The sequence below is a fragment of the Agrobacterium sp. CG160-95 genome (assembly GCF_053521725.1).
In genome coordinates, this window is the sequence record NZ_JBNWDU010000006.1 from 284,914 (window position 1) to 342,100 (window position 57,187).

Genomic DNA, 57,187 nt, shown 5'->3' on the forward strand with positions numbered 1-57,187 from the left:
ATCGCATTGCCGTCGCGAATATAGTCATGGTCGGTCATCGGTCATCCTGTCGAAGCGCGGCAACGATTGCCTCCTTACCCAGACGGGCAAACAGGTCGGCAGCGTTTTCCCCGGGCTTATGTTCTTTTTCGCAAAGACGGGCAAGTCGCGAAAGCGCCGTCCTCTGTTGCTCGAAAGGTAAAATACCGTCCTGCGGGTCGCAGGCGCGGCTCGAAAACGAAAAGGCCAGACCATCGGCGGTGCCGGAAAAGGTCAAAAACGAGGGGGCGGGATGGGCGCAACCCTTTCCGCAGCCGGAGAGATGCAGTGTGAAGGAGCCATCGAGCATGGAAGCTAATTCCCGCGATGCAAAGGCCGCCAGATCATGTGTGGGAAAGAAAGCCGAAGCGCACCCCGGCGTGCCGGGACAGACAGCGATGGAAGATCGCGCATCACCTGCCCTTGTGATGAAACCGGCACTGTCCGCAATTTGCATCAGCGCATCGCAAGCATCCCGCGACCCGAAAAATAGCAGGCTATGATTGAGCGACGGCCGCAATGTTTCGATATCAAATGCGCGCGCCAGTCCACAGAGCCGCGACAGATCGGAAGCACGAACTTGCGCGAAAGCAGGCGTGATACCGGCAGCAAAAGTACCGTTACCGGCCGCCATCAACCCCAGGGGCGAAGAAGGCGCAGACGTCTCGCCTTGGCTCTCGCTATCTACCAGGCGGTCTCCGCAAATCGCCTTTATCGTCCGCAAATCCAGATCGCGGCCACGGGCAAGCGGTCCTTTGCCGGCCAGATGGACGAGCAGCAACAGGACCACATCGGCTGCCTTGTCGGCTTCAACAAATCCAGCGCGTAGCGCCTTGCTCTCCGGGCCCCCGACAGACAATTGCCAGAAAACTCGATGATCGAGCCGCACCGCCTTCAGACGGATATCGGCCAGCAAATCGCCCATGGAAAGATGGCCGCCCCCATCGATGATGACGGACATTTTGGCGGCGAGCTTTTCATGCAGCGCAAGCGCGGCAGCCTCTCTGCGAATCTCATCCGCAATGGCACTGCCATCGGCGATTTCCCGATCGTCCCGACCGGAAAGAGGTGAGGTCTCGACTGCCAGTCCGTCGCGAAGCGGCAAACCGAGCGCCAGAACATCATTCTCCAGGTCGCAGGCGCTTTCCCGCGTCAGGCCGCGAAATTGCAGGCTGCCGCGTGCCGTGATGTCTATCAGCCCGTTGCCGTGCCGCTCGGCAAGATCGCAAAGCGCGATCATATCGCGGGGCGTAATGTCTGCCTCGAATGCGATACGCGACAGGTATCCGTCACCGGTCAGCATCGGGGTCGATAAGGCCGGACACGTCCCACGGCGGCCAAACGGCTGGACCGGATCGGAAGGGGCCGTCCTCATGCGCCGACCTTTTCAGAACGGGGCAGGATCAGCATTTCAAGTTCCGCATCCACCGCATTGCGGCGGCTGTGCCACAACCCGCGACGACGGGCGGATAAAAAGCGCGTCGCCATGACCTCCGCCGCTTTCGGATTTTCCCGCAGGATGAAATCGCGCACGTCCTCATTGCCCAAATAGGCGTCGTAAAGCGCCTCGATCAGCGAGGAGGGTACCGCATGGGTGGTTTCCGCAAAACCGATCAGCCGGTCAACCGTCTCGGCAAATTCTGCCGCCCCGCGCGGGCCGTGCCGCATCTGGCCGGCAATGAAGCGCGGATTGACGGCGCGGGCCCGAACAACGCGCGTCAGCGCCTGCGAAATGGATCGCGCGCGCGGACGCGCGGGATCGGTCGTATCCAGCGCCACAATATTGGCAACGCCGCCAAGGAGTGCTTTTGCGGCGGAAAAACCACCGATGAAAGCGACATCTGACGAGCCGTCGAGAAGATCCCGGCCCGGATCGTCACCGGTGTGAACGAGAAGATCGGCACGGCGTACCAGCTCGACAAAATCGGCATCCTCGAAAATCTCAAGCCCATCCGCACCGCCAAAGGCATGGCTTGCCGCATCCAGATAGGCTTGCCCTAGTTCCTCACGTTCTTCCCATTTTCCGCTGGCGAGTTTCTCCTCAGTGCCCGCACCATAGGTGCCGGGTGCGGAGCCGAAGATGCGTGCCGGTATATGCCCGAGTGCCGCCGCTTCTTCCGCCAGCGGATTGTCACCCGGCGCTTCATCCCGCCGCGCGACGGCCTTGGCGGCGGCGTCTAGAAGAGCGATCAACGCCGGAAACATGTCGCGGAACAGGCCGGAAATCCGGAATGTGACGTCGACACGCGGCCGCCCGATACTGGCCGGCGGCAGAACCTCGATGCCTGTGACGCGGCCCGTCGCCAGGTCATGGATCGGTCTCGCCCCCATCAGATGCAGCGCCTGCGCCACATCCTCGCCGCCATTGCGCAGGCTGGCGCTGCCCCAGAGATCAAAAACCAGATGTTTCGGCCAGTCGCCATGGGATTGCAGATGGTGCCGAAGCACTTCTTCGCCCGCCATGCGGCCCAGCTCGAAAGCCGTCGGCGTCGGCATGGTGCGCGGATCGGCAGCATAAAGATTGCGGCCCGTCGGCAGGACATCGAGACGCCCGCGCGCGGGTGCGCCGGAAGGACCGGGGACAATATGGCGGCCATCGAGCGCGGCAAGCAGCGCTGTTTTTTCCGCCGCAGCACTTTCAAGCCTCAGAAGATCGGTCTCGCCTTCGGGGCTGCGGCCAAAAACATGCTGGCCATCCTTGATGGCGAAGTCCTTCAGGTCACAGAGGAAGGCGTCGATGCGCGACAGCGCCGCATCGGCATCGTCCTTTGCACCGACACCGGCATCCGCCGCAAGACCGGTTTCCAGCGCCTTCTCTACGATCAGTTTCGCCAGCCGGTCGCGGCGGCGGCGGTCGAGCCCATCCGCCTGCGCATATTCGTCGACGAGCTGTTCCAGAGCCGATTGTTCCGGCGAAAGCCCGGCATCTACCAGCACAGGCGGAACATGGCCGATCGTGACGGCAGCGATCCGCCGTTTGGCAACCGCCGCTTCGCCCGGATTGGAAACGATGAACGGATAGACCACCGGCAAAGACCCGGTGACGATTTCAGGAAAACAATCGCGGGAAAGCGCAACTGTCTTGCCGGGCAGCCATTCCAGCGTGCCATGCGCACCGACATGCACAATGGCATGCGCCCCTGCGACACGCTGCATCCAGGCGCCGAAAGCGACCAACGCATGACGTGGCGGTAGGGCAGGGTCATGGTAATCCACCCGCCGATCCTCATTTCGCCCACGATCCGGTGCCAGGGCCACGAATATCTGGCCGAAACGGGCGACGCGAAAACGGAATGCGCCGTCGGCTAGTGCGTCGTCCTGTTCGGCCGAACCCCACGTGCTATCCACGGAGGCGGCAACCCCTTCAGGCAAACCCAAAAGAAAATCACGATAGTCTGAAAGTCCGACAGCCGCTTCCTGCTGCTCGACACAATCCAGCAAAGCCCGCGCCGTTTCGGGAATATCCGAAACCACATATCCTGCCGCGGCCAGATCGCGCAGCATTTCAAGCACGCTTTGCGGGACATCGAGACCAACGGCATAACCCGTGCGCCCTGGCGCAGCACCGGGATAATCCGGCATCAGAATGACGATCCGCCGTTCCTGTGGCGTGGACTGTTTTAATTGCAGAAAGGCAGCGATTCGGTTTGCCACCTGTTCGACGCGATCAGCCTCCGGTACATTGATGAGGCTGATACCGCCATCAGTCCGCACCTGCTTGAATGAGATTGCGCCAGCAAGAATCCGGCCATCGAGTTCCGGCAGAACCACATGCATGGCAAGATCGGAAGGGTTGAGACCGCGCGCATTTTCCGCCCAGCCGTCCCGTCGCGTCGTCGCCATAACCACCTGAAACACCGGCACGCCGAGGCGATCAAACAGGGTTTTACCGCTGTCATCCATCTGACTGGCAAAAGCTGTGGCGGCAACGATGGCGGCGGGCTGGAGTTCGGGCAGTACGGTTTCGAGAAAGCGAATTGCCTCCCCATCCTTGAGGCCGCTGACGAAAATCGGCAATGGCGCAAAACCGCGCTGAGAGAGCGCATTAAAAAGCGCATCCACGGGCGCCGCATCGGCCGCAAGAAGCATGGAGCGGTAAAAGAGAATGGGAAGGACAGCTGCACCGGCGGGAAAACCGGCGCAGGCTTCCGCCTGATCCACGACGCCTTTACCCGGCCGGTAAAAGCCGGCTTTCGGCAGCGGTTGAGCCTCGATATCTGGCCATGCGCCACCACTTACAAGGGCAGCAAGACCAATGGCAAGCCGGTCCATATTTTCCCGCCCACCCTCGCGGAAGAAGGCGAGGACGGACGCCAACGTCTGGCGATCAACAGTCGAGGCCGCTTCGAGCTTTTCGTCTCTCTCACTGCATTCACCCGGCAGGAGCATAAGTTTTATGCCACGTCGCCGCGCCATCGTGCTGAGCTGATCGACGCCATAGCGCCAGCGTTCCGCGCCGCCGAGAATCCGGATAAGGATGACACGGGCATGTTCGGCCGTCTTTTCGATCCACAGATCGACCGACATCGGATGCCGAAGCTCGGAGAGGTTGGCAGCGGACAGGGACGGAAGCGCGCCCTCTGCCTGCCGCCATGCCTGTTCCAGCCCGGCAAGATCGCTTGCCGAAAAAGACAGCATCACCACATCCGATCGCGGCTGGTTGAGATCAACCGGCTCGATCAGGTCGTCCAGAGACGAAGATGTGGTGGCGAGAATGTGCATTTCTATCAGGCGGCCAGCATCTGTTCGATCTTTTCGCGGTTGAGGCCCTTTTCGCCTATGACGACGAGGCGGCTGCGGCGCTCTTCACCGGCCGCCCAGGGACGGTCATAATAATGGTTGACGCGGCTACCGACTGCCTGCACCTGCAGGCGCATCGGCTTGGTGGATACTTCGACGAAACCTTTGATGCGCAGAACATTTTCCGCAGCCGCTGTCTCGGCGATACGAGCCGCCAGCGCTTCCGGATCGGTCACGGCCGGCAGGTCGATGACGAAGCTGTCGAAATCGTCATGTTCGTGGTCGAGTTCACCATCGTGATGGGTGCGGCGGTTTTCGATATCCTCTTCAACCGCAAGACCGAGGCCGATCAGCACGGCCGGATCGATGACGCCATTCGAGGCGACGACGATCTTTGCGGCCCGCGGCAAATGCTCGAGAATATGAGCCTTCGCCTTTTCCAGACCGGCGCTATCGAGCAGATCCGCCTTGGTCAGCACGATAAGATCGGCACAGGCGATCTGGTCCTCAAAAACCTCTTCGACCGGATCGTCGTGATCGAGGGCTTCGTCATTTGCGCGCTGGGCGGCAAGGGCTTCCATGTCATGCGCCACCTGACCCTCGGCAAGGGCAGCGCCATCCACAACAGCCACCACAGCGTCAACCGTCACGCGGCTCTTGATGGCCGGCCATTGAAATGCCTGCACCAGCGGCTTGGGTAGGGCAAGGCCGGAGGTCTCGATGAGGATATGCTCCACCTTCGGCTGGCGGCTCAGAATCTGCTCGATGGCCGGCTGGAAATCATCCGCCACCGTGCAGCAGATGCAGCCATTGGCCAGCTCAACGATGTTTTCCTCCGGGCAGCTCTCAATGCCGCATCCCTTGAGGATATCGCCATCGATGCCGATATCACCGAATTCGTTGACGATGATGGCAAGCCGCTTGCCATCAAGCTTTTCGAGGAGACCGCGCAGCAGCGTGGTTTTTCCAGCCCCCAGAAAGCCGGTGACGATGGTGCAGGGAACGCGGTCCAGAAGGGTGCTCATGATCTCTCCTCGGTAAAATCGAATGGGGGAATGCGCGCCACCATGCCGCGCTTCAATGTGTCGGGGCGGCCGCGCCAGGGCATCAGGCCATCTGCGGAGGCGGCCAGCATTTGCGCGCCCGTGAGCAGGTCTTCCGCATCGTTGGGCGTCAGCCCGCCGAATACATAGGACCAGCCATCGGCACCGCGCAGCACGGCACTGAGGCCGCGTTTGCAATTGGCAAGGCAATTGACGGAGCGAACATCGATGCCGGAGTCACGCGCTTTTGCGATGGCAGCTTCCGCAAGGATGGTGCCGGGGCGCGGCTCCGCATTGGGATCGGTGTCGTCGCGACAGCTTCGGCAGACAAAAACGACCACGCCAGAAGCTGTGTTGGCTTCCATTGTCCCGTCCGCACAAGAAGATGTTGTGGTAATATCCAAACCGTTCCGCTTTCCGCGCCTTTAAACTCGTCGGGGTGCGGATGTCGAAAACAGCGCACTGAAAAGCGCGGCTGCAATTCAATTCGACCGGCTGACCGGAGCACCCCGCCCGGGAGACGTTTTTTCCTGAAACGGCAGGTCTCCTGGCTTGCGGCTTTAAAACACCCTGCACCACCTTCCCGGACCAATTTTATGGTCCAGTGGCTTCACAGTGCGGGCTTACCGCTTACAGTTGCGGGGGCAGCCACGGAATGACCCGGTATGGGGTGGAACCGTGTTCCCTCTTAGCTTTTCCCGTTGCCGGGAAAAGACCGTCAGTGCCTTACCCTTAGGCTGAACGGGCGTGACGGTCAATGCTGCCGGCTTGTCGATTGCCGGGTGCGGCAAATTGAGTATAGTCGCCGCTCCGAATGGCGGGGGCATAAGGTCCCGCGCCTCTGGACGAGAAGGAAAACGCGATGACACGCGATATCAGCGACAGCGAAGCCGAACGCCACCGGCAGAAAATGGTCAACCGCAAGACGGTTCAGGATGCCGAAGTCGCGGAAAAGACCATCGAAAAAGGTCTGCTGATGATCAATACCGGCCCTGGCAAAGGCAAATCCACGGCCGCTTTCGGCCTTGCTTTGCGCATGCTCGGCACCGGGCGGCGGGTCGGCGTCGTGCAATTCATCAAGGGCGCATGGTCGACGGGTGAACAGCAGGCCCTGACTTTGTTCGGCGACAGGGTGGAATGGCGCACTATGGGCGAGGGGTTTACCTGGGACACGCAGGACCTGAAGCGCGATGTCGCGGCAGCTACAAAGGCCTGGGAGGAAGCGAAAGCACTGATGGCCGACGAGACGATCGGATTGCTGGTTCTCGACGAACTGAACATTGCGCTCCGCTATGATTACCTGCCGCTGGAAGAGGTCGTCGAAACGCTTTCCAACCGTAGATCCGATCTGCATGTCATCGTTACCGGCCGCAACGCCAAACAGCCGTTGATCGACGCTGCCGACATGGTGACGGAAATGACCCTCGTCAAACATCACTTCAAGGCAGGCGTAAAGGCGCAGGCCGGGATAGAATACTGACATGAGTGCACGTGTGCTGATGTTTCAGGGAACCGGCTCGGATGTCGGCAAATCGCTGATGGTGGCTGGCCTTGCCCGCGCCTTCGTCAGGCGTGGCCTGTCCGTCATGCCGTTCAAGCCGCAGAACATGTCGAACAATGCGGCGGTCACTGCCGATGGCGGCGAGATCGGTCGCGCGCAGGCGCTGCAGGCGCGGGCTGCAGGCGTTCCGCTGTCGGTTCACATGAACCCGGTGCTTTTAAAGCCGCAGAGCGAAACCGGCGCACAGGTCGTCGTACAGGGTAAAATTGTCGGCAATGCCAAGGCTGCCGATTATCAGCACATGAAAGCCGGGCTGATGCCGCGTGTGCTGGAGAGCTTCGAGCACCTGAAACAACAGGCCGATCTGGTGCTGGTGGAAGGGGCGGGAAGTGCTTCCGAAATCAACCTCCGCGCCAACGACATCGCCAATATGGGTTTTGCCCGCGCCGCGGATGCTCCCGTGATTCTGATCGGCGATATCGACCGGGGCGGGGTCATCGCCAGCCTCGTGGGCACAAAAACCGTTCTCGAACGCGATGATGCCGCGATGATAGAGGGCTTCATCGTGAACCGCTTTCGCGGTGACCCTACGCTGTTTTCAGACGGCATGCGGATGATCGCGGAAAAGACCGGCTGGGCGTCCATCGGGCTATTGCCGCATTTTTCCGATGCTGCGAAATTGCCGGCGGAGGACGCCCTTGGGCTTACCGGCCCGGCGCAACAAAAGCCCGGCGCGAAAATCCGCATTGCCGTGCCGATCCTGCCGCATATCTCCAATTTCGACGATCTGGATCCGCTCGACATGGAGCCGGATGTGGAGCTGATCCGAGTGCGGCAGGGCGAGACCATTCCCGCCGATTGCCGGCTGGTTCTGCTCTGCGGTTCGAAATCCACCATAGCTGATCTCGCCGCGCTGAAAAATGCAGGCCTCGACATCGACATCAAGGCACATGTGCGCCGCGGAGGTTATGTTCTCGGTCTCTGCGGCGGATACCAGATGCTTGGAAAAACCGTTGCCGACCCTGACGGCATCGAAGGACCACCAATGACGGTCGATGGGTTGGGCCTGCTGGATGTGACGACGGTTTTGACGGGCGACAAGAGGCTCGTTTCCGTCCAGGGACAGAGTTTCGACGGAATTCCCTTATCCGGCTATGAAATGCATGTTGGGGAAACGACGGGTGCCGCGGGCAACCTGCCATTTTCGACCATTGACGGACATGCCGATGGCGCAATTTCGCCCGATGGCCGCATCTTAGGCACCTATATCCACGGCCTGTTTGCGGATGACCGCCAACGCGGGGCGTGGCTTGAGCGGCTTGGTGGGCAGGGCACTGAATTGAACTATGATGCGCAGGTGGATGCCGTTCTTGATCGCCTGGCGGCCCATATGGAGAACCACCTCGATCTCGACAGACTGCTTTCTATAGCGCGATAAGGATTGCCAGCAATCCGAACAGCGCGATCAGCAGGAAGTCTGCGATCCTCGCCAGCCTGAGCGCTGTGCGAATATCGCCAGCAACCAGTGTCGCTCTTCCGCCTTCGCCCATGAAACGAGCCTCGATCATCTGCCCGCCATAGGAGCGCGGCCCGGCCAGCGCAAAGCCCAGTGCCCCGGCCAATGCCGCCTCCGGCCAGCCGGCATTGGGAGAGCGGTGATGCCGCGCATCGCGGCGTATCGCGGCAATTGCCCCTTTCGGTGATGCACCCTTCACGAAAAACGCGGCGACCACGAAAAGACCGCCGCTCAGTCTCGATGCCGGCAAATTGACCAGATCGTCCAGCCGGGCCGACGCCCAACCAAAGGCCTCATGGCGTGGCGAGCGATGACCGATCATGCTGTCGGCCGTGTTGATTGCCTTATAACCCGCACCGCCTGGCAGCCCCAGAAGACCAAGCCAGAGGGAAGGGGCGACAATGCCGTCAGAGAAATTTTCAGCCAGGCTTTCAATCGCCGCCCGGCAGATTGCCGCCTCATCCAGCGCCTGCGGATCGCGCCCGACGATCATGGAGACAGCTTTGCGCCCGCCGTCAATCCCCTCGCGTTCCAGCGCAATGGCGACGGCCTCCACATGCTGTTCCAGACTTTTTTGGGCCGGAAGCGACGCCCCAAGCACCGCAACAAGCAACAGACCAAGGGGCAATAAAAGCAGAACCGATTGCACTAACCATGCAACAAGCACCGTCAGCGCCAGAAAAACGGAAAGCGCCGCGACGCCTGCAGCCTTGCGCTGCGAAAATGAAGCACTCTCCCGGTTCCATTTTTCGTCCAGCAGCGCGATAAGCGAACCGATCCAGGTGACGGGATGACCGATGCGTTTGAACAGCCAGTCCGGATATCCAGTCAGGCGTTCGATCAAGAGCGACAGGAAAGCGAGAGCGAAGAACATGGGCGATAAGGTACCGGAAAAAGCGCAGGCTGCGATCCGTCACGGCGGCAATCTCGGCAAGGCGCGTCTGATGTTTCCTGAAGCGCCGGAACCGTGGATCGACCTGTCGACCGGGATCAATCCGCACTCCTACCCGCATTCTCCCGTTCCCGCCAGCGCATTTGCCCGCCTGCCGGAGCCTGACGCGGCCGAAGAATTGAAAAGGCTGGCTGGCGCCTCTTTCGGCGCACCATCCACGGGGCATGTGGCACTGTCCCCGGGCACCCAGATGCTGATGCCATTGCTGGCTCACCTGGCACTCGAACGCGGAGCGAAAAGCGGAGCCGTGCTCTCCCCCGCTTATGCCGAACATGCCCGAACCGCGCGCATGGCCGGACTGACCGTGACCGAGGTAGACCATATCGGTGATCTGTCAGCTTACGACTATGCGGTGGTGGTCAATCCCAACAACCCCGATGGTCGCGTCACTGATCGAGAAGCTTTGTTGTCGCTGGCCGAGGCGATGCGCCGCAAAGGCGGCCTGCTCGTCGTAGACGAGGCCTTTATCGAGACAGGACATACGGAAAGTCTTGCGAATGTCGCAGGGCGCGACGCGCTGGTGGTACTGCGATCCTTCGGCAAGTTCTATGGCATGGCAGGGGTCCGGCTCGGTTTTGCGCTTGCGCATCCCGACATCGCTGCCGAGCTGGAGGCAAGGCTTGGCCCCTGGGCAGTATCCGGGCCGGCGCTCAATATCGCGACGCAGGCTTTGGCGGACAGGGAATGGCAATCAGCCATGCGCCTCCGGCTTGCGGCAGAAGCACAGCGTATGAGTGAATTGCTGGAAAAAGTGTGCCTGAAGATTGCCGGCGGTACGCCCCTGTTTACCCTGGTGCGGGACCACCGGGCCAAAGAACTGTTCGATCACCTTGGCCGGCACGGCATTCTGGTGCGCATTTTTGATGAAAGGCCGAACGACATGCGTTTCGGCCTTCCCGGCAGCGAAGCGGAGTGGCAGCGCCTCACGGAAGCGCTGTTATCCTTCAATCATCCCTTGAACGTGTAGGTCGCAATAGAATCCGGCTTCATTTCAATGGAGAAACCGGGCAGCTTCGGCGGCATGTACGCGGCATTGCGAATATCGCAGGGTTCGATGAAATGCTCGTGCAGATGGTCGACATATTCGATCACGCGGCCTTCCTTGGTGCCGGAAACCACGAGATAGTCGATCATCGACAGATGCTGCACATATTCGCAAAGGCCGACGCCACCGGCATGCGGCCAGACCGGCAAATTGTATTTGGCAGCAATCAACAGAACCGCCAGCACCTCGTTGAGACCACCCATGCGGCAGCTGTCGATCTGCACGACGTCGATTGCACCTTCGGCGATGAACTGCTTGAACATGATACGGTTCTGGCACATTTCGCCGGTTGCCACCTTCACGGAGCCGATGGCTGCACGGATCTTGCGATGGCCGGCGACATCGTCCGGGCTGGTCGGCTCTTCAATGAAGAAGGGCTTGGCGAAGGCAAGTTGCTTGACCCATTCAATCGCCTGATCCACTTCCCACACTTGGTTGGCGTCGATCATCAGATAACGGTCGGGGCCGATCACCTCGCGGGCGATGGTGAGGCGGCGGATATCGTCTTCGAGATCACGGCCAACCTTCATCTTTACATGGTTGAAACCGGCATCGATCGCTTCCTGGCAAAGACGGCGCAGCTTGGCGTCGTCATAACCGAGCCAGCCGGCTGATGTGGTGTAGCAGGCGTAGCCTTCGTTCTTCAGCGTCTCGATACGTTCCTTTTTGCCGCTTTCGGCTTTTTTGAGGATCGCAAGTGCATCGTCCTTCGTCAGCACGTCAGTCAGATAACGGTAATCGACGATATCGGCGATTTCTTCCGGGCTCATATCGGCAACAAGCTGCCAGACCGGCTTTCCCGCCTTTTTGGCCAGCAAATCCCAGACAGCATTGACGACAGCGCCGGTGGCGAGATGCATCGCGCCCTTGTCCGGGCCGATCCAGCGCAGCTGGCTATCACCAGTCAGGTGGCGCCAGTATTTGCCGGGGTTCTCGGTGACCGTCGCCAGATCGGTTCCCACCACCAGATGGCGCATCGCCTTGATGGCCATGCAGCAAATCTCATTACCGCGGCCAATGGTGAAGGTCAGCCCGTGGCCTTTCAGTTCCGGTTCATCGGTGTCGAGAATGACGTAAGCCGCCGAATAATCCGGGTCGGGGTTCATCGCATCCGAACCATCAAGGCTCTGGGAGGTCGGAAAACGCAGGTCGAAAACTCGCAGATCAGTAATTTTGGTCATGGCCGTTCACTCGCGGTCAGTGTCAAAGGAAATCGTTCAGTCGTGATGGAAGGTTTCTTCCATCATTGCCCACCACTCGCCTTCCTTGCGGCTTTCGAGTGGTTGCTGGCAGGGAATGGTGAAAGACCACCATTCCTGGTTCTTTGGGCTTGCCGCCATCTTCGCCATATCGGCGCTGAAATCGGTGCCGTGATATTCCCAATATCCGAACAGCAGATTTTCCGGTTCGCGCAGGAAGATCGTGTAGTTGCGGATGTTGCAATCGCTGATGAGCGCCAGAATTTCGGGCCAGACGGCGGCGTGCAGTCTTCTATATTCCGCAATCATGTCCGGTTTGACGCCGATGACCATTCCCATGCGCTGCATACAAAACTCCGTTATTGCTTGATGGTGGCGAGCGCCGCACGCAGTTTCCGCTGCGGCACGTTTAACCCCAGACGTTCCGCCGCAGCGATGACCGGGACAAAACGACGGCGTTTTTTTTCATCGTGATTGCCTGAAATGTCCGCGAGCCGGTGGGCGAGAAAGGGGTTCAGGAAACGCTCCCGCACCGCACGGATATAGGCTTGCGCTTCTTCTCCCATGCCTTCTGCGGCAAAGACCGGCAGAACCTCGTCCCGCCAGAGCGTTTCCAGATCTCCCGAAAGCGCATCGTCGGCCATTGCCTGCCGCACCGTCTCGTCTTTCTCACGGGCATCCCGCAACCATCGCTCCGCCAGATAGGAATGGCCAAGATTGAGCAGGAACAGCTTCAGCTTTTCATAGCGGTCGAGATCATCAGTCAGCACCACCGCAGGGTGGGTGCAGGGCAGAACAAGGCCCTCCTGCTTCTCGATTGCCCAAAGCGCATAGGGCTCGGCAACTGCGCCAACCGGATCGATCGGCTCGGAAACGATGCGGTCTACAAGGCTGTTGGCAAAACGGCATTTCTCATTCAGGTAGAAGCCGAAACCCGCTGGCAGCTGCCATTCGTCGGCAAGCTGGCGAACAACCTCTTTCAACCGGTCGCCGTTGCGCGGAACAAGCTCGCAAGGAAAGATCGATACAGGGGCTTCCGGATTGGTCTGAAAACGTTCCAGCAGCAACAGGCAGAGCTTTGCAGGAAAACTCTTTGGTACAAGCGTGAAGTCGTCGGCAAGACCCGGCCCGTCGAACGAATCCAGCTCATAACCGCGGTCACCCGTATTGGACAGAATGACCCCTGCCCCGCAGGCGATGCGCCGCACCTCGGCCCAGTCGGCCGCCGCCGTCAGCGCGCGCGCGACAGCCTTACCTGGAATTTCCTCATCCACCTCTTGCCCATCGCGAATGCCGCGAATGCGCACCGGATAGGGCGTGCCATCGTTCAATGCTGCCACACGCTTCAGGCTCTCCGCATTGCCGGTCGTCTGGACGATTGCGATGCGCCCGAGGGCCTCGCCTTTTTCCAGCGCCTGCGAAATGAACAAATCCGCATGCGCCAGAAGAAAGCGGCTGGTACCGAATTGCAGGATGGGTGTGTCGGTCGTCATGCGACCTCCACCATGCCCTTGATGACTCCGGCTTTCGGATCGGTCAGCCCGGCGAATTTGGAAGGCACCTCGGCAAGTGTCATGCGGTGAGTGATGAGTGCCTCCGGTACCTTGCCTTCCCGCAGCGCCTGCAACACCCGCTCGAAATCCTCCGGCGTGGCGTTGCGGCTGCCGAGCAGCGTGGTTTCGCGCTTGTGAAACTCCGGATCGTTGAAGGAGATGTCGCTGGCAACGATGGAAACCAGTACATAGGAACCGCCGTGGCCGACGAAGGAAAAGCCACGCTCCATGGCTTTAGGATTACCGGTCGCATCAAAAACGGCATCGAAGAAATCGCCGCCGGTGATATCCGACAGGCGATCCTTGTCGCCCTCGCCAAGCGTCACCGTATGGGCAACGCCGAGATGGTCCTTGCAGAAATCCAGCCGGTCGGTGCGCCCGTCAATCATCGTCACCTCACCGCCATCGAGAACGGCGAAAACCGCAACCGCCATGCCGATCGGACCGGCGCCGACGATCAGGACCTTCTGACCCTTTTCCACCGACCCACGACGCACGGCATGCGCGCCAATCGCCAGAAATTCGGTCATTGCCGCCTGATCGAGGCTCAATCCCTCCGCCTTCAGCACGAATTGCTGCGGAACGCTCAGATATTCGACCATGCCGCCATCGCGATGAACGCCAAGCACACCGATGTTGCGGCAGCAATTGCTCTTTCCTTTGCGGCAGGCGCTGCACTCACCACAGGAAATATAGGGTATGACGGTAACGACATCGCCCGCCGAAAGACGGCTGCCTTCCGGCGCCTCTTCCACCATGCCGGAAAGCTCGTGGCCCATGATGCGCGGATAGGAAAGATAAGGCTGATTACCGGTGAAAATATGCAGGTCCGTGCCGCAGACACCAATGCGACGAATACGCACCAGCACTTCACCTTCGCCACGGGCGGGCTTTGGTAGTTCCTTGGGGACAAGTTGACCGGGGGTCTCGCAGAAAATCGCCAGCATGCATCACCTGTTGGGAAGGGAATAAAAACGAACGGCGTTGCCGCCAAAGACGGCCGCATGGTCGTGCTCAGGCACGATTTCGCGGCAGAAGTCCAGCCATTCCTGATAGTCGCCAGCCAGCCGCAATACCGGCCAGTCGCTGCCGAAGATCACGCGTTCGCCGCCGAACAGTTCCAGAATGGTTTCGGCATAGGGCCTGACGGCTTCCGGTCTCTGCTCGCCACGCTCGGTCAACAGGCCGGACAGCTTGCAATGGAGGTTGGGAAGGGCCGCCAAAGCTGCCATGTCCCTGCGCCAGTCCCCATATTGGCCCGTGGCGATAAGCGGCTTCGCCCCGTGATCGATGACAACAGGCAATTGCGGATGGCGGCGCGCGAAAGCGAGAAGATGCGACAGATGCGGCGGCAGGACCAGCGCATCGAACACCAGTGCATGTTTCACCAGCGCATCCACAGCGGCATCGAGCGCGGGATCGTCGATCCATGTCACATCTTCCATGCCTTGCAGCATAGGCCGTACGCCCTTGAAGGCCGGATGTTTTGCCCGCCGGGAGATTTCCGCCGCAGCATCCGCGGACTTCATGTCCACCCAGCCGACCACGCCCTTGATGAAATCGGTGCTGCCAGCCAGATCGAGCATGAAATCCGTATCGGCCGCACTTTCCATCGTCTGCACCAGCACCGTTCCGGAAACTCCGACCTTTGCCAGCAGAGGAGACAGATCCTGCGGAAGAAAATCCCGGTAGATGGCAGCCAGAGACGGTGGCGGCCATTGCCCGGCACGATCCTTCATCAGCCAGAAATGCTGGTGGGCATCGATGATCATCGCTTCAGGCCTTTGTGCCGGGCACGGGTGCGCCTTCGGAAATCAGGCCACGCTTTTGCAGCTCCGACCAGAATTCGTCCGGAACAACCTGTTCGAACCATTCGATGTTTGCGGCAAGTTGCTGCGCATTGCGCGCGCCGGATACGACCGTGACCGAAGCCGGATGCCCGAGCGGAAACTGCAGCGCAGCCGCCTGCAACGAAACACCAACGTCGTCACAAACGCCCTGAAGCGCATCCACCCGCGTGATGATGTCGGCAGGCGCATCGGCATAGTTGAATTTGCGGTTGCCTGCCAGAATGCCTGAATTGAAAGCACCGGCGACCACGATCGCAACGCCGGTTTCCGCGCAACGGTTCATGAAGGCAAGGCTCTGCTGCTCCAGAAGCGTATAACGGCCGGCAAGCATGGCAACGTCGATGTCGAAAACATCCATGGCGTCGCCGACGATTTCCCACTCGTTGACGCCGAGGCCGATAGCACCCGTCGACCCTTCCTCGCGCAGCTTGCCGAGTGCCCGGAAGCCGCCGCCAGTGGTCAGCTGCTCCCAGTAGTGCTGGTGCTTTTCGCCATGCGTGAAAGAGCCGATATCGTGCACATAGAGAATATCCGGCTTCAGAACGCCGAGCCGCTGCTGGCTCGCTTCGAAGGAGCGCAGAATACCGTCATAGGAATAATCATAGACCGGGCGGAAAGGCAGCGGCGCAATATAGGCGTCCTCTTCCGGGCCCACAGTTTCATCGGGAACCATGACGCGACCGACCTTGGTGGAGAGGGTGTATTCGCTTCGGTCATGCTCCGTCACCATGGTTCCAAGACGACGCTCCGAACGCGTGTAACCGTAAAAAGGTGCGGTATCGAAATAGCGAATGCCGCTTTCCCATGCCTTGTCGAACGCACCTTTGGATTCCTCGTAGGGCGTAACGCGGTAGAGATTACCCATCTGCGCGCAACCAAGGCCCATGACCGTGACTTCAACGGCACGGCGCGGCAATTTACGTGTATCGGAGACTTTCATCGCAAGGGCTTCCTGATTTTTCGGTAGAGCGGATGTGAAAACCGTATGCGGTATTGACTGAAATCCCGCTTCTGAAATTTGTGATGCGCGCCGCTCAAAGAGCGGCGCGCCGTCATGCGTTAATAAAGAACGTTCTTGGCTTCCGGCTTCTCGATATTGTCCTTGGTGACAACAACAACGCCGGTGTCGACGAACTTTTCGACCTTTTCCTTGCTGATGAGCTTGGAAACGGTCTGGATGCCCTTTTCGCCCATCTGATACGAACCCTGAACGACGATGCCGGCCAGCGTGCCGTCCTTGACGAAGCCCTGAAGGTCCTGGTTACCGTCAAAGCCGATGCCGACAACCTTGCCTGCCTTACCGGCCTGGGCGAGCGCGCGGCCTACACCGATTGCGGTGGGTTCGTTGGCGCCGAAGATGCCCTTGAGATCGGAATTGGCGGCCAGAACGTCGGTTGTCTGGTTCAGCGCCGTCGCCATCTGCGACTGCGAATAGAACGGACCTACGATCTTGAGGTTGGAATGCATCTGGATATAGTCGGTGAAACCGCCAACGCGTCCGATTTCCGAACCGGCACCGGCGACGTAGGACATCACGGCGATCTTGCCTTCCTTGCCAACCTTGTCGATCAGCGCCTGAGCAGCCAGTTCGCCGGCTTTCTTGTTATCGGTCGCCAGGAAGGACTGATAATATTGCTCGGAACCCTTGGCGAGCTGTGAGTCGATCAGAACCACGGGAATGCGGGCTTCCCAGGCTTTCTTGACAGCCGGAACCAGCGCATCAGGATCGGAAGGAGCAAGAACGATACCCGAAACCTTACGGTTTACAGCGTTTTCAACCATGTTGACCTGATCGGCGATGGCCGATTCAGAAGCCGGACCCTGGAAGGTCATGGTGTTGCCGGCAGAGTCCTTCATCGCCGCATCGGCGCCCTTCTGAACGTTCTGCCAGAAGGTGGAGTTGACGGTCTTGACGATGACGGCGATTTCGCCGGCCTGCACGGTGGAGACGCTCCACAGCGCGATTGCGGATGTCAGAAGGGCGGTCGTAAGCTTGTTCATTTCTTCCTCCGTGATGTCGGCATACCGGGCCTCCCGTGCCGATCTTGTTTGCGGATAGGGTCCGCAGCCCTGTATCAGCGGCGGTTGCGCAGCTGGTCGATCCAGACGGTGACCAGAATGACAAGACCGATGATGATCTGTTGCGTGAAGGCGGACACGCCATTCATATTGAGACCGTTGCGCAGGATGCCGATGACGAAGGCGCCGATTGCCGTGCCGGAAATCGTACCCACGCCGCCGATGAGCGATGTGCCGCCGATAACGGCGCTGGCAATGGCGTCCAACTCATACATCACGCCCTCATTCGGCTGGGCTGTGACGAGGCGCGACATCAGCACGCAACCGGTCAACCCGGCGAGCGTACCGGACAGGATGTAGGTGAAATTGGTGACGCGTGCGACGTTTACGCCGGACAGACGCGCAGCATCCGCATTCGAACCGACGGCATAGATGTGACGGCCAAGGATGGAGCGGTTGAGCATGAAGGAAACAGCCAGCGCAATAACCACCATGAGGATGACGGGGTAGGGAATGCCCGGAAACACTACGTTCGGAAAACCGTCATCACCAATATTGACGATGCGGAAGAGGGCGCCGTTGCCGAGTTCACCGAAGGATTCGCCGAGGCCGGAAACCGCTCGCGCACCGGTGATCTGCAGTGCCACGCCACGGGCGATCAACATCATGCCGAGTGTCGCGATAAACGGTGGCAGCTTGAAGCGCGTGACCATGAGGCCATTGATGAGACCGCAAAGCGACCCCGTCAGAATGCCAAGCAGCATGCCGACCGGCACCGGCATACCCAACTCCTTCACCGCAAGCGCGGCAACGACCCCGGCCAGAGCAAGCACCGAACCAACGGAAAGATCGATGCCGCCGGTGATGATGACGCAGGTCGCACCAATGCCGAGAAGGGCGATGGAGGTCACCTGAAGCGCAATGGTCATGGCATTGTTGACGGAGAAGAAGGCGCTGCTGGTGGCGGAAAACACCATAACCAGCACAACGAGACTGCCAAGAGCCGCAAACTTCTGGATGATGTCCTTCTGGCGGTCGCTGAAAGCGAAGCTCTTCTTGGGTTCTGCAATATTAGCCATGTCGTTCCTCACTGCGCGGCCCGGCCGTAACCGGACGCGTACCGCATGATTTCTTCCTGATTGGTCTTGGCGGTCTCAAGCACGCCCGTGATCCGGCCCTGGTGGAAAACGGCGATACGATCCGTCAGCCCCAAAATTTCCGGCAGTTCCGAACTGATGAGAATGACGCCGATGCCCTGTGCAGCCAGCTCGTCCATGATCTTGTAGATCGCGAATTTTGCGCCGACATCGATGCCGCGCGTCGGCTCGTCGAAAAACAGCACGCGCGACTGCCGGAACAGCCATTTGCCAATGATGATTTTCTGTTGGTTGCCACCTGAAAGCAGCCGCACCGTCTGTTCGATCGAAGGGGTACGGATGTTCAGGAGATCGACGTAACGTCTGGCGACATCGTCGTGCTTCTTGAAGTCGATCAGCCCGAAGCGGTTGGAGACCTCGCCGATATTGGCAAGCGTCGTATTGGCCGCAACCGACATCTTGATCGCAAGACCATCGCTTTTGCGGTCTTCGGACAGATAGGCGATACCCTCTTCGATGGCATCTCGCGGGGAACTGATGGAAAGCTCCCGCCCGTTGAAAACGACCTTGCCAGCATCCAGAGGATCGGCACCGAAAATCGCCCGTGCGACTTCCGTGCGACCAGCACCCATCAGTCCGGCAAAGCCGAGAATCTCACCGCGCCGCAGCGAGAAACCGACATCGTGGAACACACCCTTGCGCGTCAGCCCTTCCACAGAGAAAATAACATCATCCGTAGGGCGCGACGTGCGTTCCGGGAACTTCTCCTCCAGCGAACGCCCGACCATGCGCGTGACGATATCGTCAACGGTGATCGATGCAAAATCGTCGGTCGAAATATAACGCCCGTCCCGCAGAACCGTCACGCGGTCGACGATTTCGGCCATTTCATCGAGCCGGTGGGAAATATAGACGATGCCGACGCCAGAAGCCTTGAGATCGCGGATCACCTTGAACAACAGCCGCGTTTCCTGCTCGGTCAGCGAGGAGGTCGGCTCATCCATGATGAGGACTTCAGCATCCAGGGAAAGCGCCTTGGCAATTTCCACCATCTGACATTGAGCGACCGAGAGGCCGCGGACAATCTGGTCAGGGTCGATATCGACGCCAAGCCGATCGAGACAGCGCTTTGCATCAAGCCGCAGCTTCTTGCGGTCGACGAGGAAACCACGGCGCGGCTCGCGGGCGAGATAGATGTTCTCGGCAACGGAAAGATGCGGAACGAGGTTGAGTTCCTGATGGATGATGGCGATGCCGGCGGCTTCGGATTCCAGCGGCGATGCATATTGCACTTTGACGCCCTTGTGCAGGATGGTTCCGTCGCTTGGCTGGTAAACGCCGCTGATGATTTTCATCAGGGTGGATTTTCCGGCACCGTTTTCGCCGCAAACAGCGTGAACCTCGCCGCTGCGCAAGTCGAAATGCACATTCGACAACGCTTTGACGCCCGGAAATTCCTTGCTGATGTTTTCGAGACGCAGGAGGCCTGAACCAAGGCCGCGCGCCGTCTCCTCAGGCGAAAAATCGCCTCGAATTGTCGATGCGCCCTGCGACATCAAGAAACCTCCACCCGCGCTCCCCGCTCCACCGGGGGCAATAATGAGCCAAATGGTTAGGCCGCTTTTTTAAAATGGTCAAGCCAATTAGCCCAAAATTTGAATCCCGCGTCTGGTACACGCAAAATCATCTCAAAAAACTTATTGAAATAACATTGTAAATTCATGTATTTAAGTAATTTCTTGCGTATTGATGCGCTTGGCGCTACGGTAAGGCCAAATTCAGATAACAGACAAGGTTCGTCAGAAAACACATGAATGGTCAGGCCAAAATAGCGGAACCACGCAGGCTTTATCAGCAGATTGCGGACCAGATACGCGAGCTGATCGATCTGGGAGAGTTTCTGCCTGGAACACGACTTCCCGCCGAACGGGAACTGGCACAGAAGCTCGGGGTTTCGAGACCATCACTGCGCGAGGCACTGATTGCGCTTGAAATCGACAACACCGTCGAAATCCGCATGGGTTCCGGTGTCTATGTGTCCACCGAGGCCCTTCAGACAACCCACAACACCAAATCCTTGGGCGACAGCCCTTCCGAACTGATGCAGGCGCGCGCAGCGCTGGAAGGCGCGACAATCGTACTGGCGGCGAGCCGCATGACCGATGAAACGATTGCAAACCTTCGCCAGATTCTCAACACGATGCAGCAGGAAATCGAGGCCGCGCGCAAACCTCTCGATCAGGACCGGCTTTTCCACGTCACCATTGCCGAACAATCCGGTAACAGCGTTCTGGCCCGGCTGGTGGCAAACCTCTTCGATGAGCGCCACAGCCCGATTTCGGCACAATTGCGTGTGAAATTTGAGGATCGCGATACCTGGACCCACGCCCTTCAGGAGCACGAGGCGATTTTGGCGGCCCTGGAGTTGAAAGATCCGCTGCTGGCGCAGGCGGCCATGCATACCCATCTGGAAGGTTCCAAGAGACGCTGGGTAGACGGCTGAATTCAAAACATAGCAGGCAATGTACCGGGGAGGAGAAAAACCCGTGAGTGAGAATTCCGAGGCAACCATTTTGCTGAACGCCAACGACAATGTCGCGGTGGCACGCCGGTCGATACCGGCCGGTGGTGCGACGGGCAGAGGCGATCTGACAGCGCGGGAGCTGATCGGACGCGGCCACAAGGTGGCCCTGACGTTTATCAGATCCGGAGACGAGGTCCTGAAATACGGACAGGTGATCGGCATCGCGACACAGGATATCGAGCCTGGCCGGCATGTGCATCTGCACAATCTCGCCATGGTGCCTTCCGAACACACGCATCAGTTCAGTGTCGATATCGAGGAAAAAGGCATGCTGCCCGAGGGCGAGCGCCGGACCTTCAAGGGTTTTGACCGGGGTCTCGGTGGCGTTGGCACACGCAACTACATCGGCGTCATCGCATCCGTGAACTGTTCCGCCACCGTGTCGCGTTACATCGCCGATTATTTCAACAAGCAGGGCGGCCTTGAAGGGTTCGACAATGTCGACGGCGTTGTGGCACTGACCCATGGCGGCGGCTGCGCGCTCAATACGAAATCGGAAGGTTATCGTCTTCTGATCCGCACCATTCAGGGTTATGCCCGCCACCCGAATTTCGGCGGTATTCTGCTGATCGGCCTCGGCTGTGAGACCAACCAGATCGCCCCCATCCTCGAACACTACAAGATGGAGGAGGGCGAACGGCTGCGCACCATGACGATCCAGCAGCACGGCGGCACACGCAAAACGATCGATGCCGCCATTGCCGAGATCAAGGCGATGCTGCCAATGGTCAATGCTGCCCAGCGCACTGAACAGCCGCTTTCGAAACTGAAGGTCGCGCTAGAATGCGGCGGTTCGGATGGTTACTCCGGAATATCGGCAAACCCGGCCCTGGGATATGCATCAGATCTCATCGTCCGCAACGGTGGCACAACGGTTCTTGCCGAAACGCCGGAGATTTACGGCGCTGAACACCTGCTGACGAAGCGTGCCGTCACGCCTGCTGTTGCCGAAAAGCTGTTGCAGCGCATCGACTGGTGGCGGGATTATACCGCTCGCAACGGCGATGAGCTGAACAACAACCCATCCCACGGCAACAAGCTTGGTGGACTGACCACCATTCTTGAAAAATCGCTGGGCGCAGTGGCCAAAGGTGGCTCCATGCCACTGAAGGCGGTCTACGAATTCGCGGAAACCGTTACTGAACAGGGCTTCGTTTTCATGGATACGCCTGGTTACGATCCTGTTGCCGTCACCGGCCAGGTCGCCGGCGGCTGTAACGTCATCTGTTTCACCACCGGCCGCGGCTCCGTATCGGGATTCAAGCCGGCACCCTGCATCAAGATCGCCACCAATTCCGAAATGTATGAACACATGAAGGAAGACATGGACCTCAACTGCGGCGAGATCGTTACCGGCGCGGAAACCATCGAGGAATCCGGCAAACGAATTTTCGAGCACATTCTTGCAGTCGCTTCGGGAGACAAGACGGTCAGCGAGATTTACGACTACGGCGACAATGAATTTGTGCCGTGGCAGGTGGGCGCGGTTACCTGACCCGCTTCCAATATGTGCATCGGACTGTCCCACGTGAAACAAAAGGCCCGGAAATCACTTTCCGGGCCTTTTAAATTCTCTGCGCCGTTTTTGCTTAATGGCGGAAGTGACGCATGCCGGTAAAGACCATCGCCACATTGTGCTCATTGGCCGCATCGATCACGTCCTGGTCGCGCATGGAACCACCAGGCTGAATGACTGCGGTGGCACCTGCTGCAATAGCTGCAAGCAAACCATCGGCGAAGGGATAAAATGCTTCAGAAGCCACAGCAGAGCCACGCGTCAGCGGCTCAGCAAGGCCGAGTGCCTTGGCCGCATCTTCCGCCTTCTGGGCGGCGATACGGGCGGAATCCACCCGGCTCATCTGTCCGGCGCCGATACCTGCCGTCTGGCCGTCCTTGGCATAGATCACCGCATTGGACTTCACGTGCTTGGCAATCTTGAAGGCGAACTTCATGTCTTCAAGTTCCTGAGGTGTCGGCACACGCTTGGTGACCACCTTCAGTTCCAGATCCTCGACCATGCCGTTGTCACGGCTCTGAACCAGAAGACCGCCGGAAACCGTCTTGGCCGTAATGCCGGCAGCGCGCGGATCTGGCAGGCCACCAGCTGCCAGCAGTCGCAGATTGGGCTTGCGGGCGATAATGGACTTTGCCTCTTCCGTCACATCGGGTGCAATGATGACTTCGGTGAAGAGCTTGACGATCTCTTCTGCCGTTTCCGCATCGAGCGTGCGGTTCAAGGCGATGACGCCGCCGAAGGCCGAAACGGAATCGCATGCCAGCGCGCGCCGGTAGGCTTCTGCAAGTGTTGGACCCGTCGCAACACCACAGGGGTTGGCGTGTTTGATGATCGCTACAGCCGGCGCATTCTCCGGCAGGAATTCGGCTACCAGCTCGTAGGCTGCATCCGTATCATTGATGTTGTTATAGGAAAGCTGCTTGCCCTGAAGAAGCGTCGCCGTGGAAACACCGGGGCGCTTTTCGCCGGTCAGGTAAAAACCGGCGCTCTGGTGCGGGTTCTCGCCGTAACGCATTTTTTCCTTCAGCGCACCGCCGATGGCACGGTAATCCGGCGTCTCGATCGCCAGCGCCTCAGCAAACCAGTTGGAAATCACCGCATCATAAGCGGCGGTGCGGGCATATGCCTTGGCGGCGAAGGTCTGGCGCAGCGCGTAGGAGGTTTGACCGTCATCGGCCTGCAGGGCTTCCACCAGCGCAGGGTAGTCGGACGGATCGGTGACAACAGTGACATAGGCATGGTTCTTGGCCGAAGCGCGGATCATTGCCGGGCCGCCAATATCGATATTCTCGACCGTAGTGGGGTAGTCGCCACCCTTGGCGCGAACTTCCTCGAAGGGATAGAGATTGATGACGGAGAGATCGATCGCCTCAATACCGTGAGCCTTCATTGCCTCGACGTGATCAGCATCATCCCGGATAGCCAGAAGTCCACCATGCACGTTGGGATGCAGGGTCTTGACGCGACCATCCATGATTTCCGGGAAATTGGTCACATCGGAAACATCCGTTACCGGCAGTCCCGCGTCAGCGATGGCCTTTGCCGTGCCACCCGTCGACAGCAGCTTGACGCCAAGTTTGGACAGGACAGTCGCCAGCTCGATAATGTCCGTCTTGTCAGAAACGGAAAGAAGGGCTGTACGGATTTTGACTTTATCGGGAGCGGGGATTTTTTTGGAAACGACAGCCATCGGGCATACTCCGTTTAACGGGGAGGACAGGCTGGACTGGGATTGATCCAGCAATTGCCGCCGCGTTAACACAGCTTGCCATATTAATAAACAGCGGGGACGCGGAACGGCGAAAACTATGGCGGTTTTTGCCTGAAACTCGCCAGGAATCCTCTACGCCTTGCGTTCGATGATCCAGCGGATTTCCCGAGTATTCGCCAGATTGAATGGCAGCTCGATCTGCTGCGAAGGCCGCATGCCGGATGCATCCGCCATAAAAACATCCTCGGTCACGAAAAGCTCCAGTCCCGGCGCCGAAAACAGCCAGGTCGTTCCATCCGCTGCCTCCAGATAAACCGACTCCTCGTCCTGTTGGTATAGCTGGATGTGGGGGTGGATATGGAATCGCGATACCGCCGATATGGATTGCAATTGCGCCTTCACCACATTCTCGTCGGCCCGAAGCAGATCACGGCCCTTTATCTTCGTACCGGCAACATTCAGCTCGATTTCCCGATCGTGATAGCAACCGAAATTCTGCAAATAACCGTCATGCGACGCCCACAGGACATCATTGCCATTTGCATCCGTTCCGCGGCGGCTCTCCACCTGACTGACACCGGAAACCATGATCGGCCCGAGCAGTCTCGAGCGGGACAGTCTGCAAGACGACGTGTCGGCGAGCGTGACCGTTGAATGGGCCGCCGTCGAGCGGCTCGCTCGCTGATATTCGGGTGCTGCGTTTTTCGGGAAGCCCGAATTGACGATGAACCGGCTCTTGCCACAGGACATCTCAAAGGACAGACAGCCCGAATGGGCGTTACGCGAAAGCTCCGCCGAGCCTGGATGACCAGTGTCCACGATGATGACCGTCTCATCGGTTGCAAGACGATGATAATTGACATCCGGCAGCATTTTGGACGGCCGGCCGGCTGTCTCATCGTAACGAAGTACCGACACAAGTTCATTGGCAAGCGTGGCGGTGGCGCCATTGAACAGTGCCAGATCGCCGCCCTGATGGCGGAAAAACCGGATGGCCGGAAACATCCTGTCAATCGCCGGCACCAGCCCCGAGGGCAGATCGTGACCGAGATTGATGTAGCTTTGCCTAAGCGGCAAAAGATCGAGCAGCAAATCCAGCATGACCCGCGGATTGCGGGAAACATGCCCGCCATCTGGAAGAATCTGGCGTTCCATTTCCTGCGCCAGCTTCATTCCGTGCCGAGTAATATGGGACAGGCGGGTCGGCATGGCGATGGACGCGACGGCCAGCGCAATCCTGATCCGCAGCCTCGCTTCGCCATCCGGCGCATGTTTGACGATCCTGTCGAGATAACGCACGTGAAACGCAAGACTTTTCAGGAAACGACGATAAAAACCCGCATCGGCCTCATGTAAAACGACGGGAGAATGGGACAGCCAGGCAATCAGCCTTTGTGCCGCGATCTCCGGAGACCAGGCGATCCCCGCAACCCGCTTGCCGTGAATAGTCATCCATTCGGCAACGATACGGCGCGCCCGCTTGCTGGCCTCACTCGATCTGTCGGAACGGATATGCCGCAGCCAGCCGAATGCATGCAGCCGCTCTTCAAAAACCACCGAGGGATAGTCCACCTGAAATGGCGATAGACCGCCGGTTTCTACGACGCGGCCGGCGAGCGCAATCCGGCCCCGCAGCAATTCCTCGGCAAAATACGGATCTATTGCCCTCAGATCAGTCGGCGCCGCCACCAGACCATCGGGAACGCGATTGGCAAACCGGGATATGCGAAGGCGCAAAGGAGCGAGGCCCACACACAGATGACGATACGCCATCCGCGAGAGAAGACCGGCGGCATTGATGCTGCCTGCAAAGGACCCTGACAAGCTGTGTTTCCCGTTTCACATGTTTTGTTTTTATGAGTGAACCGTGATGATCGGAACGTATCGGCAATTATCCAATGATTCGCGGAAGCTTGGCTTTTTTCTACTTCTTACGCAAGACACTGCTAAAAAACCCATCGATGCCGCCGAACATATCCGGAGTTGTACGAAGATCGCCTTCGGCAGTGACGGCGGCTTCCATTCCCGGCCAATCGTCCTTGCGAACGGCAACACGCTCGAAGTCCGGGTTTTCCGCCAGGACCTGTGCAATCATCGCTTCCCCTTCAGAGGGATCGAGCGAGCAATTGGAAAACACCACAATGCCGCCGGCTCCCACCAGCGTGAGCGCGTGTCGCAACATCTGGCCCTGAAGAGCGGCAAGCTTGGCAATATCATCCTCGTCCTTCGTCCAGCAGACATCGGGATGTTTACGCAACGTGCCGGTAGACGAGCAGGGGGCATCCAGAAGAACGGCGTCGAAAAGCTGTTCCGGCTGGTACTTTAGCATATTGGCTTCAACGGTTTCGGCGTGAAGACCAAGCCGGTCGAGATTTTCCCTGAGGCGGCGAAGACGATTGCTGGACTGGTCCAGGGCAGTCACCTTCGCACCGGCAAGCGCGAGCTGGGCGGTCTTGCCGCCCGGAGCTGCACAGAGATCGGCAACACGTTTGCCGGAAATATCGCCCATCAGCTTGACAGGCATGCTGGCCGCGAGATCCTGAACCCACCAGGCACCCTCGGCAAAGCCTTCAAGCGAGGGAATCTGGCCTTCAAATTCACCGAGACGGACACTGCCATTCGGCAAAACCGTACCGCCCAGCTTTTCCGCCCAGACCGCCGGATCGTTCTTCACCGTGAGATCGATGGAAGAGGGCGTCAGCTGCGCTTCGGAAATCCGTTTGGCAACCTCATCTCCGTAAGCTGAAACAAGCCGAGCGTAGAACCAGTCCGGCAGCACGGGCACATCCGCGATCGCCTTTTCGATTTCTGCTTTTTCCCGGCCCAATCGCCTGAGGACGGCATTCACCAGCTTGGCAAAACGCCTGTTGCGCGGGTCGCGATGGGCCTGTTCCACGGCAAGATCGACCGCAGAATGATCGGGAACATCGAGGTGAAGCACTTGCGCTGCGCCAACGACAAGGACGTGATGAAGCGACCGGGCGCCCTGCGGCAACGGTCCGTCAAGCAGCATCGACAAGGCGGCTTCGATACGCGGAAGGTGGCGAAGCGCGCTGTTGACGATCGCTCTCACCAGCGCCCGGTCGGCAAGGGATAGCGCACGATAGACGGGATTGCCGTTTTCGCTGTCCAGCATACCGTCCAGCGAGGTTTTCTTTTCCAGAACGGCCGCCAGAATGCGGGTTGCGGCAACGCGTGCAGCAAGGCCGGGTTTATCCTGGAAAGACGAAGGGCCGTCTTCGCGGCCCCTTGCATGGTCCTGTCCCGGTTTTTTAGACCGCGACGGCTTATTTTGAGTATCGGATGTCAAGACCACGGTCCCTTGCGCTCGTTTTCCCTGCCTCGTCCCCAGCCCGTATTGGGAACGGAGCCTGATTTGCGCTGAGGTCTATCACCCGATGGCGCTGGCGTCGATCCTCGCGGGGAAAACTCCTGCGCCATGGCGTGAAGTGCCGCCACCCGGTTTTCCGTATTCGGATGCGTAGAAAACAGGTTGTCCATGCGCTCACCGGACAGGGGATTGATGATGAACATATGGGCCGTCGCCGGGTTACGCTCCGCATCCTCATTATGAATGCTCTGCGCCATGCCCGAAATTTTCTGCAGTGCCGAAGCAAGCCAGAGCGAATTGCCGCAAATTTCCGCTCCCCGCCGGTCGGCAGAATATTCCCGGGTACGGCTGATCGCCATCTGCACAATCATCGCGGCGAGCGGCGCCACGATCATTGCAACAAGTACGCCGATAAAGCCCAGCGGATTATTGTTGTTTTCACGATTGCCACCAAAGAAAAACGCGAAGTTGCCGAGCATGGAGATGGCGCCTGCCAGCGTCGCGGTCACAGTCATCGTCAGCGTATCGCGGTTCTGCACATGGGCCAGCTCATGCGCCATGACACCAGCCACTTCTTCAGGGGTGAGGCGCTCCAGCAGGCCCGTCGAGGCGGCGACAGCGGCATTCTGCGGGTTTCTTCCCGTCGCGAAGGCGTTCGGCTGCGGGCTGTCATAAATATAAACCTTGGGCATCGGAAGATCGGCATTATGCGAGAGATCGCGGATCATGTGGAAAAATTCAGGCGCATTCGCCTCATCGATCTCGCGTGCACGATAGGCCGACAGGACCATCTTGTCCGAATTCCAGTAGGAGAAAAGATTCATACCAGCGGCAATAAGCAAGGCAATCATCATGCCACCCTTACCGCCGATCAGAAAACCGACACCCATGAACAATGCCGTCATGAAGGCCAGAAGCATTGCCGTGCGCATCATGTTCATATGTCAAATTCTCCTTGTTACCACTCAGGAAATATTCCGGGGTTTATAAAGCCCATCTGTTTATATAATCTGGTGAACGGCAAACATATTTCAATATCCCGTCATAGGGAGGATTACTCATGCAGGATGCGGATAATGACAACGGCGCGGAAATGCTCAAGCGGCTTTCGCCGGCGGCGGAACGTGCGTTGAAGGAAGCGGAAGAACGGCGCAAACAACAGGCGGATCTTCAATTGCCGCAGGAAACCGGCGGTCGCGGCGGCGCGGAACCTGTTCGTTTCGGTGACTACGAAATAAACGGCCGCGCTATCGACTTTTGAGCACCACAGCATAAAAATACCCGCTAAACGCGGGTATTTTATCAATTAAAACAGATACTTGCTTATTTTTGCTCCAGAAGCCGGCACACGGCTTCCAGCTGCTCTAGCGTGCGGTATCCGATGCGGATTTGTCCCGATCCGCCTTTGTGGCTGATCTTCACGTCCAGACCGAGAGCATCCGACAGGCTGCGTTCAAGCGCGACCGTATCGGAATCCTTCTCAGCCGAAGGCCGCTTCTCCAAGACGTCACCCTGCGACTTGATGTCGTTTTGCGCCAGGCGCTCGGCATCACGCACCGAAAGACCCTTGGAAACGATAGTCCGAGCCAGACCTGACGGATCGGAAGTGGAAACAAGCGCGCGCGCATGGCCAGCGGAAAGCGAACCATCCGCCAACATGTCCCGAACCGGATCGGGAAGTTTCAGAAGACGAAGGCTGTTTGCAACATGGCTTCGGCTCTTGCCGATGATTTCACCGAGGTCGTTCTGAGTGTAGCCATGTTCGGCGATCAGCTGCTCATAGCCCATCGCTTCTTCAAGCGGATTGAGATCGGAACGCTGGACGTTTTCGACGATAGCCAGCTCCAGAGCCGTGCGGTCGTCTACATCCCGAACGATGACAGGAACGTCCGTAAAACCGGCCAGCTGTGCCGCGCGCCAGCGCCGTTCACCAGCGATTATCTCGTACCGGTTGACGCCAATAGTTCGCACGACTACAGGCTGAACAATCCCGTGCTGACGAATGGATGAGGCAAGATCCTGCAACTCATTTTCGTCAAAGTGTCGACGTGGGTTTCTCTGGCTGCGAGCGATGAACTCGATCGGGATGGCGCGATCCGCACTAACGGCGCGCTGCGGTTCACCCACAGGCACAGGCTGATCCATTTCGCCGATCAACGCCGCAAGACCGCGTCCGAGTCGACGCTTGGAAAGATCATCACTCATAAGATATTACTCCATATAGTCCGGCAAAACGTCAGGCCGCCTTGCGCAGACGCTCTCTCTGGATCACTTCGGAAGCCAATTGCAAATAAGCCTGGCTTCCGGCGCATTTCAGATCATAAAGAATTGCCGGTTTACCATAAGACGGCGCTTCGGAAACCCGAACATTGCGCGGAATGAGAGTGTGGTAAACCTTTTCTCCCAGATGCATCCGCACATCGGAAACCACCTGCTGCGCAAGATTGTTGCGCGCATCGAACATCGTGAGAACGATACCCTGAATATCAAGCTGCGGATTGACGGAGCCGCGTATCTGGCTAACCGTATCCAGCAGCTGGCTGAGGCCTTCCAGCGCAAAGAACTCGCACTGCAATGGTACCAGCACCGAATGGGCGGCGGTCATGGCATTCATGGTCAAAAGATTGAAAGAGGGCGGGCAATCTACCAGAATATACGAATAGTCTCTGGCTTCCTGCGTCTCCATGGCGGTACGCAACAGAAAGACGCGGTTGGCAACATTCGCAACCTGCATCTCAAAGCCCAGAAGATCCATCGTTGACGGGACCATATCGAGGTTCGGAACTGCTGTCGGAACCGCAACTTCGGCAACGGTATGATCACCCACCAGAAGATCATAGGAAGAAAGCTTGCGCTCTTTGCGGTCGATTCCTAAACCTGTGCTAGCATTACCCTGCGGATCAAGATCAATGATCAGCACCCGCTCACCAATAGCCGCCAATGCAGTAGCCAGATTGATGGCCGTCGTTGTTTTGCCAACGCCACCCTTCTGGTTCGCGACTGCGATAATCCGGTTTTTTTCAGAAGTCATACCGCACCTGACCAGCTCGTCAGTGCCTCTTAGTGAGGTTACTGATTTCAAGAACAACAGAATCTGCCTCAATGGCACTCTGGTGTTTTATCAGATCAAACTGCCAGCGGCCATGCGCTTTCTGCAGTTCGGATTCATAATCCCTGCCTTTATTGAAATATGCCCTGAGATTTGGATTATTCTGCGCCCACGGGTGAATATATTCAAAAAGTAAATTCATCTCGGCGAGGGCTCTTGCCGAAACCGCATCGCAATTTTCAACGGTTTCAGGCGCTTTTTCAATTCTGACTGGATGAACCGCGCCTCTTGCGCCGGTTTCCTTCAGCGCAATTCGCAAAAACGCAGCCTTTTTATTGTTGCTCTCTACCAGATCGACCCAACCATCACCCAGTTCCGCGAGAAAAATCGCTGTAATGACGCCCGGAAAACCGCCGCCGCTTCCCAGATCAATCCATTTTTGCGGTTGAGGGGCGAGCTGAAATATCTGGGCACTGTCCGCGACATGCCGGCTCCAGAGCTCAGTGAGAGTCGAAGGCGCAACCAGATTTGTGGTTTTGTTCCACTTCTTGAAAAGCTCGACAAAATGCTCGAGCCTCTCCTGTGTTTCACGTGAAACACTCTGGCCGTTTATCTTCATGGTCCGACTCGCTATTGGTGCATGCGCAATTTTTCACTTCCTGATGCGGAGCCTTTCCGCAGAAGTGCGAGAAGCAGCGATATCGCAGCAGGTGTCATACCGTCAACACGCGCAGCCTGGGCAATGTTCTCTGGACGTGCCTTTTCCAGCTTTTGTTTCAGTTCGTTGGAGAGACCGGACAAAGACTGAAAATCGAAACCATTGGGGATTTTTCTGTCTTCGTCTCGCTTGATATCGACAATATCCGCGCTTTGACGCTGCATATAGACAGCGTAACTCGCTTCGATTTCCAAAACCTCAGCGACCTTGGTATTAAGCGCCCGTAGCTCCGGCCAATGAGTGGTAAGAGTTTCCATCGTGATATCGGGGTAGGCGAGCATTTCATAAACCGAACGACGTTGACCGTCCTGGTTGAGTTTCAATCCCTGTTTAGCAGCTTGGGAGGGACTGATGGAAATGCTCTTCATCAGCTCGCGACCCCGATCCAGATCGGAGATAAAATCTGCGAAGCGTTTTTGGCGGTCATGACCGATAATGCCAGCCATCTGACCAATAGGTGTAAGTCGCAGATCAGCGTTGTCAACGCGAAGTGAAAGCCGATATTCCGCTCTCGACGTAAACATGCGATAGGGTTCGCTGACACCTTTGGAGGTGAGATCGTCGATCATCACACCGATATAGGATTCGGTACGACTGAAATGGATAGGGTCTGCATTGCCTGCATATAGCGACGCATTCAACCCGGCAACCAGACCCTGGGCACCCGCCTCTTCATAACCCGTCGTGCCATTGATCTGCCCTGCCAGGAACAATCCCGGAATTTTCCGGCATTCCAGAGAAGGCTTCAGCTCACGCGGATCGACATAGTCATATTCAATCGCGTAGCCTGGCTGAATGATGTTGACTTGCTCAAGGCCGGGTATGGTGCGGATAAACTGCTCCTGAACTGAGGCAGGAAGCGACGTCGAAATTCCATTTGGATAAATTGTATGGTCATCAAGGCCTTCTGGTTCCAGAAATATCTGATGACCGTCCCGTTCACCGAAGCGTGTAATCTTGTCTTCGATCGACGGACAATAGCGCGGACCAACACCCTCGATCTGTCCCGAATACATCGCTGACAGATGAATATTATCCTGAATGATCTTGTGTCCGGCCGGCGTCGTTCGGGTTACGCCACATTCGATCTGTGGATTGACAATGCGATCCGTCATAAAAGAGAACGGAACGGGATCTTCATCGGCCGCTTGCCGATCCACAGCGTTCCAATCGATCGTGCGACCATCAAGCCGGGCGGGGGTGCCAGTCTTCAGCCGGCCCATGGCGAGGCCCAGACGGCCAAGTGTTTCGGAAAGGCCAAGAGACGGTTTTTCACCAACCCGGCCTGCGGGAATCTTTTCGGAGCCGATATGAATAAGGCCGCGTAGAAAAGTGCCGCTCGTCAACACAACAGCACCACAAGGAATCCGGCTACCGTTTGCCATGATTACGGCGCAGACCTTATCATCCGCCATTTCAATATCGAAAGCATCACCTTCAATAATGCTAAGGTTTTCAATCGCATTGATTTCCCGTTGCATGGCCTCGCGATAAAGTCGCCGATCAGCCTGCGTGCGCGGCCCGCGGACGGCGGGGCCTTTTTTGCGATTGAGCATACGGAATTGAATTCCCGCTGCATCAGCAACCCGGCCCATCAAACCGTCCAGCGCATCAATTTCGCGGACCAGGTGTCCTTTACCGAGACCACCGATTGCCGGGTTACAGGACATCACCCCGATCGTCTCTCGCTTATGGGTAACGAGAGCGGTTTTAGCGCCATGTCGTGCAGCGGCAGCCGCAGCTTCGCTGCCGGCATGTCCACCACCGATAACAATGACATCAAATGACTGGTGCATATCCCTGCGCCTTATCCCAAATCATCGGCTTTGCCGTATTGGCCACCAATGTTTCACGTGAATCATTTTCCTATGCAGAATTCCGAGAAGATCACGCCCAGCAAATCTTCCACATCGACGCGGCCAGTAATGCGTCCAAGCGATGTTGCTGCGAGTCTCAAGTATTCCGACCTTATCGCAAGGTCCATGGTCTCGGAATTGAGCGCATCACTAACATAGTTCAGCGTCTCTTCAAGTCGTTTTTTGTGCCGGGCGCGGGCAGGGACCAGTGTCTGTGCAACACCAACCCTGCTTTCAATCTCTCGCTTGATCAATAGACGCAATTCGTCGAGACCGACGCCTTCCCTTGCGGAGATGTTAAGATCAAAAACAGCGTCAACTGTAGAAGAGGAAATCGCGGTTTTTGTCCGTAGATGCAAATGGCGAGCATTTTCCAGAGAAATGATCGATTGTTTCGGAGTCGAATCGTTATCTTGCAATATCAAAATAAGATCCGCGGTTTCCGCGGTCAGTACGGCCCGCCTAACACCTTCCTTTTCGACCACATCCTGCGTCTCCCGAATTCCGGCCGTATCGAATATGCGGACCAGGTAACCGTCGAGATTAATATCAACGCTCAGCACGTCTCTGGTCGTACCAGCAATGTCAGTGACAATAGCAACGTCACGGCCGCTCAAAGCATTAAGAAGCGTAGACTTGCCAGCGTTAGGCTCTCCCACCAGCGCCACCTTGAACCCGTCACGAATGATCTCACTGCTTCCGCCGTTCTTGAGATGGCTGTTGATTTCACTATGAAGTTGCATCATCGCGTCCCACACCTGCGCGGCAACTGAATCGGGCACATCTTCCTCGTCGGCGAAATCCAGCTCTGCCTCGATCAGGGCGCGAGCACGCGTCAACCGGCCTGCCCAGCCATCGTAGAGCGCTGACAGCTTACCAGTGCTCTGCTCAACCGCCAGACGCCGCTGCATCTCCGTTTCAGCCTGCAGCAGATCCGCCAGACCTTCGATTTCGAGAAGATCCATCTTGCCGTTTTCAAACGCGCGGCGGGAGAACTCGCCGGCATCCGCCGGCCGAAATCCTTCGAGCAGTTCGAGCTCGGCAAAAATTGATGCGACAACCGCGCGGCTTCCGTGGCTGTGGATTTCGATGCAGTTCTCACCCGTGAAGGAATTTGGTGCAGGGAAAACGATCATCAGCGCCTGGTCGATGATCTCATTGTTTCGGTTTCGAATCGAACACAGAACCGCCTGCCGCGGTGCTGGAAGGTCACGACCGGTCAACGTCACAAAGGCTTCGAACGCGCCGGGCCCACTGATCCTGATAATAGCGACGCCGGCCGGCAATGCTCCACTGGAGAGCGCATAAATGGTATCGGCGGAAGCTGGCATCATTCACCTCGGTTAAAACAGTCAAGCCGCATCCGAATGAACGGATGCGGCTTTAAAGCTTTGTCGATGGGACCGGTAAAACTCCGGATCAGGTATTCATCGATTCGAAGAAATCCGAATTGGTCTTGGTCTGCTTCAACTTGTCGATCAGGAACTCGATGGCATCCATCGTTCCCATCGGCGCGAGAATGCGGCGAAGCACGAAAATCTTCTGGAGATCCTGACGCGGCACGAGCAGGTCTTCCTTACGTGTACCGGACTTGAGAATATCGAGCGCCGGGAAGATACGCTTGTCAGCGACCTTACGGTCAAGCACGATTTCCGAGTTACCCGTACCCTTGAATTCTTCAAAGATGACTTCGTCCATGCGGCTGCCGGTGTCGATCAGCGCGGTCGCGATAATCGTCAGCGAACCACCTTCTTCGATGTTACGTGCGGCACCGAAGAAACGCTTCGGCCGCTGCAACGCGTTGGCATCCACACCACCGGTCAGGACCTTGCCGGAAGACGGAACGACCGTGTTATAAGCTCGGCCGAGGCGAGTGATGGAATCGAGCAGGATAACGACGTCGCGGCCATGTTCGACAAGGCGCTTCGCCTTTTCGATGACCATTTCGGCCACCTGGACGTGGCGTACAGCCGGTTCGTCGAAGGTTGACGACACCACCTCACCCTTGACCGAGCGCTGCATGTCGGTGACTTCTTCCGGACGTTCGTCGATCAGAAGAACGATCAGGTAACATTCCGGATGGTTAGCCGTGATGGAATGCGCGATGTTCTGCAAGAGAACAGTTTTACCGGTACGCGGCGGCGCGACGATCAATCCACGCTGGCCCTTGCCAAGTGGCGCGACCAGATCGATCACACGCGACGACAGATCCTTCGATGTCGGAAGCTCCAGCTCCATCTTGAACCGCTCATTCGGATAAAGCGGCGTCAGGTTATCGAAGTGAACCTTGTGACGGATCTTTTCAGGATCGTCAAAATTGATCGTGTTGACTTTGAGAAGCGCGAAATAACGTTCGCCTTCCTTGGGTCCACGGATCGGCCCCTCAACAGTATCGCCGGTCTTCAGAGAGAAACGGCGAATTTGCGAGGGCGAAATGTAGATATCGTCCGGACCCGGCAGATAATTTGCATTTGCGGACCGTAGAAAACCGAAACCGTCCTGCAGGACTTCAACGACGCCTTCGCCGATAATTTCGATGTCCTGGCTCGCGAGAACCTTGAGGATTGCGAACATAAGCTCCTGCTTGCGCATGGTGCTCGCATTTTCAACTTCCAGGGATTCAGCAAAAGTTAGCAAGTCGGTAGGCGATTTGCTCTTAAGTTCCTGAAGCTTCATTTCAGCCATGAAGGAAAGACCGTTTGATAATGTAATGTCGGGGGAGGGCGTGTTCGCGAATCAGATGCTGAGGGAGAAGCCGCAGATGACTGAATAATTCACATGCCACGAGATGAGTGGTCCGAAAATAGCGATTGAATAGGGCTACTGCAAGAGGAAAGCACGAATTCCGCGAAATTTATCGTTGCGACCTCTTAACCGAAGGGTTTCACAACCACAAGTATGACTATGAGGATCATCAGTACCGTCGGAACCTCGTTCATCAACCGCCAGTGACGGGCAGGCCTGATATTTTCATCCCGGGCGAACCGTTTGGCACTGCGGGTGAAATAGACATGGGCGATGGTTAGTAGCACCACCAGTGCGATTTTCGCATGTAGCCAGCCGCCGGAAAAACCATAAACCGACCATGCGAGATAGAGCCCCAATATCCAGCTGATCATCATCGCCGGGTTCATGATGACTTTGATCAACCGCTGTTCCATCACCTTGAAGGTTTCGGATTGCTGCGAACCGGTGGGTGCATCGGTGTGGTAAATGAACAGGCGCGGCAGGTAAAAAATCGCCGCCATCCAGGAAATCACCGCGATGATATGAAGCGCCTTGATCCACAGATAGAGATCGGCCGGATCGGCGTAAAACAACAGCGCGACAAAAGCGGCAAAGACACCGAGCGCCATACCTGCGCGAAGGGCAGCCCTGTTTCCTGAGCGGGCGGAGGTCTGCTTCTCGCCGCTCATGCCCCGGCTCCGCCGGCACGCACCCGCTGCACCAGCCTTGCAACGTTTTCCGGATCGGCCTGCGGCGTGATGCCATGGCCGAGATTGAAGATCAGCGGGCCCTGGCCCAGAGCCTGCAGCACAGCGTCGATACCGTCCTCCAGAGCCTTGCCACCCGCCACCATCAGCATGGGGTCCAGATTGCCCTGTACCGGGCCTTCCTTCTGCAAGTCCCTTGCGAAACCGAGTGGCACCGACCAGTCGAGGCCGATGGCGTCTGCGCCCGTTTTGCGGCGATAATCCTTCAAAAGATAACCGGCCCCCTTGGCAAAGGTGATGATCTTCGCGGAGGGGCGGCGAGCGCGCACCGAAGCGATGATACGGGCGACGGGTTTTACCGCATATTCCTCGAATTCCTTCTCGCCGAGCACCCCGGCCCAGGAATCGAAAATCTGCACCGCATCGGCCCCGGCATCAATCTGCGCCACAAGGTAGTCGGCGGAAACCTCAGCCAGCAAGGCAAGAAGCTTTTCCATGGCTGCCGGCTCCCGATAACCGAACAACCGCGCCGGCGCCTGATCAGGCGTTCCGTGGCCGGCAATCATGTAGGTTGCGACCGTCCAGGGCGCACCGCAAAAACCGAGAAGCGTCGTCTCATCCGGTAAGGTCTGGCGCAAGCGTGAGACGGTTTCGAAAACGGGCGAAAGATGCGCAATGACATTGCTCGCATCCAGCCTGTCGATGCCATCCACATCGATCGGATCCATGGCCGGACCCTTTCCCTCGCTGAAGGAAACATTGCGATCAAACCCATCCGGTATCACCAGAATATCGGAAAAGAGGATAGCTGCATCAAGACCGAACCGGCGAATGGGCTGAAGGGTCACTTCGGTTGCCAGTTCGGGATTATAACAGAGATCGAGGAAACTGCCGGCGTTCTTTCGCGTTTCCCTGTACTCCGGAAGGTAACGCCCTGCCTGCCGCATCAGCCATATGGGCGGAGGTGTGACCGTCTGCCCGTTCAACACCTTTAAAACCTTACGCTCGCTCATGCCACCCAACTTCCAAAAAATAAAATCTAAGAGATTTAAAAGATTTTCTATTTCTTAGAGTCGGTGAGTAGCAAGGATTAAAATCTTTCCAGTCGATATGCCGCAGTCGGGTGTAAGCGCCAAGACCTGAACACGGCATTTCATCGCTTCATGGCAATAAATTGGATAATAGATATTTATATAATATTTTCAGATATTTAAGTTATATCCTTTGAAGCCGTTGCCTGTGGATCATCTGTGGACAGTTTTGAACAAGTTCAGAGTTTCCAGACAATTCACAGGCATGCCTGATAGCAAGGACGCCACTTGCGGATTGTGGAAAAAACCCACTTTATCCACGAGGCGGCTCGGCCCGCGGAATAATTCGGAAGTTTGTCCCGGTTTATCAACAGCGAGAGAAAAACAGCGTGGAGAACAAAAAAAGTTTCTTCCATTTGCACCTGATTTCGGACTCAACCGGAGAGACTCTCATGTCGGCCGGTCGTGCCGTCTCGGCGCAGTTCCACGCTTCGATGCCGGTGGAGCATGTTTATCCGATGATCAGGAACCAGAAGCAGCTCGCCCAGGTGGTGGATCTGATCGACAAGGAACCGGGCATCGTTCTTTATACGATCGTGGATCAGCAGCTGGCCGAGTTCCTGGATTTGCGCTGTCACGCGATCGGGGTGCCCTGCGTCAACGTCCTCGAGCCGATCATCGGCATTTTCCAGACCTATCTAGGCGCACCTTCGAGACGGCGGGTCGGGGCGCAGCACGCGCTGAACGCGGATTATTTCGCGCGGATCGAAGCGCTCAATTTTGCGATGGACCATGATGACGGGCAAATGCCGGAAAGCTATGACGAAGCCGATATCGTCATCATTGGGATCAGTCGAACGTCGAAAACACCGACAAGCATCTATCTCGCCAACAGAGGCATAAAGACCGCCAATATACCGGTCGTTCCAAACGTGCCGTTGCCGGAAAGCCTTTATGCCGCCACCCGTCCTTTGATCGTTGGTCTCGTCGCGACATCGGACCGCATATCGCAGGTACGTGAAAACCGGGAACTCGGCACGACCGGTGGATTTGACAGCGGGCGCTACACGGATCGCGCCACCATCATGGAAGAGCTGAAATATGCGCGTGCGCTCTGTGCCCGTAACAATTGGCCGCTGATCGATGTTACACGCCGCTCCATAGAGGAAACGGCCGCGGCAATCCTTGCCCTCCGCCCGAGGACACGATAATCCGGATCGCACCATTCGGAGCAGATAGTCGATGAAACAAGAGTTGATCCTCGCCTCGTCCAGCGCATCCCGTCAGATGTTGATGCGCAATGCGGGGCTGACATTTTCGGCGATCCCGGCGGATATTGACGAGCGCGCGCTCGACGAGCAGCTGGAAAAAAATGGCGCAAAGCCGGAAGAGGTTGCGCTGGAACTAGCCAAGGCCAAGGCGCTCGCGGTAAGTGCCCTGCATCCGCAAGCACTCGTTCTTGGATGCGACCAGACGATGGCGCTCGGTGCCCGGGTGTACCACAAGCCAAAAACCATGGCCGAAGCCGAAGCACATCTGCTCTCATTATCCGGCAAGGTTCATCGTCTGAACAGTGCAGCCGTTCTTGCGCGCGGGGGTGATGTCGTATGGCAGACGATCTCCAGTGCCGAGCTTTCGGTGCGAACTTTGAGCGCCGAATTCGTCTCCCGCCACCTGCAACGCGTGGGTGAAAAGGCCTTGAGCAGTGTCGGTGCCTATCAGCTCGAGGGCGAAGGAATCCAGCTATTTACTTCGATAGAGGGGGATTATTTCACCATTCTTGGCCTGCCGCTTTTGCCTCTCTTAATGAAACTGCGCGACATGGATGTCATTGATGGCTGATTCACGTGAAACATTAACTATAAACGCCTTCGTTGTCGGTTATCCGATCAAGCACTCCCGGTCGCCGATCATCCATTCCTACTGGCTGAAGAAATTCGGGATACCCGGCTCCTATAAGGCCATTGAGGTTACCCCCGATGACTTCCCCGATTTCATCACGGTACTAAAGGAACAGGGACCTGGTGCAGCGGTGGGTGGCAATGTCACCATTCCGCACAAGGAAGCGGCCTTTAAGTTGGCGGATAGTCCCGACGAGCTGGCGGAGGAACTGGGTGCAGCCAATACCGTCTGGATGGAAGAGGGTAGGCTGCATGCCACCAACACGGATGGCTATGGCTTCGTTTCCAATCTCGATGAGCGCCATCCTGGATGGGAGAAAACCGACCGGGCGGTGGTGTTCGGAGCCGGCGGTGCAAGCAGGGCCGTCGTTCAGTCGCTGCGGGACCGCGGCATTGCCGAAATCCATGTCCTGAACCGCACGGTCGAACGTGCCCGTGAAATGGCCGACCGTTTCGGTGCACGGGTTTTTTCTCATCCTCAGGGCGCTCTTCATGAAGTCATGCAGGACGCCGGGTTGTTTGTGAACACGACATCACTGGGTATGGACGGAACGGAAGCGCCCGAGATTGATTTTTCGCCGCTCGCTGCAAGTGCTGTTGTAACCGATATCGTCTATGTGCCGTTGAGAACCCCCATCCTCCAGATGGCGCAGACGCAGGGTATTGCGACGGTCGATGGGCTTGGCATGCTCCTTCATCAGGCAAAACCCGGCTTTAAAAAATGGTTCGGCAAAACGCCGGAAGTTGATGACACTCTTCGTTCCCTCATCATTGAGGATATGGAGAAACATTGATGATCGTCATCGGTCTCACCGGCTCGATCGGAACGGGAAAAACGACCACGGCGAAACTGTTTGCCGCGGAAGGGATACCGGTTCTCGATTCTGATGCGGTTGTGCACGACCTCTATTCAGCAGAAGCCGTGCCGATGATCGAAGCCGCCTTTCCGGGCACGACCATTTCCGGCACGGTCGACCGTCTTGAACTCGGTAACATCCTCAGGGAGAATCCGGCTAATTTTAGCAAGCTGGAAGCAATCGTCCATCCGCTTGTTCGTGAAAGACAGGAAGCTTTTCTCCGTAAGGCGAGAGAGGAAAATCAAAATTTCGCCGTTCTCGATATCCCGCTGCTGTTTGAAACCGGCGCGGAAACGAGGGTCGATAAAATAGTCGTTGTTAGTTGCGCGCCGGAAATACAGCGCCAGCGGGTTTTGTCCCGTCCCGGAATGACGGAAGAGAAATTCGAAATGATATTGGCCCGACAAATGCCCGATAACGAAAAGCGCCGGCGCGCCGATTTTATCATCGATAGCGGAAATGGTGTCGAAGCTGCACGGGATCAGGTAAGAGAAATTCTGCAGAGACTAAGTGCCGGTTCGGGCAACGGAGAGAAAAATGCGTGAGATCATTTTCGATACGGAAACCACAGGCCTTGAATCGAAACTGGACCGCGTGATCGAAATCGGCGGCATCGAGCTCAACAACCATTTTCCGACCGGCCGCACATTGCATATTTATATCAACCCGGAAGATCGCAAGGTTCACCCGGACGCGCTTGCGGTGCATGGCATCACCGACGACTTCCTGAAAGACAAGCCGAAATTCGCCGAAGTCGTCGACGAAATCCGCGAATTTTTTGAAGGTGCCCGCTGGGTGGCGCATAATGCGACATTCGACATGGGTTTTATCAATGCGGAATTTGCCCGCCTCGGCATTGCGCCGGTCTCATCTGAATTGGTGACGGATACGCTTTCGCTTGCACGCCGCAAGCACCCGATGGGTCCGAATTCCCTCGACGCACTTTGCCGGCGTTACGGGATCGACAACTCCCACCGCACCAAGCACGGCGCGCTTCTCGACTCCGAACTGCTCGCCGAAGTCTACATAGAAATGATTGGTGGGCGCCAGACAGCGCTCGGTTTCGGTTCCGGCTCCAAACAGCAAGCGGTCACTATCGAGGATGATGATGTCCCGAATGAGCCGTTGCAAAGGCCGCATCCTCTACCATCAAGACTGGATGCGGAGACCATCGCGGCGCACGGCAAGCTCGTTCTCGGCATGGGCGACAAGGCGATCTGGAACCGTTACCAGAATTAAGTGCGCCTGGCGCTTAGATGCGCCGTTGAAAAATGACGAGAAGCGTCAAATGAAAAACCCGGGCGATGAACCCGGGTTTTGTTTTGTCTGAACTCTAAAAAGAGCGGCGTCGCGTGCAATTCAGTTCGGTACGGCCTGAACCTTGGCTCTGGCCTGTTCCTCGGCAACGCGCTGTGAAAACATCTGCGCGAAATCGATCGGATCGATCATCAGCGGCGGGAAGCCACCATTGCGGGTGACATCGGCGATGATCTGGCGTGCGAAGGGGAACAGCAGGCGCGGGCACTCAATGAACAGCACCGGCAGCATATGTTCCTGCGGGAAACCGGCAATGCGGAACACGCCGCCATAAACCAGCTCGGCTGCAAACAGAACCTTGTCGCCATCCTTGGCTTCGGCATTCAGCGTCAGCACAACGTCGAAATCCGAACCCGAAATCGGGTTTGCGTTGACATTGACATTGATGTTGATCGACGGCGCATTGTCACGAGCCTGAAGCGAACGAGGAGCACCCGGATTTTCGAAAGAAAGATCCTTGATGTACTGGGTAAGAATGTTGAGGGAAGGACTAACTGCGCCCTGTGCGCCATTTTCAGCGGTCATTACGTTTCCTCGCGGCGTGATTTCGTGGAAGGCGGTCTATCATTTCGACTTGAGCCTTACAACCCTCGTGCTCTCGGCTCTCTAACCCTTTGCCGTGCTTCAGGGTTTGGGCAGGTTGCGATCATCCGGCTTTTGGGACCAGGGAGAATCCTTGGGTCCTTCGCGGTGAAACTCCTCTTCGTCGAGGTCCACAACCTTGGAGCTACCCTTATTTCCCTGACCATTGCTGAACCCGGAAAAGTCACCGGGTTGCGGGCCGGTCTGGCCGCCGGGTTGACCCGACTGGCGAAAAGAACCAGCCACGACGACGCGGGGTCCGAGGATATTCCAGAAAAAACGTCTCACCGTTTTCGACAGAAGCAGGAGACCGAGTATATCGGTGATGAAACCCGGGATGATCAGCAGGATGCCCGCCACGACGCGCATGGCGCCATTGACCAGCTCATCGGCAGGCTGGGCGCCGGTGCGCCCTGCGGCCTGAAGATTTCTCACCATGCCGATGCCGCCGAGCCGCAGGATCAGCAACCCCAGAAACGACGTGAACAGGACGAGCGCCAATGTCAGCCATAGACCGATTGTCTTGCCGACGATGATGAAACCGGCAATTTCCAGGATTGGCATCATCAGGATGACAATGGGGAGAAAGGAAAAACGCATCTTCTAGCCTTGCGTGTGCATCTCTGGCAGATTGCCGGTTCCCGAGAACACCGATGATTGAATCTGCACATTTGAATGATGATAAGATGCAGACTATATGATGTTCAGGTTTTTGAATTTAAATGGCGGTTTTGGTAAAAGATGGGCTTTAGCGACTTTATCACATTGTTTTTTCTCGTTGCAGCGGTGCTGATCTTTCTTCAGCTGCGCAGCGTTCTTGGTCGCCGAACCGGCAATGAGAAGCCGCCATTCGACCCTTACACGCCGCGCGATGTCGCGAAAGGCCCCGTCACGGACGATAACAAGGTCGTGACCCTGCCCAAACGCTCTGAGGCGGAGGACGAAAACCGCTTTGCCGAGGCGGATGCTCTGGCACCCGTCGATACTGCCTTGAATACATCCCTGCGCGAGCTGATGACCAAGGACCCGACCTTCCGCCCCAAGGAATTCCTGAACGGCGCCCGCATGGCCTATGAGATGATCGTCATGGGTTTTGCCGATGGTGACCGCAAGACGTTGAAGAACCTTCTGTCGAAGGAAGTTTTCGACGGGTTCGAGGCGGCCATTTCCGAGCGGGAAAGTCGCGGCGAGGTGGTCAAGTCCACTTTCGTGGGAATAGAGAAGGCCGATATCACCCAGGCCGGTATCCGCGATTCCGAAGAGCAGATCACGCTCAGAATAGTCAGCCAGCTGATTTCGGCCACCTATGACAAGGATGGCAAGCTGGTGGACGGCGATCCCGATGCGGTTGCGGAAGTGGACGACATCTGGACCTTCTCGCGTGATGTCCGCTCGCGCGATCCCAACTGGAAGCTGATCGCCACTGAATCCGAGCAATGAATACGCCCTTTTCGTTCGAAGAAGTTTCTTTCGGTGATCTGCCGGGATGGCAGGAGGACGATCCGCGTAAGCTGTTTCCGGCGATGCGGACAATCCTGTCACATCTTCGGAATTCAAAACCCTACAGGACCGGCGCGTTGGGTCTCACCGCCGGCGAACTGGCCTCGCTTCTGGAACTGGCGGATGAGGAACAAGCGGATAGTCCCCAGCAGGCCCGCCGGTTTTTCGAGACGAATTGTGTACCTTTCAAAATTTCACCGCCCGGCGGAAAACGCGGTTTTGTAACTGCCTTTTATGAACCGGAGCTTGAGGTATCGTCCGTCCGCGACGATGTCTGGAAGTATCCGGTCTACCGCCGCCCACCGGAGCTGGTGGATATCGACGACGAAAATCGCCCGAGCGGTTTTGATCCGTCCTATGCTTTTGGCAGAGAGGGCGAGGACGGCATTTCCTATTTTCCCGATCGCCGCGCGATCGACGAAGGATATCTGCAGGGCAGGGGGCTTGAGATTGCCTGGGCGAGATCGAAGGTCGATCTGTTTTTCGTCCACGTTCAGGGTGCTGCCCGTCTTCTGTTTCCTGATGGAGAGGTGAAACGCATCACCTATGCCGCCAAGGCCGGGCATCCGTTCTCGCCGATCGGTCGGTTGCTTCTGGATCGTGGGGAACTGGATCCGAAAACGATCTCGATGCAGACAATTCGCAAATGGCTCGCCGACCATCCGGATGAGGTGGATGGGGTGCTATGGCATAATCGCTCCTATATTTTTTTCCGGCAGGCTGATGTTGCCGGTCTGGATATGGGACCGATCGCCGCCGCCAAGGTGCCGCTGGTCGCGGCGCGGGCGCTTGCGGTGGACAGGCTCATCCACACCTTCGGTTTTCCCTTCTTTATCCATGCGTCGTCATTGACCCACCTGGATAATGGCAAGCCCTTCGCGCGGTTGATGCTGGCGCTCGATACCGGCTCGGCCATCGTTGGCCCGGCACGCGGCGACATTTTCACCGGCTCGGGTTTCGAAGCCGGGGAACTTGCAGGCACAGTGCGCAACGACGCCGATTTCTATATGCTGCTGCCGCATGTTGCTGCGAAAAGGTATCGGCGATGAAGGGCAGTCGAAAGCTTGGCAAGGAAGAACGCATTCTGTGGGGTAAGGTCGCAAGAACAGCCAGACCCATCTCCGGCAGGCTGGAAGATTTGCTGGCTTTCGACGATATCGAGGAAGCCGCGGCGGAACCTGTCGTCCCGCAAACGGCAAACGCCGTCTTCCCTAGGATGCTCGCGGAGCCGGTGGACGTTTCGACCTTTACGCCGGACAAGAAGCCAAAAATTCATCAACCGATGGAAAAGCCGGTTAAGCGCAAGTTGACGCGCGGGCGGTTGCCGCTGGAAGGCCGTATCGATCTGCATGGCATGTTTCAGAGCGAAGCCCATGCGGTTCTGCTCGATTTTTTATTGCGGGCGCACGAACGGGGCCTCCGGCACGTGCTCGTCATCACCGGTAAGGGTCGCTCCATCGGCAGCGATGGTGCGCTGAAAAGGGCCGTGCCCATGTGGTTCGCCAAACCGGAATATCGTTACTTGATTTCATCCTATGAGGATGCATCCGCCAATCACGGCGGCGATGGCGCTCTCTATGTCCGTTTGGCGCGCCGCAAGGGGGAAAAATCATGACGCCCTTTGCAGAAGCCGTGCGGCTGCTTCGTGAGCGCAAGGGCGTGACTCAGAAGGAGATGGCAGCGGCAATCGGCGTTTCCCCCGCTTATCTCTCGGCACTGGAGCACGGCAAACGCGGCAAACCGAGCTTCGATCTCCTCCAGCGCATCGCCGGATATTTCAACATCATCTGGGATGAGGCGGAGGAATTGTTCTTTCTCGCCGGCTCCTCCGACCCCAAGGTGGCGATCGACACGGTCGGTCTGCCGCCGCAATATACGGCTTTTGCCAATCGGCTGGCGCGGGATATTCGCAAGCTGCCGCTGAGTGTGATAGAGGAACTGTCAGCGGTGCTACAAAAAAGCCGTTCTTGCGATTGAAACCCCTCTATCCCCTGCTTTATGCAGCGTTCTGAGGCATGTGGCCTTTGGGATTGAGTGTAGAATTTCTATAGTCGTATGTCGGATTTGAGTGATTCGCGGGCTTCAGGCCTTCTCACTGAAAACTTGGCCAGGAAATTTTGGAAAGAGTACTTATGACCGAAACATCGTCAAGCGAAGTCGGCGCCAACACTGAATACGGAGCCGATTCGATCAAGGTCCTGAAGGGTCTTGATGCTGTGCGCAAACGGCCCGGCATGTATATCGGCGATACCGATGACGGCTCCGGTCTGCATCACATGGTCTACGAGGTGGTCGACAACGCCATCGACGAGGCTCTTGCGGGTCATGCCGATCTGGTGACGGTAACGCTCAACGCCGATGGTTCGGTGACGGTAACGGACAACGGACGCGGCATTCCGACTGATATCCATTCTTCCGAAGGCGTTTCCGCCGCGGAAGTCATCATGACCCAGCTTCATGCGGGTGGAAAATTCGACCAGAACTCCTACAAGGTTTCCGGCGGTCTGCATGGCGTGGGCGTTTCGGTCGTAAATGCGCTCTCGGTTTGGCTGAAGCTCAGAATCCGCCGCAATGGCAAGCTGCACGAAATCGGCTTCACCCATGGGGTTGCCGATGCTCCGCTCTCGGTCATTGGCGAATATGAAGGCCGCTCTGGCACGGAAGTCACCTTCCTGGCGAGCCCCGACACCTTCACCATGACGGATTATGATTTTGGTACGCTGGAGCATCGCCTGCGCGAACTGGCGTTTTTGAATTCCGGTGTTCGTATCGTGCTCACCGACAAGCGTCATTCTGATATCAAACAGGAAGAGTTGCTCTACGATGGTGGTCTTGAAGCCTTCGTGCGTTATCTCGACCGGGCCAAGAAACCGCTGGTGGACAAGCCGGTGGCCATTCATGGCGAAAAGGACGGCATCACGGTTGAGGTCGCGCTCTGGTGGAACGACAGCTACCATGAAAATGTGCTCTGCTTCACCAACAACATTCCGCAGCGCGACGGCGGCACCCATATGGCCGGCTTCCGCGCGGCGCTCACGCGTCAGATGACATCCTATGCCGAGACTTCCGGCATCATGAAAAGGGAAAAGGTCAGCTTGCAGGGTGAGGACTGCCGCGAAGGACTGACGGCAATTCTTTCCGTCAAGGTTCCCGACCCCAAGTTTTCTTCGCAGACGAAGGACAAGCTTGTTTCGTCTGAAGTGCGCCCTGTCGTGGAAAGTCTCGTCAACGAGGCCCTGTCCACCTGGCTCGAGGAACATCCGTCCGACGCCAAGATTCTTGTCGGCAAGGTGGTGGAAGCGGCCATTGCCCGTGAAGCCGCCCGCAAGGCGCGCGAACTGACGCGCCGCAAGGGTGCGCTCGATATCGCCTCTCTGCCCGGCAAGCTCGCCGATTGTTCCGAACGCGATCCGGCGAAATCCGAACTCTTCCTCGTCGAGGGTGACTCCGCAGGCGGTTCGGCCAAGCAGGGCCGCTCGCGCGAAACGCAGGCCATCCTGCCGCTACGCGGTAAGATCCTGAACGTTGAGCGCGCCCGTTTCGACAAGATGCTGTCCAGCCAGGAAATCGGCACGCTGATCACCGCGCTCGGCACGTCGATCGGCAAGGACGAATTCAACGCAGACAAGCTGCGCTACCACAAGATCATCATCATGACGGATGCTGACGTCGACGGCGCCCACATTCGTACCCTGCTGTTGACCTTCTTCTTCCGCCAGATGCCGGAACTGATCGAGCGTGGCCATCTCTATATCGCCCAGCCGCCGCTTTATAAGGTGACGCGCGGCAAATCCGTGCAGTACCTCAAGGATGAGAAGGCGCTGGAAGAATATCTGATCTCGATGGGCATCGAGGATACGTCGCTGACGCTCGGCTCCGGCGAAGTACGCATCGGCGCTGACCTTCGTGAGGTCATTCTCGATGCGGTGCGCATGCGCACGCTGATCGACGGTCTGCATTCCCGCTACAGCCGCTCCATCGTGGAACAGGCCGCCATTGCCGGCGCCCTGAACCCCGAGCTTTCGGCCGATGCTGCCCGTGCCCAGGAAACCGTTGCCGAAGTGGCCCGGCGTCTGGACATGATCGCGGAAGAAACCGAACGCGGCTGGTCCGGCATGGTGCTGGAAGATGGCGGCTTGCGCTTCGAGCGCATGGTACGCGGTGTCAAGGAAATCTCGACGCTCGATATGGGCCTGATCGGTTCGGTCGATGCCCGTCATATCGATCAGCTCGCGGCTCGCACGCGCGATATTTACGTCACTCCGCCGGTTCTGCAACGCAAGGACGGCACTATGGAACTGGCCGGACCGCGTGCGCTTCTGGATGCTATTTTCGCCGCTGGCCGCAAGGGTCTTTCCATGCAGCGTTACAAGGGTCTCGGTGAAATGAACGCCGAGCAGCTGTGGGAAACCACACTCGACGCCAATGTACGTTCGCTGCTGCAGGTCAAGGTCAACGATGCCACGGATGCCGATGGTCTGTTTTCGCGCCTGATGGGCGATGAGGTGGAACCGCGCCGCGACTTCATTCAGGAAAATGCGCTCAGCGTTGCCAATCTCGACATTTAATCCTGTGGGACGTCTCGCGTGACGATTCACGTGAAACGAAACTTTAACGAAAGGCCCGGCGGTCAATTCCCGCCGGGCCTTTTGTCATCTGTGTTGTCGGATATCAATCGGCCTTGCCGGTGAACCGCCCCTTGAAAGCTACGTCCGAAAGGGGGAGGCGCTTGCTGGGCACTTCCCGTTCTGCCAGATCGTCAGGAAGAACAGCCTTGTCGGTCAATGTGCCGATGGCAACTGCGGCCTCCACCTTATATCCATCCGGAACATCAAGCTTTTCCACGATCTGGTCTTTAAATATGCCTGCCATGCCATGGGCGTGGTAACCGAGCAGATGCGCCTGCATGGCAAGTGAAAACCATGCCGCACCGGCATCGAAGGAATGGGTCGCTGAAGGCTTTTTCTCACCCTCTCGTGAAATATTGTGGTCGCGGGAAAGGACGAAGAGTAGAACTGAGGCATTTTTTGCCCAGCGCTGGTTTCCTTCCATCAGCAGTTCCACGAAGAGCGGCCAATCCTCGCTATCCTTGTGCGCGTAGACAAACCGCCACGGTTGCTGGTTGGATGCCGATGGCGCCCAATGCGCGGCATCGAGAATGGTCAGCAAATGCTCGTTTGGCATCGCATCTCCATCGAATGCGCGCGGAGACCAGCGATCGAGGAAGAGTGGATCGACGGGATATTCGGATTGCCGGGAATTGCTGTTTGTCACGGGCGTGTCCTTTTGATTGTCGGGAGGGAAAAGGTATTTTTCGAAAGTCGAAGCAGTCAAGGGGTGACAAGTATGAATGTATCGTTCATATATGCATCACCTTGTCTGACAACCGGGAGAGAGTTCCATGAAATTGATGCGCGTTGGCCAGCCTGGCCAGGAAAAACCTGCGATCCTCGACGCGGAAGGAAAAGTCCGCGATCTGTCTGCTCATGTCAAAGACATCGGCGGTGAAGCCATTTCTCCGGAAGGCCTGAAGAAGATTGCCGCCATCGACCTCGGCACTCTTCCCGTAATCTCTGAAGAGCGCATTGGCGCTTGTGTTGCCGGAACCGGAAAATTCATCTGCATCGGCCTCAATTTCTCTGACCACGCCGCTGAAACCGGTGCGACCGTACCGCCGGAACCGGTCATTTTCATGAAGGCGACCTCGGCAATCGTCGGTCCGAACGACGATGTTGTCATTCCGCGCGGTTCTGAGAAGACCGACTGGGAAGTCGAACTCGGCGTCGTCATCGGCAAGACCGCGAAATATGTATCTGAGGCCGATGCTCTCGACTACGTCGCCGGTTATTGCGTTTCGCACGATGTTTCTGAGCGGGCGTTCCAGACGGAGCGTGCCGGACAGTGGACCAAGGGTAAATCCTGCGACACCTTCGGTCCGATCGGCCCCTGGCTGGTCACGAAGGACGAAATCACCGATCCGCAGAACCTCGGAATGTGGCTGAAGGTCAATGGCCAGACAATGCAGGACGGCTCCAGCAAGACCATGGTTTACGGCGTCGCGCATGTCGTTTCCTATCTCAGCCAGTTCATGTCTCTCCATCCCGGCGACGTCATTTCCACCGGCACGCCTCCGGGCGTCGGCATGGGCCAGAAGCCCCCGCGTTACCTCAAGACGGGCGATGTCGTTGAACTCGGCATTGAAGGCCTCGGTTCCCAGAAACAGACCTTCGTTGCCGACATCTGATTATCAACAAACGTTCAACTGAAATTGAGGCGCCGGAGGGAAACCACCGGCGCCTTCGATTTTGTGCAGTTGCGAAAAGCTGCTATGCTCAAAAAAAGAGCTTGATCCGCGAGGAGGCGTAATCAGTGTTCTACCACCTCTATGAAATGAACCATGCGGCGATGGCGCCACTGCGCGCCGGTGCCGATATGATGCGCCAGGCATGCAGCAATCCTTTGAACCCGCTTTCCAGCACCGCCTTCGGGCGAAGCCTCGATGCAGGCTTTGAGGTATTCGAGCGGCTGACGCGCCGTTACATCAAGCCGGAGTTCGGTTTGGCGACTACCACCGTCGATGACCGGACCGTTGCCGTCACTGAAGAGATCATTTGGTCGCGTCCCTTCTGTAATCTCGTTCATTTCAAAAAAGAACTCGATGCGGCCCGCAAACCAGATCCGAAGGTGCTGCTGGTGGCGCCTATGTCAGGCCACTACGCCACATTGCTGCGGGGAACGGTCGAGGCGCTGCTGCCATCGGCGGATATCTATATCACCGATTGGATCGATGCCCGCATGGTGCCAGTCACCGAAGGGACATTCGATCTCGACGATTACATCAGCTACGTCATCGATATGCTGCGCGAGATCGGGCCCGGCGCCCATGTGGTCGCTGTTTGTCAGCCCTCGGTTCCGGTTCTGGCCGCAGTGTCCCTGATGGAAGCCGATGGTGACGGTTTCGCGCCTGCATCCATGACGCTGATGGGCGGTCCGATCGATACGCGCATCAATCCCACAGCCGTCAACGGTCTGGCCACGGCCAAGCCAATCGAATGGTTCCGCGACAACGTCGTCATGCAGGTACCGTGGCCGCAGCCGGCTTTTGGCCGGAATGTCTATCCCGGCTTCCTGCAATTATCCGGCTTCATGTCCATGAACCTCGACAAGCACATGACGGCACACAAGGATTTCTACCTTAACCTCGTCAAGAACGACGGCGATTCCGCTGAGAAGCATCGCGATTTTTACGATGAATATCTGGCCGTGATGGATTTGACGGCGGAGTTCTACCTGCAGACGGTGGAAACCGTCTTCATCGAACACGCGCTTCCCAAGGGAAACATGCAGCATCGGGGCAGGGCGGTCGATCCCGCTGCCATTCGTAACGTCGCGCTGTTCACCGTGGAAGGCGAAAACGACGATATTTCCGGTGTCGGCCAGACCAAAGCCGCACACGATCTTTGCCGGAACATCCCCGATGAAAAGCGTGGGCACTACATGCAGCCCGACGTCGGTCACTACGGCGTTTTCAACGGGTCGCGTTTCCGCAAGGAGATTGTGCCGCGCATGGTGGAATTCATCCGCAAGAACCAGACTGTCTAGCGCTGGAAGCCAGGCGATGCCGCGCATTTGCGTGGCCAAGCCGGTGTCGAATCGGCTATGAACAGTCCATGTTTTCGTTCCTCAGAAAATCCGTGAAGTCGCCGGCGCCGAAAAAGGTAGCGCCCAGCCAGCGCACCGTCGAGGTGGCTGGCCGTCATGTGCCCATTACGGTGAAGGAAAATCCGCGCGCCACGCGCATCACCTTGCGCATCGAACCCGGCGGCCGGGCTCTGAAGCTGACGATCCCGATGGGGCTTCACCATGGCCAGGTGGATGATTTTCTCGAAAGGCATCAGGGCTGGATTGAAGGCAAGCTTTCGAAAATCAGCCCAGATGACGGTTTGCGTCATGGTGCGTCGGTTGATATTCGCGGCGTATCCCATCGCATCCATCACACTGGCAGCCTGCGTGGCCTGACTCATATCTCCAAAGACGAGGACGGCACGACGGTATTGAAAGTCAGCGGAGCGCCCGAACACCTGCGCAGACGGGTGGCCATTTTTTTGAAAAAGGAAGCGAAGGCTGATCTGGAGAGGCTTGTTGCGGTTCACGCGAGCGCGGCCGGAAAGCCCGTGCGATCCATCAGCATGAAGGACACCCGCAGCCGCTGGGGTTCGTGTTCCCATGATGGAAATCTGAGTTTCTCGTGGCGTATCGTCATGGCTCCGGAAAAGGTCATCGATTATCTCGCAGCCCACGAGGTCGCGCATCTGCGGGAAATGAACCACGGCCCGAAATTCTGGGCTCTGTGCGAAAAACTCTGCCCGCATACGCAGGAAGCCAAGGAATGGCTGAAACGTCACGGCTCTAAACTCCACGCCATCGATTTTGATTGAAAGTGGAGGCGTGCATCGCCATCTGGATTCACGTGAAACATTCCATGGAAAACGGGTGCGATTTGGCTCGACTCTTGTCGCATTTCGTGTCAGGTCGCGGGTATGAAACCGGATATCAAGATTTGCGGATTGAAGACACCGGAAGCGCTGGAGCGTGCCGTCAGGCGCGGCGCCTCCCATGTCGGCTTTATTTTCTTTGAAAAGAGCCCCCGCAACATCGAGCCCGATATCGCCGGCAGGCTGGCGGAAGCCGCCCGTGGCGCCGCAAAGGTTGTCGCCGTTACCGTCAATGCCGACAATGATGATCTGGACGAGATCGTCGATCTGCTGAGACCGGATATTCTGCAATTGCACGGCAGTGAAAGCCCGGAGAGGGTGCTGAACATCAAAGCACTCTACGGACTTCCGGTAATGAAGGCGCTTTCCGTTCGCGACGCCGCTGATCTTGCCAAGATTGATCCCTATATAGGTATAGCCGACCGTTTCCTGCTGGATGCCAAGGCGCCTGCGGGTTCCGATTTGCCGGGCGGCAACGGAGTAACCTTCGACTGGACCATCCTGCGCTCTCTTGACGGAAGTATCGATTACATGCTTTCCGGGGGATTGAACAAGGACAATGTCGCGGAGGCTCTGGCCGAAACCGGAGCTGGCGGACTGGATTTGTCGTCCGGTGTGGAGAGCGCGCCGGGCGTCAAAGATCTTGCGATGATTGATGCATTCTTCGATGTGGTGAATGATTGGTCGAAAGGCCCAAAGGGAGCTTGAAGTGAACGACGCGCCAACACCCAATTCTTTCCGCGCCGGTCCCGATGAGGACGGCCGTTTTGGCATTTACGGAGGCCGCTTCGTTGCCGAAACGCTGATGCCGCTTATTCTGGATTTGCAGGCGGAGTGGGAGAAGGCAAAGACCGATCCCGAATTTCAGGCAGAACTCAAATATCTCGGCGCTCATTACACTGGCCGCCCCAGCCCGCTTTATTTCGCGGAACGCCTGACGGCCGAACTGGGCGGCGCCAAGATCTATTTCAAGCGCGAAGAGCTGAATCACACCGGCTCGCACAAGATCAACAATTGCCTTGGCCAGATCCTGCTTGCCAAGCGCATGGGCAAGACCCGTATCATTGCCGAAACCGGTGCCGGCCAGCACGGCGTTGCCTCGGCGACCGTCGCCGCACGCTTCGGCCTGCCCTGCGTCGTTTATATGGGCGCGACGGATGTTGCCCGTCAGGCGCCGAATGTTTTCCGCATGAAGCTTCTGGGCGCTGAGGTAAAGCCGGTAACGGCTGGCCACGGCACTCTGAAAGATGCCATGAACGAGGCGCTGCGCGACTGGGTCACCAATGTCGACGACACCTATTACCTGATCGGCACAGCTGCCGGCCCGCATCCCTATCCGGAAATGGTTCGCGATTTCCAGGCCGTCATCGGTGAGGAAGCAAAGGCACAGATGCTGGAGGCGGAGGGCCGTCTTCCGGATATGGTCATTGCGGCTGTCGGCGGTGGCTCGAATGCCATCGGCATCTTCCATCCTTTCCTTGATGACAAGAGTGTCCGTATCGTCGGCGTCGAGGCTGGCGGCAGGGGTCTTTCGGGCGAGGAGCATTGCGCTTCGATCACGGCCGGTTCGCCGGGCGTTCTGCACGGAAACCGCACCTACCTGCTTCAGGACGCGGATGGCCAGATCAAGGAAGGCCATTCCATCTCCGCAGGTCTCGATTATCCCGGCATCGGCCCTGAGCATTCCTGGCTGAACGATATCGGCCGCGTGGAATATGTACCGATCATGGACCATGAGGCGCTGGACGCCTTCCAGATGCTGACGCGCCTCGAAGGCATCATTCCCGCTCTGGAGCCAAGCCACGCGCTGGCGGAAGTCATCAAGCGCGCACCGAAGATGGGCAAGGATGAGATCATCCTGATGAATCTTTCGGGTCGTGGGGACAAGGATGTCCACACCGTCAGCAAGTTCCTCGGAATGGAAATGTAAGACCATGACTGCACGTATGGACAAGCGCTTTGCCGATCTGCGCGCTGAAAACCGCCCGGCTCTGATTACCTATTTCATGGGCGGCGACCCGGATTTCGAAACCTCGCTCGGCATCATGAAGGCCCTGCCGGAAGCAGGCGCCGACGTTATCGAGCTCGGTATGCCGTTTTCCGACCCGATGGCGGATGGCCCGGCGATCCAGCTGGCAGGACAGCGCGCGCTGAAAGGCGGCCAGACGCTGAAAACCACGCTCGATCTCGCCCGCGAGTTCCGCAAGGACGACGACGCGACCCCGATCGTGATGATGGGATATTACAATCCGATCTACATCTACGGCGTCGACAAATTTCTTGACGATGCGTTGGCGGCTGGCGTCGATGGTCTGATCGTTGTCGATCTGCCGCCTGAAATGGATGATGAGCTCTGCGTGCCCGCCTTGGCGCGCGGCGTGAATTTCATCCGTCTCGCCACCCCGACGACAGATGGCAAGCGCCTGCCGACCGTTCTTAAAAACACCTCAGGTTTCGTTTATTACGTATCGATGAACGGTATTACCGGTTCCGCACTGCCCGATCCCTCGTTGATCTCTGGCGCGGTCGGTCGTATCAAGGCGCATACGGAACTGCCGGTTTGCGTCGGTTTTGGTGTCAAGACGGCCGATCATGCCAAAGCGATCGGTGCCGTGGCGGATGGCGTGGTGGTCGGTTCGGCCATCGTCAACCAGATTGCCGGCAGTCTGACGAAGGACGGGCAGGCAACCGCCGATACCGTGCCATCCGTCACGACGCTGGTAAAAGGACTTTCAACGGGCGTGCGTGCGTCGCGCCTTGCCGCTGCGGAATAAGTGCGCGGCCCAGTCAGGAGTAGTCAGTTGAACTGGATCACCAATTACGTACGGCCCCGGATCAATTCCATGCTTGGCCGCCGCCCGGAGGTTCCTGAGAACCTGTGGATCAAGTGCCCGGAAACGGGCGAGATGGTCTTCCACAAGGATCTGGAAGATAACAAGTGGGTCATTCCGGCTTCCGGTTACCACATGAAGATGCCGGCAAAGGCGCGTCTCGTCGATCTTTTCGATGGTGGCGTCTATGAGGCCTTGCCGCAGCCGAAGGTGGCGCAGGATCCGCTGAAGTTCCGCGATTCCAAGAAATACACCGACCGTCTGCGCGACAGCCGCACGAAGACCGAGCAGGAAGATACTATCCTTGCCGGCGTTGGCCTCCTGAAAGGCCTGAAGATCGTTGCCGTTGTGCATGAATTCCAGTTCATGGGCGGTTCTCTCGGCATCGCGGCCGGAGAAGCCATCGTTAAGGCGTTCGAGCGCGCCATTTCAGAGCGTTGCCCGCTGGTCATGTTCCCGGCCTCCGGTGGCGCCCGCATGCAGGAAGGCATTCTGTCGCTGATGCAGCTGCCGCGCACCACGGTTGCTGTCAACATGCTGAAAGAAGCAGGCATGCCCTACATCGTGGTTCTGACGAACCCGACGACGGGTGGCGTCACTGCTTCCTACGCCATGCTGGGCGACGTGCATATTGCCGAGCCGGGCGCCGAAATCTGCTTTGCGGGCAAGCGCGTGATCGAGCAGACCATTCGCGAAAAGCTGCCTGAAGGCTTCCAGACATCGGAATACCTGCTGGAGCACGGCATGGTGGATATGGTGATCGATCGCCGCGAAATTCCCGATACGCTGGCAAGCCTTCTCAAGATCATGACGAAGGCTCCGGCAGAAGCAAACGCGGTCATTCCGCTTGCGGCTTCGGCCTGACGGAAAAATATGTCGCCCGGAGGCGGGAAGCGCCTTCGGGATGACGTTATACGTTGCATGATTTCATCTCGGGTGCGGCGGACAAATGGCCAATACAACGCCTGAAAGGCGAACAGAAGATATGACGAAGCCCGCAATCGGCGAGGCCGAACAGATCATCGAAAAGCTGATGCAGCTTCACCCCAAGGGTTTTGATCTTTCACTGGACAGAATTTCCCGTCTTCTGGAAAAACTAGGCAGCCCTCAGAAAAGGTTGCCGCCGGTTATTCATGTCGCAGGCACCAACGGCAAGGGTTCGGTTACGGCCTTTTGCCGCGCATTACTGGAGGCGGCAGGACTTTCCGTGCACGTTCACACCTCTCCGCATCTCGTGAACTGGCATGAACGTTATCGCATCGGCGTTTCCGGCGAAAAAGGCCGTTATGTCGATGATGCCGTCTTTGCGGATGCGCTGCGCCGCATCGAAGCTGCCAACGGCGGCCAGATGATAACGGTTTTCGAAATTCTGACCGCCGCGATGTTTCTGCTTTTCGCGGAGCATCCGGCGGACGCTGCCGTGGTCGAGGTTGGGCTCGGTGGGCGCTTCGATGCGACCAATGTGATCAACAACCCGGCCGTTTCCGTTATCATGCCGATATCGCTCGATCATCAGGCCTATCTCGGCGACCGGGTGGAACTGATTGCCGCTGAAAAGGCCGGCATCATGAAGTCGGGTTCCCCTGTCGTCATTGGTCATCAGCAGTATGATGCGGCGCTGGATACCCTCGTTTCCACGGCTGAGCGTCTTGGTTGCCCGGCATCAGTCTATGGGCAGGATTTTTCCGCCCATGAAGAGTTCGGCCGTATGGTCTACCAGGATGAATTCGGCCTGACCGACGCGCCGCTGCCACGTCTTCCCGGTCGCCACCAGCTTGCCAATGCCGCTGCCGCGATCCGGGCCGTCAAGGCTGCCGGTTTTGAGGTGACGGAGCGGATGATCGAAAAGGCCATGACAACAGTGGAATGGCCCGGCCGTCTTCAGCGTGTCCTAACCGGAAAAATCGCTGAAATCGCTCCGAAGGATGCGGAAATCTGGAT

54 protein-coding genes and 1 riboswitch (2 of these 55 running past the window's edge) are annotated in these 57,187 nt (G+C 57.5%); of the genes, 24 read left to right on the forward strand and 30 right to left on the reverse strand.

Annotation, left to right across the window (positions count from 1 at the left end):
- The 5 genes in view from ACQZ63_RS20960 to ACQZ63_RS20980 are tightly spaced (at most 5 nt apart) and all read right to left on the reverse strand, a layout consistent with a single transcriptional unit that may run on beyond the window.
- A protein-coding gene (locus ACQZ63_RS20960) for a precorrin-8X methylmutase (protein ID WP_113556108.1) crosses the window boundary here: on the reverse strand, positions 1–38 show its 5' end (the start). It extends 595 nt beyond the left edge of the window; the window shows 38 of its 633 coding nt (coding positions 1–38); the start codon lies at positions 36–38; the stop codon falls past the left edge of the window.
- Complete coding sequence (gene cobG / locus ACQZ63_RS20965) at positions 35–1,393, reverse strand: precorrin-3B synthase (protein WP_113556106.1); 1,359 nt, start codon at positions 1,391–1,393, stop codon at positions 35–37. The genes ACQZ63_RS20960 and cobG overlap by 4 nt, the downstream gene beginning before the upstream one ends.
- Positions 1,390–4,740 (reverse strand): cobaltochelatase subunit CobN, encoded by a 3,351-nt coding sequence (gene cobN / locus ACQZ63_RS20970; RefSeq protein WP_113556104.1) that lies wholly within the window; start codon positions 4,738–4,740, stop codon positions 1,390–1,392. Before cobN ends, cobG begins: the two co-directional genes overlap by 4 nt.
- Before the next feature lie 5 nt (positions 4,741–4,745).
- Complete coding sequence (gene cobW / locus ACQZ63_RS20975; protein WP_013636993.1) at positions 4,746–5,783, reverse strand: cobalamin biosynthesis protein CobW; 1,038 nt, start codon at positions 5,781–5,783, stop codon at positions 4,746–4,748.
- Entirely contained in the window at positions 5,780–6,166 is a 387-nt protein-coding gene (locus tag ACQZ63_RS20980) for a DUF1636 family protein (RefSeq protein WP_003516414.1), read from the reverse strand. Before ACQZ63_RS20980 ends, cobW begins: the two co-directional genes overlap by 4 nt.
- Before the next feature lie 155 nt (positions 6,167–6,321).
- Positions 6,322–6,536: riboswitch (cobalamin riboswitch) on the reverse strand.
- Positions 6,537–6,663: 127 nt separating this feature from the next.
- Here ACQZ63_RS20980 and cobO point away from each other — a divergent pair.
- Complete coding sequence (cobO, locus tag ACQZ63_RS20985; protein WP_035252400.1) at positions 6,664–7,281, forward strand: cob(I)yrinic acid a,c-diamide adenosyltransferase; 618 nt, start codon at positions 6,664–6,666, stop codon at positions 7,279–7,281.
- A gap of 1 nt (position 7,282) precedes the next feature.
- Entirely contained in the window at positions 7,283–8,740 is a 1,458-nt protein-coding gene (locus tag ACQZ63_RS20990; protein WP_113556103.1) for a cobyric acid synthase, read from the forward strand.
- Here the strand turns inward: ACQZ63_RS20990 and cbiB are convergent.
- The gene (gene cbiB / locus ACQZ63_RS20995) at positions 8,727–9,692 is read right to left on the reverse strand and encodes an adenosylcobinamide-phosphate synthase CbiB (RefSeq protein ID WP_113556101.1); all 966 of its coding nucleotides are present in this window, start codon (positions 9,690–9,692) and stop codon (positions 8,727–8,729) included. The genes ACQZ63_RS20990 and cbiB overlap by 14 nt on opposite strands.
- Between cbiB and cobD the strand changes: the two genes are divergently transcribed.
- Positions 9,691–10,737: a threonine-phosphate decarboxylase CobD gene (gene cobD, locus ACQZ63_RS21000; RefSeq protein ID WP_113556099.1), complete on the forward strand. Its 1,047-nt coding sequence runs from the start codon at positions 9,691–9,693 to the stop codon at positions 10,735–10,737. The two genes, cbiB and cobD, sit on opposite strands and share 2 nt — an antisense overlap.
- On the opposite strand, the gene ACQZ63_RS21005 is transcribed toward cobD, so the two are convergent.
- The 9 genes from ACQZ63_RS21005 to ACQZ63_RS21045 all read right to left on the reverse strand — a co-directional run bounded on the left by ACQZ63_RS21005 (position 10,719) and on the right by ACQZ63_RS21045 (position 20,089).
- Complete coding sequence (locus ACQZ63_RS21005; protein WP_003516405.1) at positions 10,719–11,996, reverse strand: L-fuconate dehydratase; 1,278 nt, start codon at positions 11,994–11,996, stop codon at positions 10,719–10,721. The genes cobD and ACQZ63_RS21005 overlap by 19 nt on opposite strands.
- A gap of 36 nt (positions 11,997–12,032) precedes the next feature.
- Complete coding sequence (locus tag ACQZ63_RS21010) at positions 12,033–12,362, reverse strand: L-rhamnose mutarotase (protein WP_003516404.1); 330 nt, start codon at positions 12,360–12,362, stop codon at positions 12,033–12,035.
- Positions 12,363–12,373: 11 nt separating this feature from the next.
- Positions 12,374–13,507 carry a mannitol dehydrogenase family protein gene (locus ACQZ63_RS21015; protein ID WP_111782525.1) on the reverse strand — a complete coding sequence of 378 codons (1,134 nt, stop codon included), beginning with the start codon at positions 13,505–13,507 and terminating at the stop codon, positions 12,374–12,376.
- Positions 13,504–14,514, reverse strand: a complete 1,011-nt coding sequence (locus ACQZ63_RS21020) for a zinc-binding alcohol dehydrogenase family protein (RefSeq protein WP_113556097.1) — start codon at positions 14,512–14,514, stop codon at positions 13,504–13,506. Before ACQZ63_RS21020 ends, ACQZ63_RS21015 begins: the two co-directional genes overlap by 4 nt.
- Before the next feature lie 3 nt (positions 14,515–14,517).
- On the reverse strand, positions 14,518–15,339 hold the full coding sequence (locus tag ACQZ63_RS21025; RefSeq protein ID WP_111790448.1) for an amidohydrolase family protein: 822 nt from the start codon (positions 15,337–15,339) through the stop codon (positions 14,518–14,520).
- A gap of 4 nt (positions 15,340–15,343) precedes the next feature.
- Complete coding sequence (locus ACQZ63_RS21030; protein WP_038492598.1) at positions 15,344–16,357, reverse strand: aldo/keto reductase; 1,014 nt, start codon at positions 16,355–16,357, stop codon at positions 15,344–15,346.
- 119 nt (positions 16,358–16,476) lie between these two features.
- Positions 16,477–17,418 carry an ABC transporter substrate-binding protein gene (locus tag ACQZ63_RS21035; RefSeq protein ID WP_003516397.1) on the reverse strand — a complete coding sequence of 314 codons (942 nt, stop codon included), beginning with the start codon at positions 17,416–17,418 and terminating at the stop codon, positions 16,477–16,479.
- Positions 17,419–17,492: 74 nt separating this feature from the next.
- Complete coding sequence (locus tag ACQZ63_RS21040; protein WP_003516396.1) at positions 17,493–18,515, reverse strand: ABC transporter permease; 1,023 nt, start codon at positions 18,513–18,515, stop codon at positions 17,493–17,495.
- An 8-nt stretch (positions 18,516–18,523) separates the two neighbouring features.
- Positions 18,524–20,089, reverse strand: coding sequence for a sugar ABC transporter ATP-binding protein (locus ACQZ63_RS21045; RefSeq protein WP_013637002.1), 1,566 nt, complete (start codon positions 20,087–20,089; stop codon positions 18,524–18,526).
- Between the two features lie 254 nt (positions 20,090–20,343).
- On the opposite strand from ACQZ63_RS21045, the gene ACQZ63_RS21050 reads away from it, so the two are divergent.
- Both ACQZ63_RS21050 and ACQZ63_RS21055 read left to right on the forward strand, forming a co-directional pair.
- Complete coding sequence (locus tag ACQZ63_RS21050; protein ID WP_013637003.1) at positions 20,344–21,036, forward strand: FadR/GntR family transcriptional regulator; 693 nt, start codon at positions 20,344–20,346, stop codon at positions 21,034–21,036.
- A 43-nt stretch (positions 21,037–21,079) separates the two neighbouring features.
- A complete protein-coding gene (locus tag ACQZ63_RS21055) occupies positions 21,080–22,612 on the forward strand; it encodes a UxaA family hydrolase (RefSeq protein ID WP_025594703.1) in 1,533 nt (510 codons plus the stop codon).
- A 94-nt stretch (positions 22,613–22,706) separates the two neighbouring features.
- On the opposite strand, the gene purH is transcribed toward ACQZ63_RS21055, so the two are convergent.
- The 4 genes from purH to htpX form a co-directional block, all read right to left on the reverse strand.
- A complete protein-coding gene (purH, locus tag ACQZ63_RS21060) occupies positions 22,707–24,323 on the reverse strand; it encodes a bifunctional phosphoribosylaminoimidazolecarboxamide formyltransferase/IMP cyclohydrolase (RefSeq protein ID WP_013637005.1) in 1,617 nt (538 codons plus the stop codon).
- Positions 24,324–24,476: 153 nt separating this feature from the next.
- Positions 24,477–26,117 carry a heparinase II/III family protein gene (locus tag ACQZ63_RS21065; RefSeq protein ID WP_111782621.1) on the reverse strand — a complete coding sequence of 547 codons (1,641 nt, stop codon included), beginning with the start codon at positions 26,115–26,117 and terminating at the stop codon, positions 24,477–24,479.
- Positions 26,118–26,268: 151 nt separating this feature from the next.
- Positions 26,269–27,654 (reverse strand): RsmB/NOP family class I SAM-dependent RNA methyltransferase, encoded by a 1,386-nt coding sequence (locus ACQZ63_RS21070; protein ID WP_065705246.1) that lies wholly within the window; start codon positions 27,652–27,654, stop codon positions 26,269–26,271.
- Positions 27,651–28,616, reverse strand: coding sequence for a zinc metalloprotease HtpX (gene htpX, locus ACQZ63_RS21075; RefSeq protein WP_113556095.1), 966 nt, complete (start codon positions 28,614–28,616; stop codon positions 27,651–27,653). The genes ACQZ63_RS21070 and htpX overlap by 4 nt, the downstream gene beginning before the upstream one ends.
- Positions 28,617–28,735: 119 nt before the next feature.
- Here htpX and ACQZ63_RS21080 point away from each other — a divergent pair, with 119 nt between their 5' ends.
- The gene (locus ACQZ63_RS21080) at positions 28,736–28,936 is read left to right on the forward strand and encodes a DUF1674 domain-containing protein (protein ID WP_003516384.1); all 201 of its coding nucleotides are present in this window, start codon (positions 28,736–28,738) and stop codon (positions 28,934–28,936) included.
- A gap of 62 nt (positions 28,937–28,998) precedes the next feature.
- On the opposite strand, the gene ACQZ63_RS21085 is transcribed toward ACQZ63_RS21080, so the two are convergent.
- The 8 genes from ACQZ63_RS21085 to hemE form a co-directional block, all read right to left on the reverse strand.
- Positions 28,999–29,880: a ParB/RepB/Spo0J family partition protein gene (locus tag ACQZ63_RS21085; protein WP_013637009.1), complete on the reverse strand. Its 882-nt coding sequence runs from the start codon at positions 29,878–29,880 to the stop codon at positions 28,999–29,001.
- 31 nt (positions 29,881–29,911) lie between these two features.
- Entirely contained in the window at positions 29,912–30,706 is a 795-nt protein-coding gene (locus ACQZ63_RS21090) for a ParA family protein (RefSeq protein ID WP_113556093.1), read from the reverse strand.
- Between the two features lie 19 nt (positions 30,707–30,725).
- On the reverse strand, positions 30,726–31,343 hold the full coding sequence (rsmG, locus tag ACQZ63_RS21095) for a 16S rRNA (guanine(527)-N(7))-methyltransferase RsmG (protein WP_038492606.1): 618 nt from the start codon (positions 31,341–31,343) through the stop codon (positions 30,726–30,728).
- 11 nt (positions 31,344–31,354) lie between these two features.
- The gene (mnmG, locus tag ACQZ63_RS21100; RefSeq protein ID WP_333717087.1) at positions 31,355–33,238 is read right to left on the reverse strand and encodes a tRNA uridine-5-carboxymethylaminomethyl(34) synthesis enzyme MnmG; all 1,884 of its coding nucleotides are present in this window, start codon (positions 33,236–33,238) and stop codon (positions 31,355–31,357) included.
- A gap of 62 nt (positions 33,239–33,300) precedes the next feature.
- The gene (gene mnmE / locus ACQZ63_RS21105; protein ID WP_162763643.1) at positions 33,301–34,632 is read right to left on the reverse strand and encodes a tRNA uridine-5-carboxymethylaminomethyl(34) synthesis GTPase MnmE; all 1,332 of its coding nucleotides are present in this window, start codon (positions 34,630–34,632) and stop codon (positions 33,301–33,303) included.
- A gap of 85 nt (positions 34,633–34,717) precedes the next feature.
- Positions 34,718–35,983: a transcription termination factor Rho gene (gene rho / locus ACQZ63_RS21110; RefSeq protein WP_013637014.1), complete on the reverse strand. Its 1,266-nt coding sequence runs from the start codon at positions 35,981–35,983 to the stop codon at positions 34,718–34,720.
- 185 nt (positions 35,984–36,168) lie between these two features.
- On the reverse strand, positions 36,169–36,714 hold the full coding sequence (hemJ, locus tag ACQZ63_RS21115) for a protoporphyrinogen oxidase HemJ (RefSeq protein WP_026330887.1): 546 nt from the start codon (positions 36,712–36,714) through the stop codon (positions 36,169–36,171).
- Positions 36,711–37,745 carry a uroporphyrinogen decarboxylase gene (hemE, locus tag ACQZ63_RS21120; protein ID WP_113556087.1) on the reverse strand — a complete coding sequence of 345 codons (1,035 nt, stop codon included), beginning with the start codon at positions 37,743–37,745 and terminating at the stop codon, positions 36,711–36,713. The genes hemJ and hemE overlap by 4 nt, the downstream gene beginning before the upstream one ends.
- 407 nt (positions 37,746–38,152) lie before the next feature.
- On the opposite strand from hemE, the gene ACQZ63_RS21125 reads away from it, so the two are divergent.
- Genes ACQZ63_RS21125 through dnaQ form a run of 5 tightly spaced genes read left to right on the forward strand, consistent with a single transcriptional unit; the run spans position 38,153 to position 41,760 of the window.
- Positions 38,153–38,974, forward strand: coding sequence for a pyruvate, water dikinase regulatory protein (locus ACQZ63_RS21125; RefSeq protein ID WP_003516369.1), 822 nt, complete (start codon positions 38,153–38,155; stop codon positions 38,972–38,974).
- Positions 38,975–39,005: 31 nt separating this feature from the next.
- The gene (locus tag ACQZ63_RS21130) at positions 39,006–39,605 is read left to right on the forward strand and encodes a Maf-like protein (protein ID WP_113556085.1); all 600 of its coding nucleotides are present in this window, start codon (positions 39,006–39,008) and stop codon (positions 39,603–39,605) included.
- The gene (locus tag ACQZ63_RS21135; RefSeq protein ID WP_113556083.1) at positions 39,598–40,458 is read left to right on the forward strand and encodes a shikimate dehydrogenase; all 861 of its coding nucleotides are present in this window, start codon (positions 39,598–39,600) and stop codon (positions 40,456–40,458) included. Before ACQZ63_RS21130 ends, ACQZ63_RS21135 begins: the two co-directional genes overlap by 8 nt.
- The gene (coaE, locus tag ACQZ63_RS21140; protein ID WP_113556082.1) at positions 40,458–41,066 is read left to right on the forward strand and encodes a dephospho-CoA kinase; all 609 of its coding nucleotides are present in this window, start codon (positions 40,458–40,460) and stop codon (positions 41,064–41,066) included. Before ACQZ63_RS21135 ends, coaE begins: the two co-directional genes overlap by 1 nt.
- On the forward strand, positions 41,059–41,760 hold the full coding sequence (gene dnaQ / locus ACQZ63_RS21145) for a DNA polymerase III subunit epsilon (protein WP_003516361.1): 702 nt from the start codon (positions 41,059–41,061) through the stop codon (positions 41,758–41,760). The genes coaE and dnaQ overlap by 8 nt, the downstream gene beginning before the upstream one ends.
- A 120-nt stretch (positions 41,761–41,880) precedes the next feature.
- On the opposite strand, the gene secB is transcribed toward dnaQ, so the two are convergent.
- On the reverse strand, positions 41,881–42,363 hold the full coding sequence (gene secB / locus ACQZ63_RS21150) for a protein-export chaperone SecB (protein ID WP_003516359.1): 483 nt from the start codon (positions 42,361–42,363) through the stop codon (positions 41,881–41,883).
- Between the two features lie 99 nt (positions 42,364–42,462).
- Entirely contained in the window at positions 42,463–43,020 is a 558-nt protein-coding gene (locus ACQZ63_RS21155) for an FxsA family protein (protein WP_112497422.1), read from the reverse strand.
- 141 nt (positions 43,021–43,161) lie between these two features.
- On the opposite strand from ACQZ63_RS21155, the gene ACQZ63_RS21160 reads away from it, so the two are divergent.
- The 5 genes from ACQZ63_RS21160 to gyrB all read left to right on the forward strand — a co-directional run bounded on the left by ACQZ63_RS21160 (position 43,162) and on the right by gyrB (position 48,488).
- Complete coding sequence (locus ACQZ63_RS21160; RefSeq protein ID WP_003516349.1) at positions 43,162–43,860, forward strand: Tim44/TimA family putative adaptor protein; 699 nt, start codon at positions 43,162–43,164, stop codon at positions 43,858–43,860.
- Positions 43,857–44,969, forward strand: coding sequence for a murein transglycosylase A (gene mltA, locus ACQZ63_RS21165; RefSeq protein WP_113556078.1), 1,113 nt, complete (start codon positions 43,857–43,859; stop codon positions 44,967–44,969). Before ACQZ63_RS21160 ends, mltA begins: the two co-directional genes overlap by 4 nt.
- Positions 44,966–45,535, forward strand: coding sequence for a Smr/MutS family protein (locus tag ACQZ63_RS21170; protein WP_003516347.1), 570 nt, complete (start codon positions 44,966–44,968; stop codon positions 45,533–45,535). Before mltA ends, ACQZ63_RS21170 begins: the two co-directional genes overlap by 4 nt.
- Complete coding sequence (locus ACQZ63_RS21175; RefSeq protein WP_003516346.1) at positions 45,532–45,897, forward strand: helix-turn-helix domain-containing protein; 366 nt, start codon at positions 45,532–45,534, stop codon at positions 45,895–45,897. The genes ACQZ63_RS21170 and ACQZ63_RS21175 overlap by 4 nt, the downstream gene beginning before the upstream one ends.
- A gap of 155 nt (positions 45,898–46,052) precedes the next feature.
- Complete coding sequence (gene gyrB / locus ACQZ63_RS21180) at positions 46,053–48,488, forward strand: DNA topoisomerase (ATP-hydrolyzing) subunit B (RefSeq protein ID WP_003516345.1); 2,436 nt, start codon at positions 46,053–46,055, stop codon at positions 48,486–48,488.
- A 103-nt stretch (positions 48,489–48,591) separates the two neighbouring features.
- Here the strand turns inward: gyrB and ACQZ63_RS21185 are convergent, their stop codons facing one another.
- Positions 48,592–49,194 carry a nitroreductase family protein gene (locus tag ACQZ63_RS21185; RefSeq protein WP_013635180.1) on the reverse strand — a complete coding sequence of 201 codons (603 nt, stop codon included), beginning with the start codon at positions 49,192–49,194 and terminating at the stop codon, positions 48,592–48,594.
- A gap of 127 nt (positions 49,195–49,321) precedes the next feature.
- Between ACQZ63_RS21185 and ACQZ63_RS21190 the strand changes: the two genes are divergently transcribed.
- From ACQZ63_RS21190 to ACQZ63_RS21225, 8 genes are all read left to right on the forward strand, one after another.
- On the forward strand, positions 49,322–50,164 hold the full coding sequence (locus ACQZ63_RS21190) for a fumarylacetoacetate hydrolase family protein (RefSeq protein ID WP_038489218.1): 843 nt from the start codon (positions 49,322–49,324) through the stop codon (positions 50,162–50,164).
- Positions 50,165–50,289: 125 nt separating this feature from the next.
- Positions 50,290–51,522 (forward strand): polyhydroxyalkanoate depolymerase, encoded by a 1,233-nt coding sequence (locus ACQZ63_RS21195; RefSeq protein ID WP_038489221.1) that lies wholly within the window; start codon positions 50,290–50,292, stop codon positions 51,520–51,522.
- A gap of 68 nt (positions 51,523–51,590) precedes the next feature.
- The gene (locus ACQZ63_RS21200; RefSeq protein WP_019565941.1) at positions 51,591–52,358 is read left to right on the forward strand and encodes a M48 family metallopeptidase; all 768 of its coding nucleotides are present in this window, start codon (positions 51,591–51,593) and stop codon (positions 52,356–52,358) included.
- Positions 52,359–52,460: 102 nt separating this feature from the next.
- Positions 52,461–53,123 carry a phosphoribosylanthranilate isomerase gene (locus ACQZ63_RS21205; RefSeq protein ID WP_003516340.1) on the forward strand — a complete coding sequence of 221 codons (663 nt, stop codon included), beginning with the start codon at positions 52,461–52,463 and terminating at the stop codon, positions 53,121–53,123.
- A gap of 1 nt (position 53,124) precedes the next feature.
- Entirely contained in the window at positions 53,125–54,345 is a 1,221-nt protein-coding gene (trpB, locus tag ACQZ63_RS21210; RefSeq protein WP_019565940.1) for a tryptophan synthase subunit beta, read from the forward strand.
- A gap of 4 nt (positions 54,346–54,349) precedes the next feature.
- Positions 54,350–55,189, forward strand: a complete 840-nt coding sequence (gene trpA / locus ACQZ63_RS21215) for a tryptophan synthase subunit alpha (RefSeq protein WP_112153941.1) — start codon at positions 54,350–54,352, stop codon at positions 55,187–55,189.
- Between the two features lie 27 nt (positions 55,190–55,216).
- Positions 55,217–56,110, forward strand: a complete 894-nt coding sequence (gene accD, locus ACQZ63_RS21220) for an acetyl-CoA carboxylase, carboxyltransferase subunit beta (protein ID WP_013635186.1) — start codon at positions 55,217–55,219, stop codon at positions 56,108–56,110.
- Between the two features lie 85 nt (positions 56,111–56,195).
- Positions 56,196–57,187: the 5' portion of a bifunctional folylpolyglutamate synthase/dihydrofolate synthase gene (locus ACQZ63_RS21225; RefSeq protein ID WP_174002930.1), read on the forward strand. The gene runs 388 nt beyond the window's last position; only the first 992 of its 1,380 coding nucleotides appear in the window; the start codon lies at positions 56,196–56,198; the stop codon falls past the right edge of the window.

What these genes read in the sequence shown, in the direction of transcription:
- cobG (WP_113556106.1), bottom strand. Translation starts at nt 1,393, where the DNA reads ATGAGGACGGCCCCTTCCGATCCGGTCCAGCCGTTTGGCCGCCGTGGG.
- cobN (WP_113556104.1), bottom strand. Translation starts at nt 4,740, where the DNA reads ATGCACATTCTCGCCACCACATCTTCGTCTCTGGACGACCTGATCGAG.
- cobW (WP_013636993.1), bottom strand. Translation starts at nt 5,783, where the DNA reads ATGAGCACCCTTCTGGACCGCGTTCCCTGCACCATCGTCACCGGCTTT.
- ACQZ63_RS20980 (WP_003516414.1), bottom strand. Translation starts at nt 6,166, where the DNA reads ATGGAAGCCAACACAGCTTCTGGCGTGGTCGTTTTTGTCTGCCGAAGC.
- cobO (WP_035252400.1), top strand. Translation starts at nt 6,664, where the DNA reads ATGACACGCGATATCAGCGACAGCGAAGCCGAACGCCACCGGCAGAAA.
- ACQZ63_RS20990 (WP_113556103.1), top strand. Translation starts at nt 7,283, where the DNA reads ATGAGTGCACGTGTGCTGATGTTTCAGGGAACCGGCTCGGATGTCGGC.
- cobD (WP_113556099.1), top strand. Translation starts at nt 9,691, where the DNA reads ATGGGCGATAAGGTACCGGAAAAAGCGCAGGCTGCGATCCGTCACGGC.
- cbiB (WP_113556101.1), bottom strand. Translation starts at nt 9,692, where the DNA reads ATGTTCTTCGCTCTCGCTTTCCTGTCGCTCTTGATCGAACGCCTGACT.
- ACQZ63_RS21005 (WP_003516405.1), bottom strand. Translation starts at nt 11,996, where the DNA reads ATGACCAAAATTACTGATCTGCGAGTTTTCGACCTGCGTTTTCCGACC.
- ACQZ63_RS21010 (WP_003516404.1), bottom strand. Translation starts at nt 12,362, where the DNA reads ATGCAGCGCATGGGAATGGTCATCGGCGTCAAACCGGACATGATTGCG.
- ACQZ63_RS21015 (WP_111782525.1), bottom strand. Translation starts at nt 13,507, where the DNA reads ATGACGACCGACACACCCATCCTGCAATTCGGTACCAGCCGCTTTCTT.
- ACQZ63_RS21020 (WP_113556097.1), bottom strand. Translation starts at nt 14,514, where the DNA reads ATGCTGGCGATTTTCTGCGAGACCCCCGGTCAACTTGTCCCCAAGGAA.
- ACQZ63_RS21025 (WP_111790448.1), bottom strand. Translation starts at nt 15,339, where the DNA reads ATGATCATCGATGCCCACCAGCATTTCTGGCTGATGAAGGATCGTGCC.
- ACQZ63_RS21030 (WP_038492598.1), bottom strand. Translation starts at nt 16,357, where the DNA reads ATGAAAGTCTCCGATACACGTAAATTGCCGCGCCGTGCCGTTGAAGTC.
- ACQZ63_RS21035 (WP_003516397.1), bottom strand. Translation starts at nt 17,418, where the DNA reads ATGAACAAGCTTACGACCGCCCTTCTGACATCCGCAATCGCGCTGTGG.
- ACQZ63_RS21040 (WP_003516396.1), bottom strand. Translation starts at nt 18,515, where the DNA reads ATGGCTAATATTGCAGAACCCAAGAAGAGCTTCGCTTTCAGCGACCGC.
- ACQZ63_RS21045 (WP_013637002.1), bottom strand. Translation starts at nt 20,089, where the DNA reads ATGTCGCAGGGCGCATCGACAATTCGAGGCGATTTTTCGCCTGAGGAG.
- ACQZ63_RS21050 (WP_013637003.1), top strand. Translation starts at nt 20,344, where the DNA reads ATGAATGGTCAGGCCAAAATAGCGGAACCACGCAGGCTTTATCAGCAG.
- purH (WP_013637005.1), bottom strand. Translation starts at nt 24,323, where the DNA reads ATGGCTGTCGTTTCCAAAAAAATCCCCGCTCCCGATAAAGTCAAAATC.
- ACQZ63_RS21065 (WP_111782621.1), bottom strand. Translation starts at nt 26,117, where the DNA reads ATGGCGTATCGTCATCTGTGTGTGGGCCTCGCTCCTTTGCGCCTTCGC.
- htpX (WP_113556095.1), bottom strand. Translation starts at nt 28,616, where the DNA reads ATGAACATGATGCGCACGGCAATGCTTCTGGCCTTCATGACGGCATTG.
- ACQZ63_RS21080 (WP_003516384.1), top strand. Translation starts at nt 28,736, where the DNA reads ATGCAGGATGCGGATAATGACAACGGCGCGGAAATGCTCAAGCGGCTT.
- ACQZ63_RS21085 (WP_013637009.1), bottom strand. Translation starts at nt 29,880, where the DNA reads ATGAGTGATGATCTTTCCAAGCGTCGACTCGGACGCGGTCTTGCGGCG.
- ACQZ63_RS21090 (WP_113556093.1), bottom strand. Translation starts at nt 30,706, where the DNA reads ATGACTTCTGAAAAAAACCGGATTATCGCAGTCGCGAACCAGAAGGGT.
- rsmG (WP_038492606.1), bottom strand. Translation starts at nt 31,343, where the DNA reads ATGAAGATAAACGGCCAGAGTGTTTCACGTGAAACACAGGAGAGGCTC.
- mnmG (WP_333717087.1), bottom strand. Translation starts at nt 33,238, where the DNA reads ATGCACCAGTCATTTGATGTCATTGTTATCGGTGGTGGACATGCCGGC.
- mnmE (WP_162763643.1), bottom strand. Translation starts at nt 34,632, where the DNA reads ATGATGCCAGCTTCCGCCGATACCATTTATGCGCTCTCCAGTGGAGCA.
- rho (WP_013637014.1), bottom strand. Translation starts at nt 35,983, where the DNA reads ATGGCTGAAATGAAGCTTCAGGAACTTAAGAGCAAATCGCCTACCGAC.
- hemJ (WP_026330887.1), bottom strand. Translation starts at nt 36,714, where the DNA reads ATGAGCGGCGAGAAGCAGACCTCCGCCCGCTCAGGAAACAGGGCTGCC.
- hemE (WP_113556087.1), bottom strand. Translation starts at nt 37,745, where the DNA reads ATGAGCGAGCGTAAGGTTTTAAAGGTGTTGAACGGGCAGACGGTCACA.
- ACQZ63_RS21130 (WP_113556085.1), top strand. Translation starts at nt 39,006, where the DNA reads ATGAAACAAGAGTTGATCCTCGCCTCGTCCAGCGCATCCCGTCAGATG.
- ACQZ63_RS21135 (WP_113556083.1), top strand. Translation starts at nt 39,598, where the DNA reads ATGGCTGATTCACGTGAAACATTAACTATAAACGCCTTCGTTGTCGGT.
- coaE (WP_113556082.1), top strand. Translation starts at nt 40,458, where the DNA reads ATGATCGTCATCGGTCTCACCGGCTCGATCGGAACGGGAAAAACGACC.
- dnaQ (WP_003516361.1), top strand. Translation starts at nt 41,059, where the DNA reads ATGCGTGAGATCATTTTCGATACGGAAACCACAGGCCTTGAATCGAAA.
- secB (WP_003516359.1), bottom strand. Translation starts at nt 42,363, where the DNA reads ATGACCGCTGAAAATGGCGCACAGGGCGCAGTTAGTCCTTCCCTCAAC.
- ACQZ63_RS21155 (WP_112497422.1), bottom strand. Translation starts at nt 43,020, where the DNA reads ATGCGTTTTTCCTTTCTCCCCATTGTCATCCTGATGATGCCAATCCTG.
- ACQZ63_RS21160 (WP_003516349.1), top strand. Translation starts at nt 43,162, where the DNA reads ATGGGCTTTAGCGACTTTATCACATTGTTTTTTCTCGTTGCAGCGGTG.
- mltA (WP_113556078.1), top strand. Translation starts at nt 43,857, where the DNA reads ATGAATACGCCCTTTTCGTTCGAAGAAGTTTCTTTCGGTGATCTGCCG.
- ACQZ63_RS21170 (WP_003516347.1), top strand. Translation starts at nt 44,966, where the DNA reads ATGAAGGGCAGTCGAAAGCTTGGCAAGGAAGAACGCATTCTGTGGGGT.
- ACQZ63_RS21175 (WP_003516346.1), top strand. Translation starts at nt 45,532, where the DNA reads ATGACGCCCTTTGCAGAAGCCGTGCGGCTGCTTCGTGAGCGCAAGGGC.
- gyrB (WP_003516345.1), top strand. Translation starts at nt 46,053, where the DNA reads ATGACCGAAACATCGTCAAGCGAAGTCGGCGCCAACACTGAATACGGA.
- ACQZ63_RS21190 (WP_038489218.1), top strand. Translation starts at nt 49,322, where the DNA reads ATGAAATTGATGCGCGTTGGCCAGCCTGGCCAGGAAAAACCTGCGATC.
- ACQZ63_RS21200 (WP_019565941.1), top strand. Translation starts at nt 51,591, where the DNA reads ATGTTTTCGTTCCTCAGAAAATCCGTGAAGTCGCCGGCGCCGAAAAAG.
- ACQZ63_RS21205 (WP_003516340.1), top strand. Translation starts at nt 52,461, where the DNA reads ATGAAACCGGATATCAAGATTTGCGGATTGAAGACACCGGAAGCGCTG.
- trpA (WP_112153941.1), top strand. Translation starts at nt 54,350, where the DNA reads ATGACTGCACGTATGGACAAGCGCTTTGCCGATCTGCGCGCTGAAAAC.